The sequence below is a fragment of the Streptomyces sp. CB01580 genome (assembly GCF_001905795.1).
Lineage (GTDB): Bacteria > Actinomycetota > Actinomycetes > Streptomycetales > Streptomycetaceae > Streptomyces.
In genome coordinates this window covers 230686-286809 of the sequence record NZ_LIXJ01000006.1, presented here as the reverse complement: position 1 = coordinate 286809, position 56124 = coordinate 230686, and the positions used below count along the sequence as shown (strand labels likewise).

The following is a 56124-nucleotide window of genomic DNA, read 5'->3' as shown; positions in this document are numbered from 1 at the left end:
GCACTGCAACTCGACGCGGGCCAGCGGCTGCCCCAGGCACTGGTGCACGCCGAACCCGAAGGCGACGTGGCGGCGGGCGTCGCGGGTGACGTCGAGGCGGTCCGGGTCGGGGAAGGCGTCGGGGTCGCGGTTGGCGATGTCGTTGGCGAAGATGATGCCCTCGCCCGCACGGATGGTGAGGCCGTCCACCTCGATGTCCTCCAGCGCCACCCGGCGGCGTCCGGAGTGGGTGATGTTCAGGTAGCGCAGCAGTTCCTCGACCGCGGCAGAGGTCGCCGCGGGGTCCTCCGACTCGCGCAGCAGGGCGAGTTGGTCCGGGTTCTCCAGAAGGGCGAGGGTGCCCAGCGCGATCATGTTGGCCGTCGTCTCGTGCCCCGCGCCCAGCAGCAGGACGCCCATCCGCGCGGCTTCGCGCTGCGACATCTCGCCGGTGGCCACACGTTTGACGGCGAGTTCGGACAACAGGTCGTCGCCGGGCGTCGCGCGTTTGGCGGTCAGGAGGTCGTCGAGATAGTCGGTGAGTGCCTCGGTCGCCTCCCGCACCTCCTCGGGCGTCGACGTGCGACGGACGATGACCTTGGTGCGGCGCTGGAAGAAGTCGTGCTTCTCGTACGGGACGCCCAGCAGTTCGCAGATGACCAGGCTGGGGACCGGCAGTGCGAACGCCTCGACCAGGTCGACGGGCCTGGGGCCGGCGAGCATCTCGTCGATCAGATCGTCGACGATCTTCTGGACCGCCGGCCGCAGCGCATTCATCCGCTTGACCGCGAAGGGGGCGGTCACCATGCGACGCAGCCGAGCGTGCTCGGGGTCGTCCATGTTGAGGAACGTGGGGTTCTGCCGGTCCCGCTCCCTCATCCCGGCATTGCGGTGCGGGAATCCCGGCAGTGCCGGGTCGGAACTGACGCGCGGATCGCCGAGCAGTGTGCGCAGGTGATCGTGCCGGGTGATCAGCCAGGGGCTGCTGCCGTCCCAGATCCGCACCCGGGCGACGGGGCTGTCCGCCTGGAGCGTCCGCAGCGCGGGCGGGGGGTCGAACGGGCAGCCGGCCGCCCGGGGGCTGGGGTGTTCGGGCAGTTCGACCGTGGTGTCCGCGGTCTCGGTCATACGGTGCCTCCGTGGGGAAGAGGGATCACGTGGCCACTTTCCTAACAGCGTTAGTAGCCTCATACAACTAAATCGCGGAGGGTTACCGGCCGTTGCGCTCTATCTGGCCACCACCAGATCGAGGAGGTCGTCCACCATTCCCTCGATCCGCTCCCGGTCCGCCGCGAACGGAACCGCCACCGCCATCGCGGCCAGTCCGTGCACCGACGCCCACAGCAGGGCGGTCACCCGCTCGGGGTCGGTCGTTCCCCCGTGCTCGCCGTGGCAGGCCGCCACCGCGTCGGCCCACACGGCATGCACCGTCCACAACGGATGCGATGCCGCCTCGTCCCGTGACACCTCGATCCGCTCGATCCCGAACAGCAGCCGGTACACCCGGGGGTTGTCCAGCGCGAAGCCGCAGTACCGCTGCGCCAGTGCCCGCAGGGCGGCATGCGCCCCGGCCTCCCGCTCGCCCGTCCAGGCTTCCCGCAACTCGGCGGCCAGCCGCGCGTACGCCCGCTGAGTCACCGTCGCCACCAACTCCGCACGGTCCTTGAAGTGCAGATAGATGCTGGGCGCCGAGATCCCGACCTCCCGCGCCACCGCACGCAGCGACAGATCCCGCTCCCGGCCCGACTCCATCAGCATCCGCGCCGCAGCCCGGACGATCTCCTCCTTCAGCGCGGCACCCTCGCCCCACCGGCTCTGCGTACGGCGTGTGAACCCCTCACCCATCCCGAACCTCTCCTGATCTCACGGTCGCTCACCCGCCAAGTGTGACCGGAACCGACCGGCACCCCATCACGCACCGCAACCACCCACCGGAAAGAGGCGACCGGCCTCCCGTAAACCGGGTCGGACACAGGAGCGGGGCGGACGAAGCGGCCTCCGCCCCCCGCCGGGGCCCATGCGGAGCTGAGCCCGCCACTGCGCGTAGGTCCGACTGGTGGCGTCGATGAAGTCGTGGCCGAGAGCCCTGGCGTCCACCCCGGGTTCCGCACCCCACTGGGCGAGCGTTCATCGGCTCGAGGGCTCGCGCCGGCTCCGCATCGGGAGCCTCGTCGCGACACCTGCATGACGGGGCGGAGGCCCACGCCGACGGCCCCGAGCGGGTGCGGCAGGGGCGTCGGCCTCCGGTTGGACCGGATACGCAACAAGTTCTGCTGCGGTACTGACGGCCGACGGGACCACCCGGAAGCGGAAGCCGCGGCGGCGCACGCAGTCGCGTTCCAGGAACTGTTCGGCGGTATCGAGGATCTGCTGCGGGCCCGGCGCCCGGACGTTCGCCGTCGGCCGGAGGTCCGCGTCCTCGCCGGTGCGTGCCGCACATCCCAGGAGCAGCGACATCGCGACTGCTGCGCCCACCGCCCCCGCTCCGCTTCGAGCCGTCTGCCCCGCATGCCCCGAATCCCTCCGGTTCGTCGTGTCGTCCGGTGCCGGGAGGCGTCTGGCCCGGCGGCGTTGTTCGGTGTCGGCGGCCCGCGGCCTTGCAAACGAAGCCCGGACAACAGCCGCGCCGCATCCCCGGAGCAGGGCAGCCCCCACCTGAGTTGCCGGTGCCCTGGATCGGCTCCTGAGATCCGAGGTTCGTTCACCGGCACGCGTCACACGGGCTGGAGGCCTGGCCGGGATCTCGCCCCTGCGACCGACAGTGCTCGGCGAGCCGGGAGCGGCGTTCCTGCTTCGTCGATCTGAGGGGGCGTTCGTACCGGAACGTGACCGCCGGCGATCGGGTGCGGTCAGGGCTTGGTCGTGAACAGCCGGTTGAGGTGCTGGTCGACGGCGGTCAGGGCCTCTCGGGGCTCGATCACGCCCAGTTCGATGAGCGGGGTCAAGCCGGTGAGTGCCAGGAGCAGGTTGGTCTCTGTCGCCGGGTCGCGGTCGGGGCTGATGTGGCCGTCGATGATTGCCTGGCGGACGATCTGCTCGGTGAGGTCGCGGCCGTGAGTCAGCCCGTCGCGTGCGCGTGTATGGATGTTCGCGTTGTGCAGTGCCTCTAGGACGTAGGCGGCGCTCATCCGGCTCGTCGCGCGTGCGTCGGGATGGAGAGGGAGCATCTCCGCAAGCATCACCCGGAGCATGTCACGGGGGTGTGGTGGGTTGCCGAGTTCTCCGACGGCCTCGGCGACGCGCAGTGATGTCTGTTCGGACGCGAAGTCCATGGCGAAGACCAAGATTTCTTCCCGGGTGGCGAAGTAGTGCTGCACCGCGCCGTGGGAGATGCCCGCTTCCTGGGCCACTTCGCGGACGCTCGCGTGTGCGATGCCGCGTTGTTCCACTACGCGCCACAGTGCTCGGGCGATCGTCTCGCGGCGTTCACGGTGATCCACCTGCTTGGGCATCGTTGGCCTCCCCTGTTTCAATACAGTTGACATATTACAGCTGACCGGTAAAAGCTGGGGAGTCCGTTCGTGGAGGAAGGGCGTGGCATGTCCGAACAACCAGGAGCACGGACTGCGGAGGGCCTCGTCGAAGGGCGCCGGCAGGAGAACCATGCGGTGTTTCGTGGCATCCCCTATGCTCAGCCGCCGGTCGGTCCCCTGCGCTTCCAGGCACCGGCCCCGGTCGAGGGGTGGGCCGGGACGAAGCGGACGGCCGAGTTCGGCCCCGTGGTTCCGCAGGCGGGACCGACGGCCGAGAGCTCGGTCGGGAACGACTGGCTCACGCTCAACGTCAGCACCCCGGCCCTGGGGACGGCCGGGCTGCCGGTGCTGGTGTGGATCCACGGTGGTGCCTACATCGCGGGGGCCTCCAGCGATCCGATGTACGACCCTGCGTCCCTGACCAGCGCGGGCCTGGTCGTGGTGAGCATCAACTACCGGGTGGCAGTTGAGGGTTTCGCTCTTGTCGAGGGCGCACCGGCCAATCGCGGGCTTCTCGACCAGATCGCGGCCTTGGAATGGGTACGGCGCAACATCGCCGCCTTCGGTGGAGACCCTGACCAGGTCACGGTAGCGGGACAGTCCGCCGGGGCAGGGTCGATCGCGGCCCTGCTGACGATGAAGCGGGCGCACGGGCTGTTTCGCAGGGCCATCGTGCACTCGGTCCCGGGAACGCTGTGCACCCGTGTGCTGGCGGAAGAAGTCACCGTCGCGCTCGCGAGCCGGGTCGGCGCGGCACCCGACATCGAAGCCCTGTCCGGCATCGATCCCTTGCGCCTGGCCGGCGAGCTCACCGCCCTTCGTGTCGACCTTCCCGGCCACCGCAAGAGGTGGGGGCGGCTCTCGCAGATCGGTGTCGCCGTGTGCCCGGTCCTCGACGGCGTGGTGCTCACCGAAACGCCCTGGACGGCGCTGGCCGGCGGCCGTACAGGAGGGATCGAGCTCCTCGTCGGCCACACCCGTGATGAATTCCGGCTGTTCAGCGTCATGATGGGGCGGCTGGGCACCTTCACCGAGGACGAGGCCCGTACGGCCCTCGACCTGTTCGCCCCGGCACCGGACGGCGCCGACGCCTACCGTGCCGCCTACCCGCAGGCCACCCCCGAAGAATTGATCGAACTGGTGTACTCCGATGCCCTCTTCCGGATGCCCTCACTGCGGCTGGCCCAGGCGAACCAAGCGGCTGGAGGCACCTCGTTCCTCTTCGAGCTGCAACTGACGGCCCCGGCGTCCGGCGGAGTCCTGGGCGCCTGCCACAGCCTCGATGTCCCCCTGGCGTTCGGCACGCTGGACAGCCCCACCGGCCGACACCTCTTCGGCGACCGACCAACGCCGGTGGTCTCGGTGGTATCCCGGGAACTGCAGCGTGCATGGGTCCGCTTCGCCGCGACCGGCGACACCGGGTGAGTGCTTCATCGCCTCGTGGCGGCCGTTCTCCTCGGTCGTCACCTTGTGCACGGTGGGGAGGTGCGCGGCTCGTAACCGCAGGACGCCGTCCCGGCCGCGGTGCGTACGCGGCCGATGGGGCGCAAGTCAGGAGATCGCGTCGCGGGACGCACGCTCCATCGGGAGGGCGGGGCGGCCCCGTCAGCGGAGAAGAGTCTGCCGGGGGGCCTCGTGTCTTCTGTCAAGCGAGGCGAGAGGTTCGGGGTTCGTGGAAGGTGCCGTCGTGGGGCATCGCGAGGGGCACGCTGACGCGGTGCCGGGCCAGGCGGAGGGGAGCCTCTTTGGGCTTTCCCGTGGGCTCGGGATCGGCCGTGGTAGCTGCGGGAGGCGCCGATGGGGGCGGGCTGGTCGACGATCACCAGGACCGTGCCGAACTCGGCCATGAGCTTGTCGAGGACGGCCCGCAGCTTCGGCTCGCTGTTGGGCAGCGGCCTGTCGGAGGCCTTCTTCCCGGCCGGCGTGAGCCCGTGACCGTGATGAGTGGTCGTGCCGACGTCCAGACCGAGGAACACGCCCACAGAGGGGCAGAGCCATGCCGGCTCGGAAGCCAGCGGCCCGCTTGCAGGACCGCGAAGAACATGACGGGGGAGAGACGGACTTCGCTCCCGCAAGGCGGTAGATGGTGGCTGCTTGCCACAGCGCAGATACCGCATGTCACGGACAAGGGGTCCGGACCTGTCCTCGGGCCGGACCCCGCATCGAGTGCTACTCCTCGCAGGCCGCTTGGCCTGCAGGACGGAAGTTGATGCGTTCCCTCACGACGGGGAAGCCGGCCCTGGCGAAGTTCGCGGCCATGGGGAAGTTGCCCCGGTCCGTCGCTCCGCTGACGAACTCCGCGCCCTCCTCGACGAGGAAGTGGGTGCACTCGGCGAGGAGGTCGTAGGCATAGCCGTGACCGCGCTGTTCCGGGACGACTCCGATGAAGCCGATGGTCGGACCGGAGGGGTTGTGGGCCGGGATGTGGATGCCGACCAGGTCGCCTTCCGGCGTGTACGCGGTCTGCCACCACTCCCGTGGGGAGGGGCACCAGTGGAAGAAGTCGAGTTCCTCCTGGGCGGCTTGGTCGAGGCCGCCCTCCTCGATAGCCCTGAGCGCGTGGGCATCCAGGGTGACGGAGTGGATCCGGCGCAACGCGCCGAAGAACACGGTGTCGTCGGGTTCGGCACTGAAGCGCAGGCGTCCGGGTCGCTCGGGCAGGCCTCGGTCCGGGGTCCAGCGGTACAGGAAGCGTTCTACCAGGCGCTCGTACCCGGCGGCTCGTGCGGCGGCGAAGCGTGCATCGGCGGCGGCGCGCAGGTCGGGCTTGTCCCGCCAGTCGCCGGGCAGGTTGATCTCGAGCTCGACCTGCCAGGGAGCGGAGCGCAGGAGCTCGGCCCCCGCCTCCTCCTCGCCCTCGGCCACGTCGAACCAGTTGATGTTGACGGGCTTCGAGTCGTCGGGGCCGCCCCACCACGCGCCACGCGCGACGACCTCGCCGTCGCGCAGGGCGACACGCATCCAGTCGGTGCGGAACCGGGTACGCCGATGGCCTTCACGGGCGCCCAGTGGGTCGGGCAGTGCGTCGAAGAGACGGGCGTCGCTCGCGGAGAGCGCGCGGATGACCGGATCGGTCATGGATTCCTCCGGGATACAGGCTGCTTGGAGCGCTCCCGGTCAGATCTCACGAACCACGCCGGGACAGCGGAAAGGGGAGCGCTGGAAAGGTGTGAACCGCACGGCACTCGCCTCCTTCCGTCCATCTCAGGGCGTGGAGTCACACGGTAGGTGATCTGCCGCAGGTACGTCCACGGATTTCCGCGGCCCCTGGAAGGAGGGCCGGCCCGCGGAGCACCAGGCGCACCGAGGGCCCGCTCGCGGCGCGGACCCGCTGGACGCGTCGGTGCTGCGGGCGGCTCGATGCCGGCCAATGGCCGAGTCGTGGACATCGGCCGTCGGGGTGGACGAGCCCGCATCGGCTGCGGTGCTGTACCTCACGACGTCCTGAAGGTGGTGGCCCGGGCGAAGTGTTGTGGCCGGAATGCTGCGTGGCGTGCTCTGATTGCTTCGCGTGCCTGGGCGGGGTACCGGCGATGCTCGGCCGACGAACCCGGTCGGCGGGCAGGGTCTGTGCGAATGTCCGGGTGTCGGCGCAGGTGGCGCGGTGTTCACACAACTGCGTGGCGAAGGGAAGAGGGTCGATGCGCGCGGTCCGGGCCGGCTCGCCGATGGCCGTCGGACCGCCACGGACACGGGCGAGAGCGGTGTGGGTGTTTCGATCGGGCCGGACCCGTGCATCAGCTCGGCGAGAGCGTGAAGCACCGGTCCCATCCCCGCCCGGGGGCTGTCATGCCGTGTGGAAGGCGACCCTCAAGACCGGAAGCGTCCGGCCTGGGGCGACCTCTCGTTCACCGATGCGCTCGGCCCCCATACGCAGGTAGAACCCTTCGGCGTGAGGGTCGGATTCCAGGGTCAGGGTGTGGAAGCCCGCGCTGTGGGCCGAGTCGACGGCGTGTTCCCAGAGCGTCCTCCCCAGGCCGGTGCCGATCGCCTCGGGTTCGAGGAACAGGTCTGCCAGCTCGCCGTGCGGAGGCTCGCCCGTGATTTGGTAGTAGCCCGTCACCACACCGTCCCGCTCCGCGACAACGACGTGCCCGTCACGAATGGTGGCGGAGCTGATCGACAGCATTCCCGCCATCCGATCCAGCGTCGCCTGTGGATAGCCCCAGTGCGCCTTCGACCGGCGCGTCAGCGCCGTGAGCACTCCGGCCTCATAGGGCTCAGCAGTTCGTAAGCAGACCTCGTTCATGGGGCGGAGTATCACCCGCCCTGCCCTTCTGGGACGAACGGATTTCACTCGGCAGACCTCGGTCGCGCTCCAGCGCCAGGGCTGTGCGGGGTCCAGCCGGATGATGACCGTAGGCGGTCCCCGGCGGCGCACCGGCTCCAGGTGCTTGCGGTCAGGGCGGCAAGCTCGGTGGTGGTGACGTGGTGGTGGCCGAGGGCGTCGGCCATGACAGGGGCGGACACCTCCAGGATCCAGGACGTGCTTGCGGATCGCAGACGCGGTCGGCGACGGTGGGGGGCGCCGAGGACTCGGCTACGGCGCCCTCGGGCTCGCGATGGCGGCGGAGTGCTTTCGGCCTGGCGGTCGGCTCGCGGACAATCCGTACCGCTGCGCAACACCGACGTCCGCTGTCCGATGTCACCGGACTCCGGCCGCGCGCCATCGAACGTTCGGCAGCCGCTGACCGCCGCCCACGCCCGTACGCGGACCGATGTGGTTCGTTGGGCCGTGCCTGGGCTCCTCCTACGGCTGGAGAGAGTCGGGGCACGAGTCGGCCGACTGCGTGATCGTCCAACCGTCCCCGAATACACGGACGCTCGAGTGCGCGGGGGAGCGTTGGCCGGTGTCGGGAGGCGCCGCGGAGGCGCCGTCCTGATTCCCGTACGCGGGCACCATGGCAAGCGGCGGAGCCATGTTGGCCACCGTGCACGCCAACTGCAGCATGGCCGGATGGCTGAGGGGAGGGACAGCTTCGGGGAGATGGATGGAGAGGGTGTCGTCGCCGCCGATCGCCACCTCCAGTGGGTCCGTCAGGCGGGGCAGCTCCGTCGTGGCTGTCGTGGCCTCGCTCGTGGTCGGTCCGGCGAACAGAAGGCGCACGACGGCCCCGTAGTCCCCGGGGCCGCCGATCCTGCGCAGATAGGGCCTCAGTTCTCCCTTGTGCAGGAAGTAGAGGGCGATGGTGGTGGGCACCGGGGGCTTCGGACTGGGAGGGAGCATGCCGCTCGCCGGTTCGCCGGCCTCGATGACGTCGGACGGGGGGACTCCGCACGCCGCCAGGGTGAGCGCGGCCGTGAGCCCGGCCAGCAGCGCCCCTGCGCGCGAGCCCTTCACCGGGCGCCCACGGCGACGTCGGCGGCAGCGGCTGCGGAGTCGCGGTGCAGGGGGAGCTCGACCGTGAACACCGCGCCGCCCCCGGGCAGGTTCGCCGCACGGATGCGTCCTCCGTGCAGGTGCACGTTCTCGGCCGTGATGGCCAGGCCCAGCCCGCTGCTCTCGCTCCTGGTCCGTGATGTGCTCGCCTTGTAGAAGCGCTCGAAGATGTGCGGCATGGCCTCCTCGGCAATCCCCGGCCCGTTGTCGGTCACCTCGATGACGGCCCACGCCATGTCCGCTCGCTCCTCCCTCACGTCCATGGTCAGCCGTACCGGCGGCGCCCCGTGCCGCAGCGCGTTGCCGACCAGATTGGCCATCACCACGTCGAGCCGGACCGGATCCACGCGTGTCCTGAGCACGCCCGGTCGGGGCAAACGGGTCTCCACCCGGCCCTGCCACCCGCGAGAGGCGAGGGTGCGCTGTACCGACTCGGTCAAGTCGATCTCGTCCAGGTTGAGTTCGACCGCGCCCGCGTCGAAACGGGAGATCTCCATCAGGTCGTTCACCAGCCCGCTGAGCCGGCCGGTTCCCTCGCTGAGGAACCTCAGCGCGTCGGCGGTCTCCTGGTCCAGGTGCCGTGTCTTCTCGTCCAGCATGTCGGTGACCGCCGACATCGCCGCCAGCGGTGTGCGCAGTTCATGGGAGACGTCCGCGACGAAGCGGCGCGCCTGGGCCTCCAGGCGGCGCAGCTCCGCGACCGACTGCTCCAGGGCGGCCGCCGTCTCGTTGAAGGACCGTGAGAGGTCGGCCAGTTCGTCGGAACCGTTGACCGCCAGCCGGACGTCGAGGTGTCCCTCGGCCATCCGGCGCGTCGCCCGGCGCAGCGCCCGCACGGGACGGAGCACGCCGCTCGCCGCCAGCAGCGCCAGGACGACGGCGAGGCACAGTGCCACCAGGGTGGCGCGCTCGATGCCGCTGATCATCGCTCGTACGTAGGCCTCTTCGGTGTTCTGCGGCACCACCAGGTACATCACCATCCCCGAGAGCCTGGACTCCTCGCCCTCACCGGCGGTGTACGTGACCGGCATTCCGACGACGAGACAGGGATGCCCGTCGGCGTCGATCCGCTGGAACACCGCGGCGCGCTTGGTCTGCACGGACCGGCGCAGTTCGGGGCTCAGCCTGTGGAAGTCGGCGCTCGGCGCGTAGGCGCGAAGGCCGCCGTACGTGGCCATGACCCGCCACCCTTGTGACTGGTTGGCACCGAGCACCTGGTTCACCGCCGACTGCAGCTCCGACTGGTCCGGCGTAGTGGAGGTGTAGACGGCCACGGCGTTGACGCTCGCCCGGAACTGCCTGATGACGGAGTCCTGGCTCTGCTGCAGCACCCCCGTGCGCGCCTCCCGGAAGGCGAGTGCTCCGGTGCCCAGGGCACTGGCCATGGTCACCAGGACGAAGGCCGCCACCAGGCGGGGGCGCAGACCCCGCAGCGGAAGCGGGACTCGGTCCAGGACCGCCCCGAGGAACCGCCTCTTCCCGGCGTCCTGCCCGGCCGCGCCGGCATCGCGTCCGCGTACGGCCTTTCGTGCCCGCACGGTTCTCCGGTCGTTCACGAGATACCGAAGCGGTAACCGAAGCCGCGTGCGGTCTGCACGTACCGGGGATCCCTGCCCTCACCGAGCTTGCCGCGCAAGCGCTTCACGCAGGCGTCCACGAGCCGTATGTCGCCGTGGTAGCTGTGCTCCCAGACCGCTTCCAGCAGCTGCTGGCGGCTGAACACCTGGCCGGGCGAGGCCGACAGGGTCAGCAGCAGCCGAAGCTCGGAGGGGGCGAGCGCGACCGGTTCGCCACGGTGTGTCACCACGAGCCCCGCCCGGTCGATGACCAGCTCTCCGTGCGACTCCGCCCGGGGCCGGAGGCCGTCTGAGACCGACGCGTCCTGCCTTCGCAGCACGGCCCGTATGCGCGCGTCGAGCACCCGGGCCTGCACGGGCTTGACCACGTAGTCGTCCGCGCCGGCCTCCAGCCCCACGACCACGTCGATGTCGTCCCCCCTGGCCGTCACCATGATGATCGGCACCTGGTCGCGAACCCTTATCCGCCGACACACGTCGAGGCCGGATATGCCGGGCAGCATGAGGTCGAGCACGATGACGTCGGGCTCGAAGAGGCGGAGCTGTTCCAATCCCTCTTCACCGGTTCCGGCGGCGAATACGTCATGCCCCTGATGTCGTAGCGCCAACTGGACGGCCTTACGGACATCTGGGTCGTCTTCGACAATCAGGACTCGTGGCACTCCGCCAGTGTAGGCCGATCGGATGAGGCGACCGTCCCGGAAAGGGCCCCTCACGAGGGCTGTTACCGAATGATCACAACGGGACGGGGTGTCGACGGTCCGGCCCCGGGCTGCGAGAGTCACCGGCAAACCATCGTTGCCATTTCGTCATCATCCGAGCTCATGATGATCATCTGAAACGACCAACCTGAGCTGCCATGCATTCGGCACGAGAGCGGGAATCCGCACCACCCACCGGCAACGCCCCGGCCTCCCACCGCGACGGCCGTCGGCACCGGTCCCCCCACCGCCGGGTCGCTCCGCGCCGGTCCTCCCACCGCCGGGTCGCTCCGACCCGCCGGTCGCGGAGCTATCTGATCGGCACTCTGATGGCCGTCGGCCTGCTCGGCTCGGCGCCGTACCTCCTGGACGGTGGACGAAGTGATGCGTCGAGCGGTGCACCGAGCCCGCGGAGTACGGTGCACATCACCCCCGCGCCCGCCCCGAAGCCCACTCCGAAGCCCACTCGGACGGCCGCTCAGCCCCCTGCCGAGATCGACGTCCCTTCGAGGGGCACCGGCTCGTTCGTCACCGCGGACGCCGGTGGCGCGAAGGTCGGTCGGGGACCGCGCCTGCTCCGCTACGTGGTGGCGGTCGAGGCCGGGCTCGAGATCTCGCCGGCCCAAGCGGCGAACGAGATCGCCGACATACTGGCAGCTCCCCGGGGCTGGACCCGCAACCAGGCCTACTCCTTCCAGTTGGTGGGCGCGGGAGCCCCCCACGACCTCACGGTGAAGATCGCGACACCGGGAACGGCGGACGCCCTGTGCTGGGCTGGCATCCACCAGGACACGCAGGGCGAATACAACTGCGAGGTCCCCGACGGAGTGGTGGTCAACCTCAAACGCTGGGTCGAGGGCTCGCCCACGTTCGACGGTCCGATCCATGACTACCGGGCGCTGATCATCAACCACGAGATGGGACACTTCCTGGGCCACACACACATGACCTGTGCGGGTCCCGGGCGACTGGCCCCGGTGATGATGCAGCAGATCAAGGGTCTGCACGGATGCGTCGCCAACGCCTGGCCCTATGACAAGAACGGCCGCCTCGTCTCCGGGCCGCACGTGACGTGACGCGGCGGCCGTTCCCGGAGGCGCGCCGCTTGAGGTACCGGACCGGCCGTTACAGCTGGTGCTGTGGTCGGAAAGGTTTGCCGGGAGGCTCGCGGTTCGGTGCGGTGCATCGCAAGGCGGAGGATCGCCCTCGTACGGGACGTACTCGGGTGATGCGACAACGCGGCGAGGTGCCGTGCCGGGCGTCGCGAGCCGGTGAACCGTTCCGGTCGCAGCACTAGTGCCGCTCTCGGCAACGTTTGCCCCGTCGCACCGTCCGGCACGCACTCCCCCAAGGCCTTAAGGGCCAGGGGGGACCCCCTTCGGCGTTGGCCGAGAGCCCACGTAGCCCGCTACGAACTGCCGCCTGCCGTACGACGACAGGGCCCGGGCGTACTGCCCTCAGAGCAGCCGCCCGGTCTCCTCGTCGGTGGCCGGGCGGACCAGGACGGGGAACGCCCGTTCGCCGATGCGACAGGTCAGGTGCTCCTCGTCCTCGGGCCCGCCGGGCCGGCCGGACAACCAGGCGTGGACGGCGGACAGGGCGGCGGCCGGGTCGGCGCGCACGACGCGACCGCCCTCGGACCGTGGCCCGACCAGCACGGCACGGGCGCGCGCCTCGCCGCGGAGCGCGAGCACGCACAGCTCGGCGGAGAGCACGGCCGCGGCCGTGCGGCAGCCCGGGTACTCGGAGAGGGTGTGCCGGATCCACCCGGACGCCGTCCACGCCGCGTCCGGTACAACGGCGGCGGGCGGCAGCACGCGGCGGTAGAGCAGACCGGCCGCACGGGCGAGCTGTTCCCGGGCGGCACCGTGCTCCACCGCCAGGTGGTGCCCGGACGCACCGAGCCCGGCGGGGCGCCGGTCGATGAGGATCGCGGTGCCGGAGACCTCGGCATGGACGTCGAACGCGGCGGGCGCACGGGTGGCGCCCGCAGGGGAGGGCAGCAGCCGGGGCGGGGCGCCGAACCGGGGCGGGGCGAGGCCGAGAAGGGCGTACACCTCGGTCCGCAACAGGTCCAGTGCCTCGCCGCAGCGGTCGAACGCCGCCCGTGCCGCGTCGCGTCCGGGCCCCGGCCGGTACGTGGCCAGTGCCTCGCGCACGGCGCGGGCGTCCCCCAGTTCCGGTATCCCGCCCAGGAGGGTGTCCATCGGGCTGCCGGGGATCAGTTCGCCGCCGCCGCGGTGGACGCGCACGACCGGTCGGTCACCGGCCGCCGCGTAGTACAGCGCCGTCGAGCCGTGATCGGTGATCAGCGCGTCCGCGGCGATCAGTACGGATGCCCAGTCCTCGTACGGACCCGTCAGTACCATGCCGGCGTCCAGCGCGGGCGCCAGACGCTCGGTCAGTTCGTACTCGCCCAGCCGGCTCCGTTCGTTGGGATGCACGATCAGTGCCAACTGGTACTCGTCGTACGGGAGATGGGCCGCGAGCTCGGCGGGGAGACCGGGACGCCGGTGGAGCAGGGAATCCGGACCCCAGGTCGAGGCGAGCACGAGCAGGGTGCGCGGCCCGGTGCCGAGGGCTGCCCGGTACCGGTCGCGGAGGGGCAGCGAGGCGAGGACGCGTTCCAGGGTGGGGTCGCCGATGACCCTGGCGCGCCCGGCGGCCTCGGGGCCGACGGCGGCCAGCCGGGCGACCTGGTCGGGGTGCGCCAGGGCGTGCAGGGTGATCGGGGTGCCGTCCCCGTCCGGCGCCAGGTAGCGAGGGTCCAGTCCGGAGGCGGAGTCGGCGCGGCCCTCGCCCGGAATGGACTTGTTGAACCCCGCCCCGTGCGGGAGCAGCACGCGCGTACCGCGAAGCCGGTCCAGCTCGCCCTTCGGGCTCGCCGCGAGCACCAGGTCGTACGTGCGTCGGCACGCCTCCTCCCAGGGCAGGACACGGCCCCTGACGGCGTCGATCACGGACAGGGTGTCGACGTCGAAGTCGGATCCGGGAACCAGCGTGAAGAAGCGGGTGAGACGTTCATCGCCCGAGAAGGCGAGGAGGGTATCCAGGAGGCGGTACAGGGCCACCGCCGATCGGGCGGCCAGCAACACGGACCTCTCGCCCGTCATCGCCCGTCGCCCGTCGCCCGTCGCCCGTCGCCCGTCGCCCGTCGCCCGTCGCCCGTCGGTCCAAGCCTCCATTCTATAGGGGAGCGATCGCTTGGATCCGGCGTTTCCGCAGGTGGGGAGAGGTAGTTTGCGTCGTCGAGCGACATGGTTCGATCGTACCGTGCGACGGATTCCGGCCGGACGGCAGTGATCCGTACCGCATCTTCGGCAAGTGCGGTGCGCGGATCCGGGGCGATCGGGAGGATGGCGGAATGAGTGAGCTCGGAATCGCACTGATCGCCGCGGGGGCGGCGATCGCGGGCAGCGTCGCCACGGGATGGTTCACCCGGAACGCGGGGATCCGGCAGGCCGAAGCGGCACGCCGGGCCGGAGAACGGCAGGCCGACGCGCTCCTGGAGACGGTCCGGATGACGCTTCAGGAGCAGGCGGCCGTGCGCGTCCTCGATCTGCGGCGCCAGACCTATGTGCGCTTCCTCGAAGCGGCGGAGGCCCGGATCCTGACCGAGCGGACCGGCCGGGGGCGCGGGGACGACGACGGACTGCTGGAACGCGCCCTGGGCACGGTCCTCCTGGAAGGACCGGCCGAGGTCGCCGCCGCGGCCCAGAACCTCGTCGACCGGCTGCGCCGGCACGGGACGCCGGACGACCTCGTGGAGGCGAAGCTCGCTTTCCTCTCCGCCGCGAGAACCGCCGTGAGCCCGCCCCCGCCGGCCGGATAGCCGGGGTTGTGGCGCCTGCCGGCCGGACAGCCGGGGACCGGGGTGGTTGGACAGCCGCCGGGGCGGCGGCCGCCGGTTCCGCTACTCGAAGCGGGTCGCGTCACCGGCCCCCCGGCGCACGACCTCGACCCCGTCGCCGGAGAAGTCGACGACGGTCGTCGGCTCGGTGCCGCAGTCGCCCGAGTCGACCACGATGTCCACCACGTGGTCGAGCCGTTCCTTGATCTCCCAGCCCTGCGTCAGCGGTTCGTCCTCGTCGGGCAGGAGCAGCGTGCTGGAGAGCAGCGGCTCCCCGAGCTCGGCGAGCAGTGCCTGGGTGACGACGTGGTCGGGGATCCGGACGCCGACCGTCTTCTTCTTGGGGTGCAACAGCTGACGCGGCACCTCCTTCGTCGCGGGGAGGATGAACGTGTAGCTGCCGGGCGTCGCCGCCTTGATCGCGCGGAAGACGTCGTTGTCGATGTGGACGAACTGTCCCAGCTGCGCGAAGTCCCGGCACATGAGGGTGAAGTGGTGCCGGTCGTCGAGGTGCCGGATCGACCGGATCCGTTCGAGCCCGTCACGGCTGCCCGGCCGGCATCCGAGCGCGTAGCAGGAGTCCGTCGGATACGCGACGAGCGCTCCCGACCGGATGCTCTCGGCCACGGACCGGATGGTGCGCTGCTGGGGGTTTTCGGGGTGTACGTCGAAGTACTTCGCCATCCGCCGAGTCTAAGGGCGGTCCGGCCCGGCATGCGGGTTCGTGCGTCAGGGGTGCCGCCGGGAACCCGGCGGCACCCCGGGCTCACTCCTTGACCGCGCCCGCGTTGGCGCCGTTCACGAAGTGCCGCTGGAAGCAGAAGAACAGCACCGCCACCGGAAGGGTGGAGAGCAGGGCCGCCGCGAGCTTCAGCGGGTACTGCGTCCCACCGCCGAGCCCGCCCGAGACGAACCGGGCCAGGCCCGTGGTGAGCGTCTCGTACTGACCCGACTGGGTGCTGACCAGGAAGTGCGTGAACTCGTTCCACGACCCCTGGAACGACAGGATCGTCAGCGTGATCAGCGCGGGCCTGGCCATCGGCAGGACGACGGACCAGAAGATCCGCAGCACCCCCGCCCCGTCCACCCGGGCCGCCTCCTCGACCTCGCGCGGGATGGACTCGAAGAACTGCTTCATGATGAAGATGCCCGCCGCGTCCACCAGCAGCGGCACGATCATGCCGGTGTAGGTGTCGAAGAGGCCGAACGTGTTCAGCACCAGGAACTTCGGGATGAGCAGAGCCACACCGGGCACCGCCATCACCGCGAGCACCAGGGCGAACAGCACCGAACGGCCGCGGAAGCGCAATCGCGCCAGCGCGTAGCCGGCCATGGAGTCGAACAGCACCCGGCCGGCCGTCACCAGCACCGCCACCATCGCCGAGTTGCTCAGCCAGCGCAGGAACGGGACACTGTCGCCGGTCCCGCCCAGCCCGAACAGCCGCTGATAGGCGGCCGTGGTCGGGGTGACGGGCAGCAGGGACAGCGGATGCGCGGCGGCGTCCGGATCCGTCTTGAAGCCGGTCACCAGCTGGAGGGCGAACGGCAGCAGATAGAGCAGCCCCATGCCGACGACCACCGCGTACCCCACCAGGCGCCACGGCAGCGGGAAGCGGCCCAGCACGGGCCGCCCCCGCTCGCCCCCGGCGCGGCGGCATGACGGACGCGGGGCCTGGTCGCGTACGGCCGTACCGGTGGCGGTCATCGGTTCCTCCTGGTGCGAGTGCCACGCTCCCGCAGCACCCAGCGCTGCAACGCGGTCAGGACGAGGATCACGGAGAGCAGGATGAACGCGATCGCCGAGCCCTGCCCGAAGTCCCCGTTGTCGAAGGCCGCCGAGTACGAGAGGAAGGCGGGGGTGAGCGTGGTGTTCCCGGGCGCGCCCTGACCCATCACGTACACCTGGTCGAAGACCTGCCAGGTGGAGATCAGGCCCAGCGTCAGGACCAGGAACAGCGAGGGGCGCAGCGCGGGCAGCGTCACGTACCGCAGCATCTGGAAGCGGTTCACGCCCTCCAGCGCGGCCGACTCCTCCAGCTCGCGCGGGATGTCCTGGAGCGCCGCGAGGAAGATCAGCATGAATGTGCCGGAGGTGGTCCACACGGCGAGCAGGATCAGCGTGCACATGGCCACCGAAGGACCCGACAGCCACTCGAACCACGACAGCCCCAGCAGGGAGTGGTCGGCCAGCACCCCGGTGGGATGCTCGGGGTCGACGACGCCCAGACCGCCCAGGATCAGCGAGAGCACACCGCGTGGGTCGGCGAACCAATTCGGCCCCTCGACCCCGATCCAGGACAGCAGCGAGTTGACGGCCCCGCTGCCCTGGAACAGGAAGAGGAAGACGGTGGACACCGCGATCGAGCTGGTGACCGAGGGGAAGAAGAACGCCGTGCGCAGCGCGCTCCGCGCCCGCAGCAGCTTCTGGTTGACGACGATGGCCAGCCCCAGGGCCAGCATGGTCTGCAGGGGCACGGTCAGCAGGACGTAGTAGGCGTTGTTGCGCAGGGAGGTCGCGAAGAGCGTGCGGTCGAGCCCGTCCTGGGTGAGCAGCGACCGGTAGTTGTCCAGCCCGACGAAGTCCGCCTGGCCGGAGAACGGGTTGGAACGCCCGTCCCAGTGCAGCAGGCTGACCCAGAGCGCCATCAGGATCGGCAGCACCAGGAACAGCCCGATGACGATCACCATCGGGCTGACGAACAGCCAGCCCCAGGCGCCCTCGCCGCGGAGGCCCGCGCGCCGGGCGCGGGCCCCTCCAGCTGTACGGGCGCGACCGTCCGCGGGGACGCCTCCGGTCGCGCGGGCCCTGCCCGCCGCCGTTCCGGACGGGCCGTCGGGCCCGTCGGCCGTGCGAGGATCACCGCTCTCGCGGGTCGTGCGGATGGGCATGCGGCTCAGTTGCCCTTCGCGATCGCCTGCTCGCCGTTGCGCTGGAGACCGGAGAGGATCTTCTTCGGGTCGGCGGTGCGCAGCGACTGCAGATCGGTGTTGAACTGGCTCAGCACCTTGTCGAACCCGGCGATCGTCACCGGGCCCTGGGCGTACGTGGTGCCGTCGACCCACGCCTTGGCGGCCGGCTGCTTCTCGGCGTACGTCTTCAGCGCGTTGGACCGCGAGGGCATGACACCGAATGCGGCGGCGAAGTCGAGCTGCTGCTCGGCGGAGGACAGGAACTTCACGAGGTCGACCCCCGCCGCGCGGTGCGCGCTGTCGGCGGCGACGCCCCAGCAGTTGCTGTAGGCGAGGGTGCCCTGGCCCGCCGGGCCCGCGGGCAGCGGCACGACGGCGTACTTCACGTCCGGGTAGTCGTGGATCATCCCGCCCTCGAGCCAGTTGCCCTCGATGGTCATGGCGGCCTTGCCCTTGCCGAGCGCCTCGCCGCCCCAGCTGGTGTCGACCTGCTTGGCGAACTTCATGGAGCCCGACTTCAGGAGCGACTGGACGAACTCCAGGCCCTTGACGTTCTCCGGGGTGTCGGCGGTCATCTTCTTCTGGGCCGGGTCGGTGAGCGAGCCGCCCGCCTGCTTCATGAAGACGCCGAGCCGCTGGTACTCGTCGCTGGTGACCAGGCCGGTGACGCCGTCATGGGTGAGCCGCTCCGCGACCTTGCGCAGGTCCTCCCACGTCTTCGGGTAGTCCTTCTCCGTCAGCCCGGCCTTCTTCCACAGCTCGGTGTTGACGACGAGGGCGAGCGTGGACTCGTCCTTCGGGACGCAGACCAGCTTCCCCTCGTGCGAGAACGATGCGCGCAGCTGCTCGGAGAAGTCGTCGGCGTCGGGGATCTTGTCCCCGTACGCGTAGAGCGAGCCGCTCCGGGCGTAGTTGGCGAACTGGTCGGAGTTGACGTAGAAGACGTCCGGCGGCCGGTGCCCGGCGAAGGACTGGGCCAGCTGCTGGTTCATGTCCTTGGCGACCTCGACCGTGACCGTGTTGCCGGACTTCTTCGCGTACGCCGCCGCCGCGTTCTTGACCGCCTGCGTCTCGGCGTCGCCGGAGGTGGCGATCAGCACCGTCAGCTTCTGCTTGCCGGACTCGTCCTGCTTCGTCTCCCCGTCGCCGCCGAAGCCGGACGAGCAGCCGGTGGCGGCGAGCAGGGCAGCGCAGGTGGTGAGTGCGGCGACGGCCGTGCGGGTTCTCATGGGGTTCCTCCAGAAGGGGTACGACGTGCGACTCAGCCGATCCGAAGGGGTTGCGCCGTTCGGTCGGCGGCCCGTCTCCGGGCCGGGGATGAGGGGTGAGGCGTGGGGAAGGGTGCGCGCGTGGGGGAGAGGGGAAGTCCTGGGACCGGTCGTCCGGGGCGGACCGGGGTCAGCCGTCCGAGGCGGTGCTGCTGCCGCGCACGACGAGCGAGGGTTCGAGCAGGACGCGTTCGGGCGGGGCACCGGCGTCCGACATCCGGGCCAGCAGCAGCCGGAAGCACTCGCGGCCGACCGCCTCCAACGGCTGGGCCACGGTGGACAGTCCGGGGGAGAGCAGCGCTGCCGCGGGGGAGTCGTCGAAGCCGACGACCGCGACGTCCTCGCCGGGCACGGCCCCGCGTTCGCGCAGGGCGTGGTAGCAGCCCAGCGCGAGCACGTCGCTGGCGGCCACCACGGCCGTGGCACCGGCGTCGAGCAGCGGGCCGACGGCGGTCCGCGCGGAGTCGATGTCGTCGACGCTCTGCGCCCGCCTGCCCCGCACCGGAAGACCGTGCCGCCGCATGGCGCGCTGCCATCCCAGCGCACGGTCGTCACCGACCCCGGAGCCGCGCGGCCAGCCGAGGAACGCGATCGAGCGGTGCCCCAGGCCCACCAGGTGCTCGACCGCGGCGTCCGTGCCCGAGGCGCCGTCGACGTCCACCCAGTCCCCGATCTGCCGACCGGACCACATCCGGCCGAAGCCCACGAACGGTACACCCCGCTTGTCCAGCCACGCCTGGCGCCGGTCGCCGCGCTCGGTGCCGCTCAGCACGAAGCCGTCCACGCTGTGCAGGTCGATCAGCTCCTCGTACTCGTCCGGACCGGCACTGCCGGGGGGCGCGGCGAAGAGCAGGATCCGGTATCCGGCCTCGTCGGCGGCCTGCGACAGGGCGTGCAGGAACCGGTCCATGACCGGTACCGACGTGCCCGGCGCGGTGGGGCGGATGCCGTAGCCGATGAGCTTGCTGGAGCGGGTGCGCAGCGTCTGGGCCGCCCGGTGCGGGCGGTAGCCCAGCTCGTCGATGGCGAGCAGGACCCGTTCCAGGGTCTTGGGGCGCAGCAGTTCCGGCGCGTTGAGCGCGTTCGACACCGTCTGCGGGGAGACCCCCGCCCGCCGCGCGACCGTGGCCAGGGTGACCGGGGCGGCCTTGGCGGCGGGGGAGTCGGGGGAGCGGGCCATGAGTCTCTCCGTGGCGATCGTACGGCGGTCCGAGAAGATTGGAGCGTTCCAAAAGCATTGTCAACGCGTTGAAGTCGTCGTTAAGGTTTTTGGAACGCTCCAATGCCATGAGAGGTTCCGCTCTGTTGGACACGACTGTCAAGACCCAAGACCCTGAGATTCCCGACACGCGTTCCGGCGCCGAGGACGGCCCGGCCCCCCAGGGCCTCCAGCCGTTCCTGCACGACGCCTGTGTGACGCTGTACGCTCCGAGCTTCGCGATCTCGCACGCGGACGGGCAGATCGACGGCCCCGCGGACGGCTTCTACCACGGCGACAGCAGGGCGCTCTCCCGGCTGACGGTCGCGGTGGACGGCACGGAGCCGGCACCGGTGCGAGGAACCCTGGAGGGCGCGGACCGCGCGGCCTTCCGCAGCGTGCTGCGCGGCCTCGGCGAGTCGACGGCGGACCCTGCGGTCACCCTGCGCCGACGGCGTCGCGTCACCCCCGGCAACCTGGAGGAGACCTTCGAGGCGAACAACGCCGGGGGGCGGTACGTCCGTTTCCGGCTGGTCGTCACCGCCGGGACCGACCTCGCCCCGATGGAGCGGGTCAAGTCCGGCCATGTCCTGCCCCCGGTCCCGGCCGGCACCGTCGAGGACGGATTCGTCTGGTCCGGCGGCGCCTTCTCCGTACGCCTCACCAGCCGTACGCGGCCGGCCGCCGTCGACCCGGCCGCCGGACGGCTGGAGTACGAGGTCGAACTCGCGCCGGGCGCCACGTGGACCGCCGTGCTGCACTGCGAGGCCGCGCACGAGGACGGCGACCAGTTCCCCGCGCCCGCGGAGGGCACCCTGCCCTGGCGCACACCCGCGCTGCGCAGCGCCGACCGGGGCTTCGACCACTGGCTGAGCCGGTCCGCCGCCGACCTCGACCGGCTGCGGCTCACCGATCCGCAGCGGCCCGCCGACCAGTTCCTGGCCGCCGGGGCCCCGTGGTTCCTCACCCTCTTCGGCCGCGACTCCCTGTGGGCCGCCCGCATGCTGCTGCCCCTGGGCACCGGCCTGGCCGCCGGCACCCTGCGTACGCTCGCCCGACGCCAGGGCACGAAGTCCGACCCGGCGACCGAGGAGCAGCCCGGCAAGATACTGCACGAAGTGCGCCGCGCCACCCAGGACTTCGACCAGGGCTTCTCCCTGCCGCCCTGCTACTACGGCACGGTGGACGCCACCCCGCTCTGGGTCACCCTGCTGCACGACGCCTGGCGCTGGGGCCTCGCGCCCGAGCAGGTCGAACAGCTCCTGCCGCACGCCGAGTCCGCCCTCGCGTGGATGCGCGACCACGGCGACGCGGACGGCGACGGCTTCCTCAAGTACGTCGACCACACCGGCCGGGGCCTGGCCAACCAGGGCTGGAAGGACTCCGGCGACTCCATCCGGTACGGCGACGGACGGATCGCCACCGCCCCGATCGCGCTCTGCGAGGTCCAGGCGTACGCGTACGAGGCGGCCCGGGGAGGCGCGGACCTGCTGCGCGCGTTCGGCCGCCCCGGAGCCGACGCGTGGGAGGAGTGGGCGCAGCGGCTGCGCGAGCGGTTCCGCGCCCGTTTCTGGGTGGAGGACGAGCGGGGACCGTACCCGGCCGTGGCGCTCGACGGGGAGGGCAGGCCGGTGGACTCGGCCACCTCGGGCTTCGGCCACCTGCTGGGCACGGGCCTGCTCGACCACGAGGAGAGTGCCCTGCTGGCCGCCCGGCTCGGCGCGCCCGACCTCGACTCGGGCCACGGCCTGCGGACCCTGAGCAGCGACTCCGTGGCGTACAACCCGTACGGCTACCACATCGGTTCCATCTGGCCGCACGACACCGCGATCGCGGTGCACGGCCTGGTGAGGGCCGGGTTCCCGGCGACGGCCGCGTCCCTGTCCGCGGGTCTGCTGACCGCTTCCGACGCCTTCGACGCCCGGCTGCCCGAGTTGTTCGCGGGCCACGGTGCGGCGACGGACGTGCTGCCCTCGCCCTATCCGGCTTCCTGCCGCCCGCAGGCATGGGCGGCGGCCTCGTCCGTGCTGGTCCTCCAGTCGGTGCTGGGACTCTCCGCCGACGTGCCGGGCGGCACGCTCACGGTCGCGCCCGCCTTCGCCGAGGCGTACCGGCCGTTGCGGGTGGAGGGGCTCGAAGTCGCGGGCGGACGCCTCGACATCCGCGTCGACGCCGACGGCACGGCGCACGTCGACGCGCCCGGGGGCCTGGAGGTGAGGCGGGGACACCCGAGCCCCCGTTGACGTGGGGTCGCGGCGTCCCGTCACGGGCGGCGCCGGGCGTGCCCGGGGCGGCGGGGCGGGGGAGCACGCGCCGGTGCGGGCGGTTCAGCGCGTCGTGCGCGCGGACCCGCCCGCCCGGCGCAGCGCTTGACGGGCCGACCAGAGGACGGAGACGAGCGGCACCGCCACCACGGCACCCAGCACCCCCGCCGTGATGGCGCCGCCGATCACCGCGACCGCGACCACGACGGGGTGCAGACGGACCGCCCAGCTCATCACGATCGGATGCAGCAGATGGCCCTCGATCTGCCCGATGACCACGATCAGCGCGATGACGACGGCCGCCACGACCGGACCCTTCGCCGCCAGGGCCACCACGGCGGCGATCGCGAGCGCGATCGGCGAGCCGATCAGCGGGACGAACGCGGCGAAGAACTCCAGCAGCGCCAGCGGAACCGCCAGCGGAACCCCGAGCGCGAACAGGGCCAGCCCGACGAGCACGGCATTGGTCGCCGCCACCAGGACGATGCCGTGGGTGTACCCGGTGAACGTCCGCCAGGCCGCCCGGCCCGCGATCTCCACCCGGTCCCGGGCCGTCTCCGGGAGCTGTGCGCACAACCAGTTCCAGTGCCGGTCCCCCGAGTGGATGAAGAAGACCGAGCAGAACAGGGCGAGCGCGAACACCGTCACCACCTCGACCAGTCGCCCCACCCCGCTGAGGGCCGTACTGATGACGACGGAGCGATGGCGGGAGAGGTACTCGCCGATCCGGGACTGGAGATCGTCGAGCACATGCGGGTCCAGCCGGAACGGCGCCGCTTCCAGCCAGCGCTTGATCCGCCCGAGTCCGGCACCGAACTCCCGCTCCAGCCCCGCGCTTTCCCTCGCCACCGCCTCGCCGACGAGACTGAGCACACCGAGGACCAGGACGATGCTGCCGAGCACGGCCAGGGCGACGGCCAGCGACCGGGGCAGCGGACGGGCGAGGAGGTCCGCGACGGGCCGCAGCATCGCGGTGCCGACCAGGCCGAGGAAGACGGCCACCGCCACCTCGTGGAACCGTCCCAGGACGGAGAAGGCCGCGTACACGACGGCCCCCACGACGAGGATCCGCCAGGCGTACGCGGCGCACGCCCGCAGCGTGGGGTTCACCCGTGGCTCGCGCCGGCCGCCACGGGGCGGCGCGGGACGCGCGCGCGCGATCCGGGACGCGGGGCCGGGCGATCCGCGCCGCGCCCGGCGGGGGGCGGCACGAAGACGCGTCCGGCGTGCTCCGGGCTGGCCGCCGGAGGCCGTGCGGTCGGGCTGCGGATGCGATGGCCTGGGCATTCCCCTGCTGGTACCAGCAGGGACGGCGTCGTTCGGGGCTCCCGGGGCGACATGCGCGGGAAGTCACCCTACGGGCGGAGCCCCGGGCGTGCTCCGGGGCACGCGCCACGAGGGGGCGAGGGCGTCCGGGCCGGTGGCCGTGGGAGGGCGTCGGGCCACCGACGTTCCACGTCACCCCTACGTGGTGTCCGGCGCATACTGGAGTGAGATGCGTGATTGGAGGACTCCATGATCGTCCTTGGCGTCATTCTGCTGATCCTCGGCCTGGTGACGGGCATCTCGATTCTGTGGACCATCGGCATCGTGCTGGTCGTGATCGGACTCGTCCTCTGGGTCCTGGGCACCGTGGGGCATGCCGTGGGCGGGCGGCGGCACTACTGGTAGGACCCGGTCCGCCCCCAGTAGCATCGCGCCTCGACCCCGCTGCTGTCGCCCGCTGTTCGAGCGGAGGACGGCGGCACACTGCCAGGGAGACCGTGATGCTGAGGGCGTTTGACGACCTGTCCACGCCGCTGGTGGCCGACGCGTGCCTCCGCAGCGGAGTCCCGCTGCGTGCCGCACCGGCGGGCATCGGCGCGGTGACGCCGGGGCACCGCATCGTCGGCCGGGCCCTGTCGGCGCGGCACCACGGCAGCGTGGACGTCTTCCTGGCCGCCCCGACCGGCACGGCCCGGAACCGGTGAGCCGGGCGCGGGGTGGAGCGCCGCGGCCTCCCGCCGGGCGCACGCAGCGGACTCACACGGCGCGTTCGACGAGGAACGGGAGCAGCGCGAGGATCTCGTCGAGCGCGCCCGGTGCCAGGGGAACGCTCTCCAGACTGCGGCGTGCGCCCTCCAGGTGCCGGTGGGCCTCGGCCAGCGTCTCCTCCCGCCCGCCGGCCTCCTCGACGAGACCGGCGGCCCGCCGTGCGGCCGGGGCGTCGAGCGGGTCCCCGGTGCCCAGGAGAACCGCCAGGCGCCCGGCGGCCGGACGGTCCGACGCGAGGGCCGCGAGGACGGGGTACGTCTTCTTCAGCCGGCGCAGATCGCTGTGGACGGGCTTGCCCGTGACCTCCGGATCACCCCAGATGCCGAGAAGGTCGTCCACGGCCTGGAACGCGACCCCGAGGTGCCGGCCGGCGTCGGCGAGGGCGTCGACGGTCGCGGACGGCGCACCTGCGAGCACACCGCCCAGCCCCGCCGCGCAACCGAGCAGCGCACCGGTCTTGTGCTCGGCCATCCACCGGTACTCCCGCGGTCGCACCGCCTTCGGCCCGGTCCAGGGCCGGGACTCGAAGAGCAGGTCCTCGGCCTGGCCGCGTACCAGGTCGGCCAGTGTCGCGGCGAGATGCCGCACCGCTGCCGCGCCGTGCGGGCCGGGAGCCTCGGCCAGCGTCCGCACCGCCAGCGCGAACAGCGCGTCCCCCGCGAGGATCGCCGGTCCCGTCCCGTACGCCTTCCAGACGGTGGCGCGCTGTCTGCGGGTCTCGTCGCCGTCCATGATGTCGTCGTGGAGGAGCGAGAAGACATGGATCAGTTCGACGGCGACCGCACCGACCACGGCCTCCTCCGCGGGCGCGCCCGCGGCCTCGGCGGCGAGCAGGGCGAGGGCCTGACGGACCCCCTTGCCCTGCGAACCCGGCGGCGGGCCGCCGTCCGCCGTGTCCCAGCCGAAGGAGTAGGCGGCCATCTCCGCGTGCCACGGGTGCAGTTGGCGCACGGCACGTGCGAGCGCCGGGCGGACCAGGTCGCGGCAGCGGCCGAGGATCTGCGGCGCGGTGGGCCCGCGCGTCACGGACGGAGAGGTCATCGTCGCCCGCTCTTCTCGTCCGCGTCATCGGCCGGTGCCACACCGAGTTCGGCGAACGCCTTGTCCACCATCTCGCGGGCGTTGAGCAGGCCGATCCGGTCCAGCGTGCGGCGCAGTTCGGTCAGGTCGGCGACGGTCTCGTCCGGGGCGCGGCCGAGCCGGGCGAGCGACTTGACCAGTCCCAGCCGGGCCAGGGCCTCGCCCCGGGGTTCGGTCATGGCACGGAACTCGTCGAGCGCCTGCGCGTAGACCCGGCGCGCCTCCTCGTAACGGCGGGCACGGAAGAGCACGTTGGCGCGCATCTTGTGGTTGTACGCCAGGGCGCTGGACAACTTCATCTCGCGGCACGTGAGTTCGGCCTCCGAGAGCAGGGCCAGGGCGCGCTCCGGGTCGTCCCGCAGGGAGATGATGTCGGCCATGCCGCGCAGGGCCCAGGCCCGGCCCCGCCGGTCGTCCGCGGCCCCGGCCAGTTCGGCCGCCTCCTCGAACATGGCCAGCGCGCTGTCGAGCGAACCGGTGTTGCGGTGGATCTGGGCGATGCCCTCCAGGGCCCAGACCGTGTGGCGTGCCTCGCCCCGGGCGCGCGCCTCGGCCAGCAGTTGTTCGTGCAGGGCCGCGACGGTCCGGTAGTCGCCCTGTATTCGCCCCGTCTCCGCGAGACCGGCGAGGGAGTACCCGCGCGCGACGATGTCCCCGCCGCGTTCGCCCATGTCGGCCGCGAGCTCCAACAGGCGGAAGGCGAGCCGGAGTTCACCACGCTGCCGGGCGAGCGTCCCGCCGCTCCACAGCGCCCATGCCATCGCCCCCTGGTCGCCCGCCGAACGGGCCGCCCGGTAACTGGCCTTCCATGCCCGGTCCGCCTCCTCGACGTCGCCGAGCCGGCGGTGCGCCTCGGCCACCGCGAGCCCGCAGCGCGCCACCTCCTGCTGCGACCCGGTGAGCTCGGCCTCCCTCAAGTGCCGTAGTCCTTCGGCGAGTACGTCCGTGAGTGAGGAGTTCACCGACATCTTGGTGAGGGCGCCCTGGTACTCGGGTGCCAGTGCCTTGCTGTGCATGGAAGCCTTTCGCGCGCGTCCGGGACGCCGGCAGTGACTCTATGCACATCATGTATACATTCGGTGCATAGTTGACTGGTGGTCGCACCCGGGCACTCGTGGGGTTTCGGACAGGGTGTCTCTTGCGGCGAACCGCCTTGCTGTTGATCAAGACGGTGGGACGGTGCCCGAGGTTGCTCCGGGACCAACGGAAGTCGAACACCGGCTGATTCGCGCCGAGTGCCGGGAGCCGGGACATCGCTTCGGGCGGGCGATTCGGTCCGGAGATCCGGGTTGCCGGGTCCCGATGGCCGGTTCGGGACGGATCCCGCCGTTCGGGCCCGGGACACGCGGCGGTGCCGCGACGGGCCCCGGCGTCCGAGGCGGCGGCGCCGACGGTGAATCGGCGGGCGCGGGCCCGGTCCGGCCGTACGTCAGCGGTCGAGCGGCCTGCCCCAGGAGGCGGGGGCGGCGGAGGCGAGGTCGGCCCCGCGCACCGGGCGACGCTCGTCGTGCCAGACGGCGGTCAGCGGCACGTCGAACGGGAACTCGATGTCCGTACCGTCCTCGAACGAGACGACCACGTGGGTGTCCGGGCCCGACGGGTGGTTGTCCACCCACTGCACGTGTTCCACCGTGGGCGTCAGGACCCCGTTCGGATCGACCAGCCGGTAGCCCTCGTCCACCTCCTGGGACTGCACGGGCATCAGCGCCGGCTGCTCCCTCGCCGCTTGCTCGTTGCGGAAATACGTCGTCATCCGGCCAAAAGTACCGGACTCCGGGCTCGGCGACGGGCCGCGGATGCGAGTGATTCGCACGACCGGGTGGTCCTCGGTGAACGGCTCGCGCGAAGGGCCACGGCCTCGTGCGCACGGGGCCATGGCGGGGGCTGAACGGCCGCCGGGCAGTACCGTCGACGCGCCGCCGTCCGCAGGCGGAACCGTCCTTCGGGCCTCACGCGGGGACGAGGCCGTCCGCCGGGCACCGACCGTCGTTACGGCCGCGGCCCGCCGACGGAGCCGGTGCGGGGCCTCGCGGCCCCGTACGGCCCCGGCCGGTGGCGCTCGCGAAGCGCCACCGGCACGTTCTGGCTAAGCTCGACGGGGGGCCGGACCACCGACCGACGGAGGCTCCCATGACGACGGCGATCGAACTGCGCGATGTGGCCCCCCGCCTTGCCACCGGCGCGTTCCTCCTGAACTCCGGCCTGGGCAAGCTGAAGGCGGACGAGGAGACCGCCCGTACCGTGCACGACATGGCCTGCGCGGCCTACCCGTTCCTGCGGAGGATCGAGCCCGGGCGATTCACCCGGATGCTCGCCTGGTCGGAGGTCGCCATCGGCGGCGCCCTGGTCTCCCCGGTCGTGCCGACGCGACTGGCCGGACTGGCGCTGACCGGGTTCTCCGGAGGGCTGCTCGGCCTCTACCTCCGGCTGCCCGGAATGCGGGAACCCGGCAGCCTGCGGCCCACGCAGAACGGCATTCCGCTGGCCAAGGACACCTGGATGCTGGGCATCGGGCTCGGATTCCTCGGTGCGGGCGCCCGCCGGACGGCCCCCCGCCGCTCCAGGTGCCACCGGCGCCGGTGCCGGTGCCGGGGCTGACGGTCAGCCGGATCCGGGGCGGGCACTCGCGGAACGTGCCCGGCGCGGGGCGATTTTGGGAGCGGGGGACGCGAGCCGCCACACCCTCGCGCGCGGGACATTGGCCCACACCGTGCGTCCCGCGACCGTCCCGGGCGGTGCCGAGATAGGCGAAGTACGCCGGGCCGCACGGCCGGCTCGACCACGGTCCGGGGCCGGACGGCGGGTGGCGGCTCACCGCCCGGCTGCCGGTCCGGGGGACGGGCCCGGAGCGGGACGGGGCGGGGAACACCGGGGCCCCGGCGCCGCGACGGGGCGCCCCGCTCCGCAGCGAGGCCGGGCGGTGAGCGCGATGCCCATCAGGACGATGGTGGTGGACGACGACGCGCTGGTCCGGCCGGCGCTGACCGATCTGCCGGCGACCGATCCCGGCATCGAGGTCGTCGCCCAGGCGGCCGACGGCCTTCAGGCGGTGGCGCAGGCCACCGCACACCGCGTGGACGTCGCCCTCATGGACGTACGCATGCCGGGGCTGGACGGCATCGAGACGATCGCGCGGCTGCGCGGGTTGCCCCACGCGCCGCGCGTCATCACCCTGACCACCTTCGATCCGGACGCGTACGTGTACGAGTCGCCGGCGGCGGGGGCCGACGGCTTTCTGCTCAAGGACGTCGCTCCGGCGGAGATCCTGCGGGCCGTGCACGTCGTGGCGGCGGGATCGGCCCTGCTGCACCCGTCGGCGGCCCGGCGGCTGATCGACCGCTGCCAGCACACCGCCCGCACGGGGAGCGGAGTGGAACGGGAACGGGTCGACCGGCTGACGCCGCGCGAGCGCGAGGTGCTGGTGCTGCTGGCAGAGGGGGCCACGAACGCGGAGATCGGGGGACGGTTGGGCATGAGCGAGAGCACCGTGAAAGCCCATGTCAGCCGCATCCTGACTACGCTGGGAGTGGGAAACCGCGTCCGTGCGGCGCCGGCCGCCCGGGACGCCGCGCTGATACGGGACGCCCGCCCCGTGCTTGGTGACGGTGAGTGATGGCCTGGGGTGCGGTGTCCCGGGAAACCTGGTTCCGTGGCGGAGGCGGCTCCACCCACAGATCCAAGGAGTGAACATGAGCGAGTCGGATGAATACCGTGGCCGGGTGAAGGAGTTGCGCGCCAAGGCGAAGGACCTCGACGAGGCCGCCGAGCGCACCACCGATCCCGAGGAACGCCGGCGCCTGAAGGACAAGGCCCGCCGGATCGAGGTGGAGTGCGAGCAGGTCAGCGGCATGGCGAGCGGGGACATCTACCCCATGGAGTGACGGCCTCTCCCCATGGGCCGACGGCCCCGTCGACCCCGTGGCACGATCGCTCCCACGCCCATGGCGTGTCGGCCCGCGCCCCTGCCGGCCGGCAGGGCGGGCGTAGCACCGCGCGGCTCCCGAGCTTCCGCGCACCACCGCTCGGGGGCCGCGCGGTTCCGTGCGACGGGCCGGGGAATCCGTGCGGGAGCCGGTCGCTGTACGGGAATCCGTGCGGGAGCCCGGCGTTGTACAAGGACGTGAACTCCGTGATCGCGGCCACCCGCTTCTCCGTGCTCGACCGGTCCCGCATTCGTGAGGGCCACGACGGCCCGGAGGCGATCCGCGACTCCGTGGGCCTGGCCCAGGAGGCCGAGGCGCTCGGCTACCACCGGTTCTGGGTGTCAGAACACCATGGCGTGCCGGGTGTCGCCGGTTCGGCGCCGACGGTGCTGGCGGCGGCCGTCGCGTCGGCGACGTCCACCATCCGGGTCGGAACGGGCGGAGTGATGCTCCCCAACCACCGACCACTCGTGGTGGCCGAGCAGTTCGGGGTGCTGGAGTCGCTCTTCCCCGGCCGGATCGACATGGGTCTCGGGCGCTCGGTGGGCTTCACGGACGGCATCCGCAGGGCGCTGGGCCGGGACAGGAGGGCGGCGGAGGACTTCGCCGGGCAGCTCGACGAACTCCTCGGCTGGCTGGACGGCACGCAGACCGTCCACCCGGGGGTGCATGCCCACCCCGCCGAAGGCCTGCGCATCCCCGCGTTCGTGCTGGCCACCGGCGAGGGGGCCGGTGTGGCCGCGGCGGCCGGACTGCCGCTGGTCGTCGGGGACCTCCGTGACCGGGAGAAGCTGCTCCGGGCCGTCGAGCGCTACCGCCGGGAGTTCCGTCCCTCGTCCCGGGCCGTCGAACCCTACGTCGTGGTGTCGGGCACGATCGCGCTCGCGGCCGGCACGGAGGAGGCCCGGCGCCTGCTGATGCCGGAGGCGTGGTCCCTGGCGTACTCCCGCACCCACGGAGTGTTCCCGCCGCTCGCCCCTGCCGGGAGGATCGAGGCCCTGGCCATGACGGAGAAGGAACGCGACCTCTATGAGAAGGGGCTGCGCGGTCATGTCCAGGGGACGGAGGACCAGGTGGCCGCCGCCCTCGAAACGGTCATCGGGGAGACCGGAGCGGACGAGGTGCTGGTCACCACCAGTACTCACGACCGCGAGGCGTTGGTGGACTCGTTGCGCCGACTGTCCCGGGTTGCGGGGCTGACGGCCGGCCGGGCCGCGCGGGCCCGCGCATCACGGCCCTGATCGCCGGGCGGGAACGCCCCCGCCCCGCGCGAACACCGAGCACCTTCCCGCGCGCCGCGGCCGGGCGGGGCGCCGGCGCCGGGCGCGGCGCGCGTGTCGATCGCGGGGCCTGCGCGGAGCAGCGGCCATGGTGAGGGCATGAACAGCGCTGACCTTTTGACGGACGCGTTCGGCCGCGTCCAGGAGACCGTGCACGCGGCGGTCGAGGGCGCGTCGCGCGCCGACCTCCACACCCGGCTCGACGACGGGGCCAACACGATCGCCTGGCTCGTCTGGCACCTCACCCGTGTCCAGGACGACCACATCTCCGACGCCTCCGGCACCGAGCAGATCTGGTTCACCCAGGACTGGGCCTCCCGCTTCGACCTGCCCTTCGAACAGTCCGCCACCGGATACGGGCACAGCGCCTCGGAGGTGGCCGCCGTGCGCGTGGGATCGCCCGACCTGCTGCTCGGCTACCACGACGCCGTGCACGAGCGAACCCTGGAGTTCGTCCGCGGACTCGACGGCAGGGCACTGAACCGCGTCGTCGACGAGGCGTGGTCGCCACCGGTCACCCTCGGGGTCCGATTGATCAGCGTCGTCTCGGACGACCTGCAGCACGCGGGACAGGCGGAGTTCATCCGGGGCTCGCTGGCCCGGCGCTGACGCCGTCGCCGGAACGGCCCACCGGGAAGCCCGCGGCGCGTCCGGCCCGCCCTCCGGCCTTCTTCCGACTCCCCGGTGGAAACACCGTGCGTTCCGGCACCGGGGAGCGGGTGTTTCACACCTTGAGCCCGACACCGCTCACCGCGTGGCCCTGCAGTTCGTCCACCCCGCCCCGGGCGGGATCCGGGCGCCAGGCCGACGTCCTCACCACGCCCGGCTCCACCAACTGCAGGCCGTGGAAGAAGTCGGCGATCCGCTCGGGGCTGCGCAGGTGGTACGAACTGGCCGCGTTCGCGTTGTACGAGGTGACGGCCTGGTTCAGCGAGTCGCTCGTGTTCGTGCCGTCGCTGAGGGCCAGATAGCTTCCCGAGGGGAGCGCCGCCAGCAGCCCGTCGACCAGCGTCCACGGGTCGTCCTCGTCGGGCAGCTGCCCCATGATCCCCAGCATGGTCAGCCCGACCGGCTCGGTGAGGTCCAGTGTCCCGGCAGCCTCGGCGAGGATCGTGTCGACGTCCCTGACATCGGCGTCGATGTACGCGCACGCGCCCTCGGGGGTGCTGGTGAGCAGGGCGCGCGCATGGGCCAGGACGAGCGGGTCGTTGTCGACGTAGACGATCCTGGACTCGGGTGCCAGCCGCTGGGCCACCTCGTGCGTGTTGTTGGCCGTCGGCAGGCCCGTGCCGATGTCGAGGAACTGGCGTATGCCGGCCTCCGCGGTCAGGAAGTGCACCGCGCGGGCGAGGAAGGCCCGTTGGAGGCGGGCGATGGCGGCGAAGTCCGGGAACGCCTGCAGGATCATGTCGCCCATCCGATGGTCGACGGCGTAGTTGTCCTTGCCGCCCAGAAGGTAGTTCCATACGCGGGCGGAATGGGGCCGGTCCGTCTGGATCCGGTCGGCCGGAGACTGCGGTGAGGTACTCATGGCCAGATCTTCACATATGCCATGCGGATGTGCCCCGGCTGGTGCGGGATCTTCGCGGAGACCGGTGAATCGCGCCGAGGCACGGGTGTTTTCACCGGAACCCGTCCCTGACGGGCCATCAAACCCGCAGCCGACACGTCCGATCACGCGGCTTTGCGCGAGGAGGGGCGCCGAGGGGCCCGTGTTCGGGGCTCAGCCGTCCATGCCCAGCCTCTTCGCGAGGGCGGGCGGAACCGGATAGACCCGTTCCGGCGGCAGCAGCCGCTGGGCCTGCGACGCCCGCCCGCTCTGCTTCGCCGCCGCGGCTTTGCGCGCCTGGGCGGTGATGTCGGTGAGGTCGACGACCCAGTCCTCGGCGAGGGTACGGATCAGCCCGCGTCCGACGCCGACCTGGATGCTGTAGTGATTGAGCGCGGCACCCCGCAACGAGCGTTCCGGATCCCACTGCACGTGGACGGGGGCTTGTGCCACGGCCGCCGGATCGGCCGTCGTCAGCACCGCCGAGGACAGCGCCTCCTCCCATCCGGAACGGGTGATCCGTACCGCGAGGATGCGTTCCTGCCCCGATTTCCGGGCCCAGTTGCTGCGATGCATGAGCCACAGGAACGAGGGCTTGATCCACGTCATCCGGTGGAACGAGAACGGCGGCACGAAGCGCCCGGCCCGCAGGCAGGGATCGGCGATCGCGGGTGAATACGCCTGGTAGACCACGATCGTGCGAGCGTCGTACCGGGCGCGTATCTGGTACCGGGGGGTCACCGGCGCATCCTGCCCGGACGTCGCGACCACCCGCAAAGGGTTATCTCCGTGTGACTGGAACCGCTGGTTGGCGACAGGGCTCGCGATTCGCCCTGGCGGTCGTGGGAGTTGGCAGCGGTAGGTGGCGGTTTCCGGCAATGGGCGTCCGGGGCCGTCGGCCTTTCCGGAACGGTGGGAGACGGCGGGTGACGGCGTGTTCGACGTCGAGCCGAACCAGCGGCGAGCACCGTGTGGCCAGGCGTGTCCGGCTCTTTCCCCGGTTGCCCGTGGTCTGGGGAGCGGCGGCTCTTTTGAGGAGGTGGGCGTCGACCACTCCACTCCCTCACCGCACCCATCCCCGGTCGGCGGGATACCACCGGGCCTCAGGCGGGACTGACGTGAGCGGCGATGACGCGCCAACCGTTCCCGGCCGCGTGGACCCAGGTGCGCGTGCAGCGCAGGCGCGCGGTGAACTCCTCTCCCTCGAACGTCCCGGCGAGCGTGCCGAGGAACCGGGCGGCGCCGGTCGTGCCCACGACCAGGACCGCGAGGTCCTCATTACGGTCCGTAGCTGGACCGTGGCGCCGCCGATGACAGCTTCCCTTCACCGACCGGGACTTCCAGTCACACCCCGGCCCGCGCGGGCCCGTTCGAGTGCCGGGGTCCGAGCCGCCCACGCGAGCCGTTCGCCTCGCCGGCCCCGCGTTCGTCTTCGTCTCGGCGCACCATCGGCGAGGCGGTTTTTCGTGCGGTGCGACCACTCGCGGCCGACGCACCGCTGCCTACTGTTCCCTCACTCGGCGGCGGGGTGCCGCTTCTTCGGAGGTGACCATGGTCAGCGCCACAGGCACGGACACGAGAAGCAGAAGGACGCGCGGGACCCGGCCCGCGGCGGCGATGGTCACGGTGCTCGGCCTGGTCGCCACCGCGGCCGCGTGCGGCGGTGGTCCGGCCTCCGGGGGCGGCGGTTCCACGGTGGTGTTCGCGGTCGCCGCCGATCCCGGCACCCTCAGCCCCACCACGGCGCTGGCCACCACCGCACTGTCGATGAACACTTTCGCGTACGACACGCTCGTGCACGTCGCCGCCGACGGCACGGTGGTCCCCGGCGTCGCCGAGAAGTGGTCCGCCACGGCCACCTCGGCACGGTTCACCATCCGTCCCGGCGTGACCTGCGAGGACGGGTCGCCGCTCACCGCGGACGACGTGGCCGCCGAGTACAACCACATCGCCGACCCGGAGAACCAGTCGCCGATGCTGGGCCTGTCCGTTCCCGTCACCGCCGCGGCGAAGGCCGACAGGGCGACGCGGACCGTCACCGTCACCACGACGAGACCCGCTCCGTTCATTGTGGAGATGACCCGGATGCTGCCGCTGCTGTGCCGGAAGAGCCTGGCCGCACCGGCCGCTCTGGCCAGGGCGACCAACGCCAGCGGACCGTACCGGCTGACCGAGGCCGTCCCCGGCGACCACTACACGTACGTCAGACGGGACGGGTACACGTGGGGGCCCCGCGGGTCCACCGGGAAGGACCTCCCCGGCAAGGTCGTGTTCAAGGTGGTCCCCAACGAGTCGACCGCCGCCAACCTCCTGATGTCCGGTCAGATCCACGGGGCCGTGATCAACGGCGCCGACCAGGACCGGCTGGACGCCGCGAAGGTGAGGAACCGGAGCTTCGAGGCGCTGTTCGGGCAGTTGCTGTTCAACCAGGCCGCCGGCCGCCCGGGCGCCGACCCGGCGGTGCGCAGGGCCCTGGTCTCGGTACTGGACCTGAAGGAGCTCAGGAACGTCGCCACCGGGGGCAAGGGCGAGCCCGCCACCGCCATCGGCGAAACCGTGCCCACGCCCTGCACCGGCGACACCGTCACCGGGAACCTGCCCGCCCATGACCCCGAGCGGGCCGCCGCCGCGCTCACCGCGGCGGGCTGGACGAAGGACGCCGGCACCTGGACCAAGGCCGGAAAGCCGCTCACCGTCGGACTCAGCTACGCGACCAACCAGGGACCGCAGGTCGCCTCGGCCGTCGAACTCGCCGTCCAGCGGTGGACGTCCTTCGGGGTGAGGGCGACGGCGAAGCCCATCGGCTCCTCCAGCATCAGCGGCACCCTGGCCGGCGGTGACTGGGACCTGGCCTGGGCCCCCATCGGAGTCACCCTCCCGGACCAGCTCACCCAGTTCTACGACGGGCCCCCGCCCCCGAAGGGCAACAACTTCGGCTCCCTCACCAACCCCGACTACCGCCGACTCGCCGCCCTGGCAGCGGCCAGGCCCGGTGTCGACGGCTGCGCCCTGTGGGAGGCGGCCGACGCCGCCCTCGTCAAGAACGTCGACATCGTCCCGTTCGCCGCCCGGCCGATCCGCTACTACGCCAAGGGCATCACCTTCGAGGTCGACGGCAGCGGGGTCATTCCCAGCACCCTGCGACGGGGCGACGGCCGATGACCGCGCTCACCCCGAACCCACTCCGTGCGACGGTCCGCGGCCCCTGGGCCGGATTCGTCCTGCGCCGCACCCGGCGACTCGTGGTGTCACTGGCCGCGCTGGTCACCGCGGCGTTCGCGATGATCCACCTGATTCCCGGCGATCCGGTCCGGGCGGCCCTCGGTCCAACCGCCGACCCGGCGCTGATCGAGGCCCGCAGGCACTCGCTCGGCCTGGACGAGTCCCTGCCGAAACAGTTCGGCGACTTCGTCGGCCATCTCTTCCAGGGCCGGCTCGGGGACTCGATCGGCGCCCAGATGCCCGTCTCCGAGATCATCGCGGGCCGGCTCCCGGCGACGCTGCAGATCGCCGTGCCCGCCTTCGCGCTGATCCTGCTGATCGCCGTCCCGGTCGGGATGACGGCCGCGGTGCTGACCAAGGACGGCCGCCGACGACGGGGTGAGCTCGCTTTCACCGGTATCACCGGTCTTCTGGGCGCCGTGCCCGAATTCCTGCTGGCCGTCGGCCTGATCGCCGCGTTCGCCGTGACGTGGCCGCTCTTCCCGGTGGCCTCCCGCGCCGGCCTGGACTCCTACGTGCTGCCGGTGCTGGCGCTCGCCGTCGTCCCGGCGGCGACCCTGTCGCGCATCGTCCGGGTGGAGACCCTGCGGGTGCTCGGGGAGGACTACATGCGGACCGCCCGCGCCAAACGGCTCCCGGCCCGGCTGCGCTACCTGCGCCACGCCCTGCCCAACCTGCTGACCTCCTCGCTCACCCTCGGCGGCCTGCTGTTCAGCTCGCTGCTCGCCGGCACCGTACTGGTCGAGAACGTCTTCGCCTGGCCCGGCCTCGGCACCACGATCGTCCAGGCGATCACCGAGAAGGACTATCCGCTGGTCCAGGGCGTCGTGCTGGTCTACGGCGCGGCCGCGCTGCTCATCACCTTCGTCGTCGACATGGCCGTGGCCGTCGCCGACCCCCAGTCCACCGTGCGCGGGAGCTGATGATGCGTCAAGGTCATGAAACCTCGCTGCGGCGCCGGCTCGGGCGCACGCTCCGAACGCCGATCGGCGTGACCGCGCTGACCGCCTGTCTGCTCCTGGTGGCGGTCGCCGTGCTGGGGCCGGTCCTGTTCGGCGACCGGGCGGCACGGATCGACACGGACGCGATCAACCAGGGAAGCAGTGCCGCACATCTGCTGGGCACCGACCAGCTCGGGCGCGACATCGCGGCCCGGGTGGTCGTGGCGACCCGGCAGACCCTGCGGCTCACCCTGCTGGCCGCCGCTGTCGGGGTCGGCGGCGGACTGCTGCTCGGTGTCGCCCCGACGGTGACGGGCCGACGGCTCGGCCGGCTGATCACGGCGACCGTGGGCGTGCTGGTGGCCTTCCCGGGGCTGCTGTTCCTGCTCTTCCTCGCCACGATCTTCGGCGTGGGCAGCACCGGTGCGGTGCTCGCCGTGGGGCTGGCCATGGTCCCGCCCGTGGCACGGCTGGTACAGAACCTGACGGCGTCGGTCGCGGGCTCGGACTACGTCGCCGCGGCCCGGATCCTGGGAGTGGGCCGGTTCAGGCTGGTCGTGCGCCATCTGCTTCCCAACATCGCCGAACCGTCGGTGCTGTTCGCCACCCAGGCGATGAGCGGCATCCTCGTCGCGTTCTCCGGACTCTCCTTCCTCGGTCTGGGCGTGCAACCGCCCGAGTACGACTGGGGACGGCTGCTGAACGAGCAGTTGAACCGCGTCTACGTCAACCCGGTGGCCGCTCTGGCGCCCGGTGCGGCCGTGGTCCTGACCGGGCTGGTGTTCGCCCTGGTCGGCGAGGTGCTCGCACATGCGGGCGGTCGACGGGCACCACAGCGCGAGGATCCGGAGCCGCGGCGGAACGACATGCCGGCCCCGACGGTTCCCGACGAGGACGGGAGCCTGGTCAGCGCCCGCGACCTGCGGGTGACGTTCCCCGGCGGCCGACAGGCCGTGCGCGGCATCTCGTTGGACATCCGCGCGGGCGAGGCCGTCGGGCTGGTCGGCGAGTCGGGCTCGGGCAAGAGCCTGAGCGCGCTGGCCCTGGCCGACCTGGTGCCCCACCCCGGACAGGTCCGCGCGCGCACGCTCCGCTTCGACGGACACGACCTGCGGACGGAACCGAAACCGGGCACGGAACTCGCCATGGTCTTCCAGGACCCCATGGCCTCGCTCAACCCCGCCCTGCGTGTCGGCCGCCAGCTCGCCGAAGTGGCCGAGGTGCACCTCGGGGCGAGCCGCGCCCAGGCCGCGGCACGCGCCGTCGACCGGCTCGGCGCCGTCCGGATCCCGGAGCCGGAACGACGCGCCCGGCAACGGCCGCACGAGTACTCCGGAGGAATGCGGCAACGGGCCGTCATCGCCATGGGCCTGATGGGGGAACCGAAGCTGGTCGTCGCCGACGAACCGACCACGGCGCTCGACGTGTCCGTCCAGCGACAGGTGCTCGACCTGCTCGCGGAGGTGCGCGAGGACTCCGGCGCCGCGCTGCTGCTGATCTCCCACGACCTCGCCGTGGTCTCCCAGGTCTGCGAACGGATCCTGGTCATGTACGGCGGTCTGATCGTCGAGGAACTCCCGGTCTCCGCACTGGAGGCGGGAGCGGCCCACCCCTACACCCGGGCCCTGGTGGGGGCCGTCCCGACCATGACCACCGAACCCGGCACGGACCTGGTGACCATTCCCGGCCGCCCGCCGGAGCCGGGGGAGACCGGCCCCGGCTGCCCCTTCGCGCCGCGCTGCGCACGCGTCCGGGAACGCTGCCGCACCGACGCCCCCGCACTGGCCACGACCGGACCGGACCGCAAGGTCGCCTGCTGGTACCCCGTGGACGGGGTCACGGCCAGGGCCCCCGCCCGCACCACCGGCCGAGAATCGGAGACGACGTCATGAGCTCGCTCGAACTGCGCGGCATCACCGTGCGCTACGGCCGCTTCACCGCGGTGGAGGGCGTCGACCTGCTGGTGCCGGACGGATCGGTGACCGGACTCGTCGGCGGGTCCGGATCGGGGAAATCGACCCTCGGAAAGGCCGTCGTGGGCCTGGCACCGGTCCGGTCGGGCAGGGTCCTGGTCGACGGGAACGACGTCGTGCACCGCCGCGGGCGCGCCCTGGTGCAACTGGTGTTCCAGAACCCGTACGCCTCGCTCGACCCGCGCATGACCATCGGCGCCTCCGTCGCCGAGGCACTGCCCCGCACCGAACGGCCGCGCGGCACGCCGGCCCGCGCCCGCCGTGCCGCACGCGACGCGGAGGTGGCCCGCTGCCTGGAACTCGTCGGCATCGACCCGGCGCGGGCCGCGCTGACCCCGGACGCGCTCTCCGGCGGTCAGCGCCAGCGGGTGGCCCTGGCCAGGGCGCTCGCCGCCCGGCCCGGCGTGCTGATCGCGGACGAGATCACCTCGGCCCTCGACGTGTCCGTCCAGGGCGCGGTGCTCAATCTGCTGCGCGGCCTCCAGCGCGAACTGGGCTTCGCGATGCTCTTCATCTCCCACGACCTCGCGGTCGTCCGCCACCTGTCCGACCAGGTCGCCGTGATGGACGGCGGACTCCTCGTCGAACGCGGCCCCGCCGAGCGGGTGCTGGAAGACCCCGAACACCCCACGACCCGCGACCTCATCTCCTGCGTACCGACCCTTGCCCTCGCCGAGGAGGCGCCATGACCCGGCCACTGACCATCGACGACCTGTACCGCTTCGAGATCCCCGGCGACCCCGCGCTGTCCCCCGACGGCCACCGCGTCGTCTACACCCTGACCACCCAGGACGCCGCGAACGACCGCGTCGTCCGGTCCCTGTGGGAGGTGCGCGCCGACGGCGGCCCGGCCCGGCGCCTCACCCACGGCCCCGCGGACACCGCGCCGCGCTGGTCCCCGGACGGGACGACACTGGCGTTCCTGCGCGAGGGACGGCTGCACCTGCTCCCCGCCGACGGGGGAGAGGCCACGCCGCTCACCGCGCCCGGCCGGTGCCCGGCCGGAGCGGGCACACCGGTGTGGAGCCCCGACGGATCACGGATCGCGTTCTCGGCCCCCGCCACCCGGCGCGAGGACACCGCGCCCGTCGTCGTCGACACCCTCGGCTGGAAGGCGGACGGCGCCGGCCTGATCGGATCGGTCCGGACCCGGCTGTTCGTGGTGGACGTGGCATCGGGCGAGGTCGAACCGGTGACGGAGGCCGACCGCAACGCCGGCACCCCCGCCTGGTCGCCCGACGGAACCCGACTCGCCTATCCGGCGCAGAGCGGGCCGGACGCCGCCGCGCTCGGCGCCTCGGCCGCCCATGTCGTGGAGATCGGCGCGGGCGGTGGCGAACCCCGCCGCATCGGCCCGGCCGGTGGCCTCGCCGGACCGGTGGAGTGGTACCCGGACGGGTCCGCGCTGCTCGTCGTCGGCTGTGACACGTTCGCTGTCGGCCACGCCCGGCTGCTGCGTCAGCCCCTGGACGGGTCCGCCCCGGTGCCGGTGGACGGCGACCTCGACCGCAACGTCATGGGGGGCGGCCCCGGATACCCCGGAGCCCGGCCGCAGTTCCACCAGGACGCCGTCCTGTTCTGCGCCCGGGACCGGGGGGCCACCCGCCTGTACCGGGCGGGCGCGGACGGAATCACTGCCTCCCCCCTCCCGGCCGGAACCGGGATCAGCGGCTGCTCCCTCGCGCCGAAGGCCGGGCGGGCCGCCGTGGTGGCCACCGACGCGTCGAGCTTCGCCGAGATCGTCCTGATCGACCTGGACGCCTGGGAGCGAGGAGAACCCGGCGCCCGGCCCGTACGACTCACCGACCACATGGCGCGCGCACTGCCCGGCATCGCCCTCCACCCGGTCACCGAACGCGAGTTCACCATCGCGGACGGCACCGTGGTGCACGGCATGATCACCCGTGCCGCGACGACGCCCGCCGGCGGCCCCCTGCTGGTGGACGTGCACGGCGGCCCGCACAACGCCTGGGCGCCCCACTCCGACCCGGTCCACCTCTACCACCAGGAACTGGCCTCGCGGGGCTGGACGATCCTGACGCTGAACGTGCGCGGCAGCGACGGCTATGGCGAGGACTTCTACACCGCCGCGGTCGGCGCCTGGGGCGAGACGGACGAACAGGACGTCCTGCAACCGGTCGCCGCCCTCGTCGACGAGGGCCTCGTCGACCCGGATCGGATCGCGCTCACCGGCTACAGCTACGGCGGCTACCTCACCTGCTGGCTCTCCGCCCGCAGCGACCTGTTCGCCGCCGTCGTGCCGGGCGGCGTCCTGGTCGACCTGAGGAGCATGGCCGGCACCTCGGAGGAAGGACATCTGATCGCCGGCCACGAGATCGGCGACCCGCGACGGATGACGGAGCTCTCGCCGCTCAGCCACGCCGACGCGGTGCGCGCCCCCACCCTGATCCTGCACGGCGCGGCCGACGACACCTGCCCGGCCGGCCAGGCCGAGCAGTGGTTCCACGCGCTGCGCACCCGGGGCGTCCCGGTCCGGATGGTCCTGTACCCCGGCGGGTCGCACCTGTTCCTCCTGGACGGCCGGCCCTCGCACCGGGAGGACTACTCCCGTCGGCTGGTCGAATGGGTCACCACGCACACCGACCGCTGACCGCGCACGACGACGCCGCCACCCCCGACCGCCCCACCCAACGGAATCGGAGCCGAACATGACCGACACCACGGACACCGCCGACACCACCACCGACCTCTCCACCCACTGGACCGCCCGCCTCGCCGAACTGGCCGCCCGGCACTCCGTCCCCGGCGCGAGCCTGGGCATCCTGCACCGCGGCGAACTGGTCGCCGAGGCAGCCGTCGGCCTCGCCAACACCGAGGCCGGGATCGAGGCGACCACCGACACGCTGTTCCAGATCGGCTCGATCTCCAAGGTGTGGACCACCACCGTGGCCATGTCCCTGGTCGACGAGGGACTGCTCGAACTCGACGCCCCGCTCGTCTCCGTCCTGCCCGAACTGCGGCTCGCCGACGAGGAGCTGACCCAAGGGATGACGGTCCGTCACCTCATGACCCACACCAGCGGAATCGACGGCGACCTCTTCACCGACACCGGCCGGGGCGACGATTGCCTGGAGAAGTTCGCCGCACTGCTGGCCGACACCGCTCCCAATCACCCCCTCGGCGCCACCATGTCGTACTGCAACGCCGGTTTCACCCTGCTCGGCCGGGTGCTGGAAGTCGTCACCGGTGTGCAGTGGGACCGGCTCATGCGTGAACGCCTGTACGGCCCGCTGGGTCTGACGCACACCGTGACCCTGCCGGAGGACGTGCTGCGCTTCCGCGCCGCCGTCGGACACCTCGGCGAGCCTCCCGCCCAGGCCCCGCAGTGGGGGCTGATGCGTTCGGCGGGACCGGCCGGGCTGATCTGCTCGACGCCGCGCGAGGTGCTGAAGTTCGCCCGGCTGCACCGGGACGACGGCGTCACCGAGGACGGCACCAGGATCCTCTCGGCCGAGAGCGTCGCCGCCATGCAGACCCCGCAGGTGGAGCTCCCCGACCCGTACGTCCTGGCCCACTCCTGGGGGCTCGGCTGGTTCCTCGACACCTGGGACGGCCACCGGGTCCACGGACACGACGGCGGGACCATCGGGCAGAGCGCCTTCCTCCGGGTGCTCCCCGAGGCCGACCTGGCGATCTGCCTGCTCACCAACGGCGGTGACACCGGAAGTCTCTACCGCGACGTGTTCGCCGAGATCGCGCGGGACCTCGCCGGTGTCACCATGCGCCCCGGGATCGAGCCGGCCACGGGACCCGTGGCGGTGGACCCCGCCGACTACGTGGGCGTGTACCAGCGGCTCTCCAGCAGGCTGGAGATCGTGGAACGGGACGGCGGCCTGGTCATGTGCGACCGGATCACCGGACCGCTGGCCGAACTCGTCGACGAGACGGAGCGCGAGTACGACATGCACCCGGTCGAGCCGGGCCTGTTCGTGGTGCGGCGGCCGGGGCTCAAGTCGTGGTATCCGGTCGTGTTCTACGCCCTCGCCGACGGCACCCGCTACATCCACCACGGCGCCCGCGCCACGCCCAAGGTGGGCTGACGTGACCGCGATCGCCACCGCACTGGAGGCGCTGGAGTCCGGGCTGCCGGACCTGCTGGCCGACATCGGCGTACTGGTCCGCACCGAGTCGCCCAGCGCGGACGTGTCCGCCGTCACCGACTGCGCCCGGGTCGTCGCCGCTCTCGGCACCCGGCTCACCGCGACACCGCCCGAGTGGCTGGACGGCCCGGGGCGGCCCGCCCTGCGCTGGCGCTTCGGCTCGGGTGACCGGGTGCTGCTGCTCGGCCACTTCGACACGGTGTGGCCGGTGGGCTCCCTGGCCCGGCACCCCTTCGAGGTGGCGGGCGGGCGGCTGACCGGCCCCGGCTGCTTCGACATGAAGGCGGGCGTGGCGCAGCTGTTCCACGCCCTGTCCGTCCTCGACGACCTGGACGGAGTGTCGGTGCTGCTCACCGGCGACGAGGAGATCGGCGCCCCCACCTCCCGCGCCCTGATCGAGGCCGAGGCGCGCCGTACCCGGGCCGTGCTCGTCCTGGAGGCGAGCGAGCGGGGCGCGCTGAAAACGGCGCGCAAGGGCGTGTCCAGCTACGAACTGGGCATCGCCGGACGCGCCGCGCACGCCGGTCTGGAACCCCACCGGGGCGTCAACACCACCACCGAACTCGCCCACCAGGTCCTCGCGTTGTCCGCGCTCGCCGACCCGGCGACCGGCACCACCGTGACACCGACCGTCGCCACCTCGGGCACCACCCGCAACACCGTGCCCGACGCGGCCCGGCTGCTGGTCGACGTACGCGTCGCGACGGCCGCCGAGCAGGATCGGGTCGACCGGGCCGTCCACGCCCTCGCACCGGCGCTCCCGGGCGCCGCGCTCACCTTCTCCGGCGGCCCCGACCGGCCCCCGCTGCAACCGAGCGCGTCGGCGGAGCTGTTCGAACGCGCCCGGGTCCACTACGCGGACCTGGGGCTCGGTCCGCTGCGCGGAGTCGCTGTCGGAGGCGCCTCGGACGGCAACATCACCGCCGGTGCGGGCGCGCCCACCCTGGACGGCCTGGGCGCCGTGGGCGGCGGGGCGCACGCCGACGACGAACACGTCCTCGTCGCCGAACTCCCGCGCCGCACCGCCCTGGTGGCCTCACTGGTGGCCTCGCTCCTGCACGAGCCGCCGGCCGCCCCGGACCGGGTGGGACCGTGAGCGGGACCCGGGCGGCCGATGCGGCCGCCGCAGCCGGCCTGGCCGCACGGCGGGCCGGCGTGACCCTCTGTGAACTGCACGGGCTGGACGAGATGCGGGAGGCGTGCCGGGTACTCGACCGGGTCTGGCGGCCGGTGCCCGGAAACCCGCTGATCACCCCGGAACTGCTCCGGGTCTTCGCGCACTCCGGCAGCTATGTCGTCGGCGTCCACCGCGACGGCCGCATGATCGGGTTCTGCCTCGGCTTCCTGGCCACCGCCGGACTGCACTCGCACATCGCGGGGGTGGACGGCACCGCCCGGGGCCGCAACATCGGCTTCGCCGTCAAACTCCACCAACGGGCCTGGGCCCTGGCCCGCGGCATCAACACGATCACCTGGACCTTCGATCCGTTGATCAGCCGCAATGCCTATTTCAACCTGTCCAAACTGGGTGCCGCGCCCAGCGAGTACCTCGCCGACTTCTACGGGGCGATGCAGGACGAGGTGAACGCCGGGACCGAGACGGACCGGCTGATGGTCCACTGGGAACTGGCCGGCGACCGCGCCGTGGCCGCCGCCGCGGGTGCCCCCCGCCGCGTCGCCGTCGACGACGCGGGCGAGCACGCGGTCGTCGCCCTGGACGCCCGACCCGACGGCCGTCCCGCCGCCGGGCGCCGGGACGGCGACACCGTCCTGGTCCGGATCCCCACCGAGGCCGAGGCGCTTCGCCGCACCGCCCCGTCGCTGGCCCGCGAGTGGCGGTACGCGCTGCGCGAGGTGCTCGGCGGCCTGATGGCCCAGGGATACACCGTCACCGGATTCACCCGGGACGGCTGGTACGTGATCGACAGACGTCAGGAGAAGCAGGGATGAAGCTCGTCGGTGTGGAACTGCGCCGGATCGCGATGCCGCTGGTCGCACCGTTCCGGACCTCGTTCGCCACCATGGACACCCGGGAGATCCTGCTGGTCAGGGTCGAGACCGAGCACCACGAGGGATACGGCGAATGCGTCACGATGGCCGATCCGCTCTACTCCTCGGAGTACACGGCGGGCGCGGCGGACGTGCTGCGCGGTCATCTCGTGCCCGCACTCGCCGCCCTGCCGCACCTCGACCCCTGGGCGGTCGCCCCGGCACTGGCCCCGTTCAAGGGCCACCGGATGGCCAAGTCCGCGCTGGAGACCGCGGTGCTGGACGCCTGGCTGCGGGCCCACGGCCTGTCCATGGGCCAGTGGCTGGGCGCGACCGCGGACCGGGTGCCCGCCGGGGTGTCGGTCGGGATCATGGACTCGATCCCCGCCCTGCTCGACGCCGTCGACGGCTACCTGGCCGAGGGCTATCTCCGGATCAAGCTGAAGATCGAACCCGGCTGGGACGTGGAGCCCGTGCGCGCGGTCCGGGAACGCTTCGGCGACGACGTGCTCCTCCAGGTGGACGCCAACACCGCGTACACCCTCGCCGACGCCGGGCAACTGGCCCGGCTCGACCCGTACGGACTGCTGCTCATCGAACAGCCCCTGGACGAGGAGGACGTACGCGGCCACGCCGCCCTCGCCGCCCGGGTGCGCACCCCCATCTGCCTGGACGAGTCCATCGTCTCCGCCCGCTCGGCGGCCGACGCCATCGCCATGGGCGCCTGTTCGGTCGTCAACATCAAACCGGGACGGGTCGGCGGCTACCTGGAGGCCCGGCGGATCCACGACGTGTGCGCCGCGCACGGTGTCCCGGTGTGGTGCGGCGGCATGCTGGAGACCGGCCTGGGGCGGGCCGCCAACGTCGCCCTCGCCGCCCTGCCCGGCTTCACCCTGCCCGGCGACACCTCCGCCTCCGACCGGTACTACCGCACCGACATCACCGAGCCGTTCGTACTGAGGGACGGCCGTCTCGACGTGCCCCGCGCACCCGGGATCGGCCTCTCCCCGATCCCCGAGCGGCTGGCCGAGGTGACCGAATCGACGGAATGGATCGGCCGATGACCACACCGTGGCCCGGCCCCCGCCGGACACCCTGCTGCCCCGGATTCCGCCGGGGCGCCGTGCCCCGGAAGCGCCCGGGGCGCCGAGACCGGCACGGCCACGCGCCGCGTTCGTCCGACGGGCCCGGCGGCGACCGTGCGGCCGAAGCGACGCCCCGGGCCCGCGCGGCCCGCGGGCGGGTCCGGTGACCGGGCGGGTGGGGGAGCCGCCCGCGAACATGTCCCGCTCGTCTACCGTGTGACGATGACGGAGCAGCCGCGGGCCGTGCTCGGCCGGATCCTCGACGATCTGGGATCGACGCTGATCGATGTGGTGGCGGGGGAGGCCGACCCCTCCACCGCCGTCACCGGGGTGCTCATCCAGGACCCGCTGGACGAACCGGCCGGGCTGCCCGGATCGGTGGTGCTCGGGGTCGGGGTGTACGGCGCCGGGGCCGTCGCGGCCCTCGTCGAACGGGCCGCCGGGCTCGGCGCGGTGGCCGTGGTGGTGCGTTCCCCGGTCCCGGTCGCCGGACCCGTGGCGGAGGCCGCCGACCGCACCGGCGTGACCGTCCTCGGCCTGACCCCCGGCGCGTCCTGGGCCCAGGTCGCCGCCCTGCTGCGGTCGTTGCTCGCCACCGACGAACTGGGCACCGTGGGCGGCCCCGACGCCACGGGCGGCGCCGAACCGCTCGCGGGTGACCTGTTCGCCCTGGCCAACGCGACCGCCGCCCTGCTGGACGGGCCCGTCACCGTGGAGGACCGGGGCGGACGGGTGCTGGCCTTCTCCAGCCGCCAGGACGAGGGCGACGACGCCAGGATCGCGACCGTCCTCGACCGCCAGGTGCCCGCCGAGAACCTGCGCGCCCTGGAACGACGCGGCGCCTTCCGGGCCCTCTACCGCAAGGAGGAACCCGTCTACGTGACCGGTGTCTCCGATAAACCCCGGGTCGCGACCGCCGTCCGGGCGGGCGGCGAGATCCTCGGTTCGATCTGGGTCGTGGTCGACGGCCCCTTGGGCGAGGACCGCACCCAGGCCCTCCAGGAGGCGGCGAAGGTGGCCGCGCTGCACCTGCTGCGCCACCGCGCGGGCGAGGACGCCGAACGGCGGCTGCGCGCGGACCTGCTGGCCACCGTTCTGGAGGGCGGGTTGCACGCTCCGCAGGCCGCCGCGCGGCTGGGGCTGTCCGCCCAGCCCGCCTGCGTGCTGGCGCTCCGGGTGACCGGCGAGCCGTCCGCCCCCGACCGGGTGGCCGCCGGCCACCGCGTCGCCGAGGCCCTCGCCCTGCACCTGGCCGCGATCCACCCCCGCACGGCCACGGCGTCGTTGGGAGGCGTCACCTACGCGGTCCTGCCCACGCGTTCGGACGAGGACGCCCTGCGGGCGGCCGAGGCGTTCCTCGGCCGCGTGGGCGACCGGGTGCCCGCGGTCATCGGCGTCGGGCGGCTCGCCGTCCGCCCGGCGGACCTGCGCCGCTCCCGCGCCGACGCGGACCGGGCGCTGCGCGTCCTCGGCTCCGGTCGCTCGCGGCGCCGGTCCGCCCGCCTCAAGGACGTCCATGCCGCTTCTCTCCTGGAGGAGTTGAGGGAACGGCTCGCCGCCGAGGACGACATCCCCGACGGGCCGGTCGTCCGGCTGCGCGCCTACGACGCCCGGCACCACACCGCCCTCACGGACACCCTGGACGCGTGGCTGGACACCTTCGGCGACGTGCCCGCCGCCGCGGCGGCCGTCCACGTCCACCCCAACACCTTCCGCTACCGGCTCAAGCGGCTGGCCGAGGTGGCGGGCATCGATCTCGACGACCCGGAGGCCAGGTTCGAGGCGATGCTGCATCTGAGGCTGGATCCGCCGCACCCCTGACGCGGACCGCGCGGCCGATGCCGCCGGAACCGGCGCCCCGCCGCGGTGACACGCGGATCCGTCAGGACGGTGCGGGCGACGCGGGGATGGCAGAGTGCTCGCAGCAGCCGGACACGCCGGGCACGGTGCCCGCCATCGGTGCGTTCCGTCGCCCGCGCGTCCGGCGGCCTCGGTATCCGCATGTCGACGATGGGACAGATGCCATGCCTCTCCAGGGCGAGTACGAGCCGAGCCCCGAGAAGTGGGTCCGCGATCAGGTCGAGCTGTTCGAGAGCTCCGGCGGGACGGACGGAACCACCATGCGCGGCCTGCCGGTGGTCATCCTGACCACCCGCGGGGCCAGGAGCGGGAAGATCCGCAAGACCCCGCTCATGCGGGTCGAGTATGAGGGGATGTACGCAGTGGTCGCCTCGCGGGGCGGCGCCCCCAGTCATCCCGTCTGGTACCACAACGTCGTGGCCGATCCCCGGGTGGAGCTCCAGGACGGCCCGGTCCGGCAGGACATGAACGCCCGTGAGGCCACCGGCGAGGAGAAGGCGTTGTGGTGGCGGCGCGCGGTGGACGCCTTCCCCGACTATGCCGATTACCAGCGCAGGACCGAACGCCAGATCCCGGTCATCGTCCTGGAACCGGCGACCGAGCAGCACTGACGACCGCCGCGGGGAGGCGCGGCGAACGCTCCGGCGCCTCCCCGCGCGCCGCCCGCGCGGTCATCCCGCGGGCGCGCCGACGGCCCGGGCCGGAGCCGTGCCCCTGCGGGTCGCCGCCCACAGGAGGAGGGCGAGCGCGCTGATCGCGGCGCCGAGCGCGCACACCGCACCCCATCCGGCCATCCCGTACACGGCCGTCGAGGCGACGGCGCCGGTGGCGCTGCCCACGGAGTAGAAGACCATGTAGCCGCCGATCAGACGGCTGCCCGCGTCGGGGCGGGCCGCGTAGATCATGCTCTGGTTGGTGACGTGGACGGCCTGGACGGCGAGATCGAGGAGCACCGCCCCGATCACCAGGGCCCACAGCGAATGCCGGACGAGGGCCAGGGGCAGCCACGACACGGTGAGCAGCGCCAGCGCGACGCCGGTCGTCCACCCGGCGAGACCGCGGTCGTGCAGCCGCCCGGCCGGTGCCGCCGCGAGCGCGCCCGCCGCCCCGGCGAGCCCGAACGCGCCGATCGCGGTGTGCGACAGCGACAGCGGCGGCTCGCTCAACGGGAGTGCGACGCAGCTCCACAGCGTGCTGAAGGCGGCGAAGACCAGCAGGGCGAGCAGGGCCCGGACCCGGAGCAGGCGTTCCTCCACGAACAGCAGCAGCGTGGAACGCAGCAGCCGCGCGTACCGCATCTGGGCGGGAGGGGTCGGCCGGCGCGGCAGCACGCGGAACAGGGCCAGGGCGAGGACGGAGGTCAGGGCGGCCGGGACGAGATACACCGATCGCCAGCCCGCCAGGTCGGCCAGCGCACCGGAGACCGTACGGGCGAGGAGGATGCCGATCACGATTCCGCTGGTGACCAGGCCGACCGTGCGACCGCGCCGGTCCGGGGCGGACAGTGACGCGGCGAAGGCCACGAGGGTCTGGGTCACCACCGCGAGGAAGCCCACCCCGGCCAGGGCGGCGAGCAGGACCGGTGCCGTGGACGCCGTGCCGGTCGCGATGAGCGCCGCCGCCAGCTGGGTCACCACCAGGAGCCTCCGGTCGAGCAGGTCGCCCAGCGGCACGAGCAGGAACAGCCCGAGACCGTATCCGACCTGGGTCAGCATGACGACGACGCCCACGGTGGCCGCGCCGATCCCGAACTCCCGGCCCAGCGTGGCCAGAAGGGGCTGCGCGAAGTACACATTGGCCACCGCCGTCCCCGACGCGGCGGCGAACAGCAGCGTCGTGCCCCCGGAGAGGGCGCGCGCCGGTGCCGCCCCGCCCGTCCCGGTCGTACGCACCGGGCGGGGCGTACGCGTACGGCGGTGCGATGCTCCACGGGGCGCGCCCGGTGCGCGCCCGCCGGGGAGCGGCGGGCCCCCTCTCCCGGACGGCCCGTCCAGCCTGCGGGCGGCGCGCCGGACGCGTGCCGTGTCCGGTCAGGAGGTCAGCTTTCCGGGCAGCCAGCCGAGCTGCACGGCCTTCTGGAACGGCCCGCCGCCCTCGTGGTCGTTGAAGTCGTACACCTCGATGGCCTTGTCCGGGTGGGCGTAGGCGTTGTAGGCGGCGAAGACGGTCGACGGCGGGCAGGTCATGTCCTCCAGGGCCGTCGAGAACAGCGCGGGCGCCCGTCCGCGCGCGGCGAAGTGCACCCCGTCGAAGTAGGAGAGAGTGGTCCTCACCCGCTCGGCCCGGCCCCGGTGCGTCTTGAGGTAGTTGCCCACCTCGCGGTACGGATTGCGGTCGGTGACGGTCAGCGCGCGGGGGAAGTCGCACAGGAACGGGACGTCCGGCGCGACCGCCGCCAGATCGGATATCAGCCCGCCGACGGCGAGCGCGATGCCGCCGCCCTGGCTCTCGCCGACGGCCGCGGTGCGCGCCGCGTCGGCCAGCGGATGCGACCGGGCCGCCTCCACCGCCCGCACCGCGTCGGTGAACACGCGCCGGTAGTAGTAGGAGTGCGGGTCCTCGATGCCCCGGGTCATGAAGCCGGGGAAGGCGGGTGCGCTGCCCACCGGGTCGGGGGTGTCGCCGGCCATCCAGCCGCTGCCCTGGCCCCGGGTGTCCATCACGAAGTGGGCGAACCCGGCCGAAGCCCAGAGCAGATGGGTGTGCGGCAGGCCCCGCCCGCCGCCGTAGCCGATGAACTCGACGACCACGGGGAGCGGCCGCGTGGTACCGGCGGGGAGCACGAACCAGCCCTTCACCGGGTGACCGCCGAAGCCCGCGAACGTCACGTCGTACACGTCGACCGTCCTCAGCCCCGTGTCCGCGCACCGCTCGAACCGGGCGCCGAGCTCGTACGACCGTGCTTCGTCGAGCGTCTTCGACCAGAACGCGTCGAAGTCCGCCGGCTCCACCGACCGGCTGCGGTGGTCGCGCAGCTCCTCGACGGGCAGATCGAACAGGGACATGAGGAACCGCCTTCGTCACGGGGGGTGAGTGATCACCCATGGATTGTCGGTCACACCGTACGGGCACGGCGGAGCGGCGGCGACGGGCGCCCTTGCGCGCGCAGGAAGTCGCCCCAGCCCCTTGACGGTTGCCGCTCCGGAGTCGACGGCCGCTACCGGCTCCACCCCGTGGAGTGGAACGTCGGCGAGGTCGCCGGGGCTCTCGCCGCGCACTGCGTCGCCGAGGGGCGTCGAACCCCGGCAGGCCCAGGGGGAGGACGAGCGGTACGAGACCTTCGCCCGGATCCTGGACCGCGACGGCGTGCAGCGGCACCGGCCCGACGTACGGGGCTATTGACGTGCTGCGTCCACCGACGGACCGCGCGGTGAAAATGCTTTGCCCGCGGACCGGGTGCCTGCGACGCTCCGTGCCATGTCCGACAACCACGCAAGCGATTCCCGTCAGGTCGAGTCCCTCTTCTCGCACGGCCGTCTGACCGCGATCCCGCGTAGGACGGCCCGCCGCGAACAACTGCTGACGCACCTCGCGGAGAGGTTCTTCGAGCGCGACCGGAGCTATACCGAACGGGAGGTCGACGAGGCGTTGTCGACGGTGCACGAGGACTGTGCGGCGCTGCGCCGGTATCTGGTGGTCTCCGGGCTGCTGGTCCGGCCCAGGGACGGCAGCAGCTACCGGCGCGGCAGGTAGGACGCGCACCGCGTCCGCCTCCGCCCGGCCGCCCTCCGGGACCGGGGACGGGGCCCGCGTCCACGGGGTGCGGCGGGCCGTGCCGCGGCCGTGTGCTGAACTGTCCGCGGCACATCGGACTCAGGAGCACCTTGTGAGCAGTTACCGGCACCCCGGCGTGGTCTTCACCGACCGTCGTTTCACGGTCCCGCTCGACCACGCGGACCCGGGCGGCGAACAGATCGAGATCTTCGGCCGGGAGGCCGTGGCGAGCGGCAGCGCCGGGGAGGAGCTGCCCTGGCTGGTTTATCTGGAGGGCGGTCCCGGTTTCGGCGCCCGGCGCTTCGTCGGCACGGAGGCATGGCTGGGCCGGGCCCTGCGGGAGTTCCGCGTACTGCTCCTCGACCAGCGCGGCACCGGCCTGTCCACCCCGGCCAACCGGCAGACCCTGCCGTTGCGCGGCGGCCCGCGCGAGCAGGCCGACCATCTCGCGCACTTCCGGGCCGACGCCATCGTGCGCGACTGCGAGCTGATCCGGACCCGGCTGACCGGCATCGAGCCGTGGACGGTCCTCGGCCAGTCCTTCGGCGGCTTCTGCGCCGTCCGCTATCTGTCGGCCGCCCCCGAGGGGCTGAAGGCCGTCCTCATCACCGGCGGACTGCCCTCCCTCGACGCCCACGCCGACGACGTCTACCGGGCCGCCTATCCGCGGGTCGAGCGCAAGGTCGCCGCCCACTACGCCCGCTATCCGCAGGACGTCGAGCGTGCCCGGCGGATCACCGCCCACCTCGCGGAACACCGCCCCGAGAGCGCCGGGCACCGGCTGACGCCCGAAGGATTCCAGTCGCTCGGCATCATGCTGGGAAGCGGCAACGGCAGCCACCAGCTGCACTACCTCCTGGAGAACGCCTTCGTCCGCACCCCGCACGGAACCGAACTCTCCGACACCTTCCAGGAGGCCGTGCGCGCGGCCACCTCGTTCGCCGGGCATCCGCTGTACGCACTGATGCACGAGGCGATCTACGCGCAGGACGAACGCCCCACCGCCTGGTCCGCCGAGCGGGTGCGCGCCGAATTCCCGCAGTTCGACGCGGTCGCCGCGCTGGAGGGCGACGGCCCGGTCCTGTTCACCGGGGAGACCATCCACCCCTGGCACTTCGAGGTCGACCCGGCGCTGCGTCCGCTGCGCGAGACCGCCCATCTGCTGGCCGACCGCACCGACTGGGCACCGCTTTACGCCCCCGAGCGCCTGGCCGTCAACGAGGTGCCGGTCGCCGCCGCCGTCTACCACGACGACATGTACGTCGACACCGGGCACGCGCTGCGGACGGCGGAGGCGATCCGCGGGCTGCGCACCTGGGTCACGAACGAGTACGAGCACGACGGGCTGCGCGCCGGGGGCCCGCGGGTCCTCGACCGGCTGCTGGCCCTCGTCCGGGACGAGGTCTGACCCGTCGGCACGAGCGCAGGGGGTCGGTCACGCGCTCGCGCGGCCGGCCCCCGTGCGCCGGGTGCGGCGTGGGTCAGCCCTGGAGGGCCCGCAGCGTCGCGTCCAGGTCCGTGGCGGGGCGCGGGGCGCGGTTGTGCGGCAGCTTCGACAGGGCCGCCGCCATGCCGCAGGTGTTGGTCACGGCCGAGAAGACCAGCCCGGCGCCGACACCGGCGGAGATCCAGCGCGCGGCCGGGAAGCGCAGGCCCGTCAGCAGCCCCGCCACCACGAGGGAACCCGCGGCGAGCCGGACCTGACGTTCCATCGGCCAGGTCGTCCGGGCGCCGGCGGGCCGGTCGAGCGCACGGCCCTCGTTCTCCCAGCCCGACGTCCCGCCCGACAGGGTCGTGGCGTCGACATCGGCCGCCGCGAGGATGTCGCAGGCCCGGGTCGAGCGGACGCCGGAGGCGCACACCATGAGCAGCGGACCGCGGGCGGCGGCCGACTTGAGTGCGGGCACCGCCTCGGGGAGGCGGTCCAGCGGGATGTTCAGCGCGCCGGGGACGTGCCCGGAGGCGTACTCGCCGGGGGCCCGCACGTCGACGACGGTGAACTCCGCGAGCCGGGCCGCGGCCTGGGCGGGGGAGAGGGAGGCGGTGCTGGTCACGAACAGTTTTCCTTTCGTCCACCGGGAACACGGAGGGACTCGGCCCATCCGTCCCCATTCAGGTTAGAATACCCCTTGGGGTATCAGAGGAGGGTGTGTGCAACTCGACATCGCGGCCGACGAACTGAAGTCGGTCCTCAATCGCCTTCGTCGCGCTCAGGGGCAGCTGGCGGCGATCATCCGGATGATCGAGGAGGGCCGGGACTGCGAGGACGTGATCACGCAGATGGCGGCCGTGTCCCGGGCGCTCGACCGCGCCGGTTTCGCGATCATCGCCACCGGGCTCCAGCAGTGCCTGGCCGACGGCGGGAGCGAGCCGGCGGACCGGGACCAGATGCGGGCGCGGCTGGAGAAGCTCTTCCTCTCGCTGGCCTGAACCGGCCGCCGGGGGAGCGTCCCGGTGGCCGGACCGTTCCCAGGAGCCAAGCGACTGCTTAGTATGCGCTGCGGCGATGGTTTCGCCGACCGTGTTCGACAGCGTTGTGGAGGCCCCTCATGCAGGCATGGCGAGTGCACCGGAACGGCGAGCCGGGCGAGGTGATGCGGCTCGAAGAGACCGGACGCCCCGTGCCCGGGGAGGGCCAGGTGCTGCTCAGGGTGCGCGCGGCGAACGTCAACTTCCCCGACGCGCTGCTCTGCCGGGGGCAGTACCAGGTGCGGCCCCCGCTGCCGTTCACACCCGGCGTGGAGATCTGCGGCGAGACGCCGGACGGGCGCCGGGTGCTCGCCACGGCGGCCCTGCCGGACGGCGGATTCGCGGACTACGCCGTCGCGGGCGCGTCGGCGCTCCTGCCGGCCCCGGCATCCCTCGACGACGCCGAGGCCGCCGCGCTGCACATCGGCTACCAGACCGGCTGGTTCGGGCTGCACCGCCGCGCCCGCCTCCAGGAGGGCGAGACCCTCCTGGTCCACGCGGCGGCCGGTGGCGTCGGCAGCGCGGCCGTCCAGCTCGGCAAGGCCGCCGGAGCCACTGTCATCGGTGTCGTCTCGGGGCCCGGGAAGGCGCGGACCGCCGCCGCGCTCGGCTGCGACCTGGTCGTCGACCGCCGCACCGAGGACATCGTCACGGCGGTCAAGGAGTTCACCGGCGGGCGCGGCGCCGATGTCGTCTACGACCCGGTCGGCGGCGACGCGTACGCCAAGTCCGTCAAGTGCGTCGCCTTCGAGGGCCGGATCGTCGTCGTCGGCTTCGCGAGCGGCGTCGTACCCGCCCCGGCCCTGAACCACGCGCTCGTCAAGAACTACTCCGTCCTCGGACTCCACTGGGGTCTCTACGCCGCCAAGGACCCGGCAGCGGTCCTCGCCTGCCACGACGAACTCTCCCGGCTCGTCGCGAAGGGCGTCGTCGAGCCGCTCGTCAGCGAACGCGTGGCGCTGTCCGGCGCGGCGGACGCCGTCCAGCGCGTCGCCGACGGTGCCACCACCGGCCGGATCGCGGTCCTCCCGGCGGGAGCGGCCCACTGACGGCCCCGGCATCCGCCGGGCGTGTCCGTACGCCGTCGCGGAACCGGTGGAACTTTCCGTGCCGTGACCGGGAGGGAGGAACGGACCGCCGGGCGGAGGGAGTTGGCGGCGCGGACGCGGTCCCTCGCCCCCTTGTCCCGTCGCCCCGGTACCGGGCACCCCTTTACCTGCTGTTTAATTGCGATTGATTTGCAATAACAGTCGATCATCAACAAGGGGTGTGCGGAGTATGACGGGCCGATCGATACGGGGAGCGGTCGCCGTGACACTGGCGACCGTGCTGGCGCTGTCCGCGGCGGCCTGCTCGAAGCCGAGCGGCCAGGACGGCGGCGGCTCCGGCTCCGGGGCGGGCGACTCGGCGGTGGTCGGCATCGCGTACGAGCCCGACAGCCTCAGCCCGCTCCTGGGCTACGGCAAGGACGGCAACTCCAAGATATTCGACGGGCTGCTCACCCTCGACGCGGACATGAAGCTGCGCCCCGCGCTGGCCACCGCCCTGCCCGAGGTGAGCGCCGACGGGCTCACGTACACCTACCGGCTCCGCAAGGGCGTGAAGTTCAGCGACGGCAAGCCGTTCGGTGCCAAGGACGTGGTCTTCACCTACCGCACCATCCTGGACCCGAGGACGAACAACGCCTCCCGCACCGAGCTCGACGCACTGAAGAGCGTCGAGGCGAGCGGCGAGGACACCGTCGTCTTCCACCTCAAGTACCCCTATGCGCCTTTTGCCCAGCGCACCGTCCTGCCCATCGCCCCCGAACACGTCGCGGCGGGGCAGGACGTCAACACCGGCGCCTTCACCACCCACCCCGTCGGCACCGGCCCCTACCTGCTCACCAAGTGGTCCAAGGGCGAGAAGCTGAGCTTCCGGGCCAACCCCGACTACTGGGGCGGCGCGCCGAAGGTGAAGAAGTTCACCATGGTGATCATCAAGGACGACGACGTGCGTGCCACCAGGCTGCGCTCCGGCGAGCTCGACGGCGCCATCCTGCCGCCCATCCTGGCCAAGGGCTTCGCCAAGGACAGCGGCACGAAGACGTACGCCGCCACCACCTACGACTACCGCAACGTGACCCTGCCCACGCACAACAAGGTCACGGGCGACACCGCGATCCGGCGCGCCCTGGACGTCGCCGTCGACCGGCAGGCCATGGTCGACTCCATCCTCAACGGCGAGGGCCGGCCCGCCCACGGTCCCGTCCCCACCGACAGCGAGTGGTTCACCAAGGGCACCG

Annotated in this window: 51 protein-coding genes and 2 pseudogenes (2 of these 53 cut by a window edge); 28 read left to right on the top strand and 25 right to left on the bottom strand. The window is 72.4% G+C overall.

The features are described 5' to 3' along the window. From AMK22_RS12820 to AMK22_RS12810, 3 genes are all read right to left on the bottom strand, one after another. A protein-coding gene (locus AMK22_RS12820) for a cytochrome P450 (RefSeq protein ID WP_073784426.1) crosses the window boundary here: on the bottom strand, nt 1–1107 show its 5' portion. It extends 120 nt beyond the left edge of the window; 1107 of the gene's 1227 nt are visible here — the first part of the coding sequence; it begins with the start codon at nt 1105–1107; its stop codon lies beyond the left edge, outside the window. A 99-nt stretch (nt 1108–1206) separates the two neighbouring features. Then, nucleotides 1207–1824: a TetR/AcrR family transcriptional regulator gene (locus AMK22_RS12815; RefSeq protein WP_073784424.1), complete on the bottom strand. Its 618-nt coding sequence runs from the start codon at nt 1822–1824 to the stop codon at nt 1207–1209. Nucleotides 1825–2828: 1004 nt separating this feature from the next. Next, the gene (locus AMK22_RS12810; protein WP_073784422.1) at nt 2829–3431 is read right to left on the bottom strand and encodes a TetR/AcrR family transcriptional regulator; all 603 of its coding nucleotides are present in this window, start codon (nt 3429–3431) and stop codon (nt 2829–2831) included. An 87-nt stretch (nt 3432–3518) separates the two neighbouring features. Between AMK22_RS12810 and AMK22_RS12805 the strand changes: the two genes are divergently transcribed. Next, entirely contained in the window at nt 3519–4877 is a 1359-nt protein-coding gene (locus AMK22_RS12805) for a carboxylesterase family protein (RefSeq protein WP_073784420.1), read from the top strand. A gap of 365 nt (nt 4878–5242) precedes the next feature. On the opposite strand, the pseudogene AMK22_RS12800 reads toward AMK22_RS12805, so the two are convergent. The 6 genes and pseudogenes from AMK22_RS12800 to AMK22_RS12775 all read right to left on the bottom strand — a co-directional run. Then, a pseudogene (locus tag AMK22_RS12800) lies at nt 5243–5434 on the bottom strand (IS110 family transposase); the annotation flags it as partial. A gap of 187 nt (nt 5435–5621) precedes the next feature. Beyond that, on the bottom strand, nt 5622–6530 hold the full coding sequence (locus AMK22_RS12795; protein ID WP_073784418.1) for a GNAT family N-acetyltransferase: 909 nt from the start codon (nt 6528–6530) through the stop codon (nt 5622–5624). Nucleotides 6531–7239: 709 nt separating this feature from the next. Beyond that, nucleotides 7240–7701 (bottom strand): GNAT family N-acetyltransferase, encoded by a 462-nt coding sequence (locus AMK22_RS12790; protein WP_073784501.1) that lies wholly within the window; start codon nt 7699–7701, stop codon nt 7240–7242. 501 nt (nt 7702–8202) lie between these two features. Continuing rightward, nucleotides 8203–8793 (bottom strand): hypothetical protein, encoded by a 591-nt coding sequence (locus AMK22_RS12785; RefSeq protein ID WP_073784416.1) that lies wholly within the window; start codon nt 8791–8793, stop codon nt 8203–8205. Next, entirely contained in the window at nt 8790–10217 is a 1428-nt protein-coding gene (locus AMK22_RS12780; protein ID WP_242433958.1) for a sensor histidine kinase, read from the bottom strand. Before AMK22_RS12780 ends, AMK22_RS12785 begins: the two co-directional genes overlap by 4 nt. Before the next feature lie 167 nt (nt 10218–10384). Next, complete coding sequence (locus tag AMK22_RS12775; RefSeq protein WP_073784414.1) at nt 10385–11071, bottom strand: response regulator transcription factor; 687 nt, start codon at nt 11069–11071, stop codon at nt 10385–10387. A gap of 368 nt (nt 11072–11439) precedes the next feature. Here AMK22_RS12775 and AMK22_RS12770 point away from each other — a divergent pair, with 368 nt between their 5' ends. Beyond that, nucleotides 11440–12186: a DUF3152 domain-containing protein gene (locus AMK22_RS12770; protein WP_073784412.1), complete on the top strand. Its 747-nt coding sequence runs from the start codon at nt 11440–11442 to the stop codon at nt 12184–12186. 381 nt (nt 12187–12567) lie between these two features. On the opposite strand, the gene AMK22_RS12765 is transcribed toward AMK22_RS12770, so the two are convergent. Then, complete coding sequence (locus AMK22_RS12765; RefSeq protein ID WP_073784410.1) at nt 12568–14223, bottom strand: translation initiation factor 2; 1656 nt, start codon at nt 14221–14223, stop codon at nt 12568–12570. 251 nt (nt 14224–14474) lie between these two features. Here AMK22_RS12765 and AMK22_RS12760 point away from each other — a divergent pair, with 251 nt between their 5' ends. Next, nucleotides 14475–14942 (top strand): hypothetical protein, encoded by a 468-nt coding sequence (locus AMK22_RS12760; protein ID WP_073784408.1) that lies wholly within the window; start codon nt 14475–14477, stop codon nt 14940–14942. Nucleotides 14943–15023: 81 nt separating this feature from the next. Here the strand turns inward: AMK22_RS12760 and AMK22_RS12755 are convergent, their stop codons facing one another. From AMK22_RS12755 to AMK22_RS12735, 5 genes are all read right to left on the bottom strand, one after another. Continuing rightward, entirely contained in the window at nt 15024–15644 is a 621-nt protein-coding gene (locus AMK22_RS12755) for an L-threonylcarbamoyladenylate synthase (RefSeq protein WP_073784406.1), read from the bottom strand. A gap of 82 nt (nt 15645–15726) precedes the next feature. Further along, nucleotides 15727–16665: a carbohydrate ABC transporter permease gene (locus AMK22_RS12750; RefSeq protein ID WP_079186115.1), complete on the bottom strand. Its 939-nt coding sequence runs from the start codon at nt 16663–16665 to the stop codon at nt 15727–15729. Beyond that, entirely contained in the window at nt 16662–17849 is a 1188-nt protein-coding gene (locus tag AMK22_RS12745) for a carbohydrate ABC transporter permease (protein WP_242433949.1), read from the bottom strand. The genes AMK22_RS12750 and AMK22_RS12745 overlap by 4 nt, the downstream gene beginning before the upstream one ends. A 5-nt stretch (nt 17850–17854) precedes the next feature. Continuing rightward, nucleotides 17855–19099, bottom strand: a complete 1245-nt coding sequence (locus tag AMK22_RS12740; RefSeq protein WP_073784404.1) for a sugar ABC transporter substrate-binding protein — start codon at nt 19097–19099, stop codon at nt 17855–17857. 169 nt (nt 19100–19268) lie between these two features. Beyond that, nucleotides 19269–20318 (bottom strand): LacI family DNA-binding transcriptional regulator, encoded by a 1050-nt coding sequence (locus tag AMK22_RS12735; RefSeq protein WP_073784402.1) that lies wholly within the window; start codon nt 20316–20318, stop codon nt 19269–19271. Between the two features lie 125 nt (nt 20319–20443). On the opposite strand from AMK22_RS12735, the gene AMK22_RS12730 reads away from it, so the two are divergent. Continuing rightward, nucleotides 20444–22579 (top strand): amylo-alpha-1,6-glucosidase, encoded by a 2136-nt coding sequence (locus AMK22_RS12730; RefSeq protein ID WP_242433948.1) that lies wholly within the window; start codon nt 20444–20446, stop codon nt 22577–22579. Nucleotides 22580–22663: 84 nt separating this feature from the next. On the opposite strand, the gene AMK22_RS12725 is transcribed toward AMK22_RS12730, so the two are convergent. Then, nucleotides 22664–23710 carry an AI-2E family transporter gene (locus AMK22_RS12725; protein WP_073784398.1) on the bottom strand — a complete coding sequence of 349 codons (1047 nt, stop codon included), beginning with the start codon at nt 23708–23710 and terminating at the stop codon, nt 22664–22666. A 405-nt stretch (nt 23711–24115) separates the two neighbouring features. Between AMK22_RS12725 and AMK22_RS40035 the strand changes: the two genes are divergently transcribed. Continuing rightward, complete coding sequence (locus AMK22_RS40035; RefSeq protein WP_199883202.1) at nt 24116–24271, top strand: DUF6131 family protein; 156 nt, start codon at nt 24116–24118, stop codon at nt 24269–24271. A 95-nt stretch (nt 24272–24366) separates the two neighbouring features. Further along, nucleotides 24367–24570, top strand: a complete 204-nt coding sequence (locus tag AMK22_RS12720; RefSeq protein ID WP_242433947.1) for a hypothetical protein — start codon at nt 24367–24369, stop codon at nt 24568–24570. Nucleotides 24571–24622: 52 nt separating this feature from the next. On the opposite strand, the gene AMK22_RS12715 is transcribed toward AMK22_RS12720, so the two are convergent. The 3 genes from AMK22_RS12715 to AMK22_RS38340 form a co-directional block, all read right to left on the bottom strand. Further along, on the bottom strand, nt 24623–25675 hold the full coding sequence (locus AMK22_RS12715) for a polyprenyl synthetase family protein (protein WP_073784396.1): 1053 nt from the start codon (nt 25673–25675) through the stop codon (nt 24623–24625). Further along, nucleotides 25672–26730, bottom strand: coding sequence for a tetratricopeptide repeat protein (locus tag AMK22_RS12710; protein ID WP_073784394.1), 1059 nt, complete (start codon nt 26728–26730; stop codon nt 25672–25674). Before AMK22_RS12710 ends, AMK22_RS12715 begins: the two co-directional genes overlap by 4 nt. 413 nt (nt 26731–27143) lie before the next feature. Further along, complete coding sequence (locus AMK22_RS38340) at nt 27144–27467, bottom strand: hypothetical protein (RefSeq protein WP_073784391.1); 324 nt, start codon at nt 27465–27467, stop codon at nt 27144–27146. A 377-nt stretch (nt 27468–27844) separates the two neighbouring features. On the opposite strand from AMK22_RS38340, the gene AMK22_RS12700 reads away from it, so the two are divergent. The 5 genes from AMK22_RS12700 (at nt 27845) to AMK22_RS12680 (ending at nt 31526) form a co-directional block, all read left to right on the top strand. Further along, complete coding sequence (locus AMK22_RS12700) at nt 27845–28312, top strand: hypothetical protein (RefSeq protein WP_073784389.1); 468 nt, start codon at nt 27845–27847, stop codon at nt 28310–28312. A gap of 331 nt (nt 28313–28643) precedes the next feature. Next, nucleotides 28644–29327, top strand: coding sequence for a response regulator (locus AMK22_RS12695; RefSeq protein ID WP_073784387.1), 684 nt, complete (start codon nt 28644–28646; stop codon nt 29325–29327). Nucleotides 29328–29403: 76 nt separating this feature from the next. Further along, nucleotides 29404–29595, top strand: a complete 192-nt coding sequence (locus AMK22_RS12690; RefSeq protein WP_073784385.1) for a DUF6381 family protein — start codon at nt 29404–29406, stop codon at nt 29593–29595. A gap of 239 nt (nt 29596–29834) precedes the next feature. After that, a complete protein-coding gene (locus AMK22_RS12685; protein ID WP_073784493.1) occupies nt 29835–30878 on the top strand; it encodes an MsnO8 family LLM class oxidoreductase in 1044 nt (347 codons plus the stop codon). A 138-nt stretch (nt 30879–31016) separates the two neighbouring features. Next, nucleotides 31017–31526 carry a mycothiol transferase gene (locus AMK22_RS12680; RefSeq protein WP_073784383.1) on the top strand — a complete coding sequence of 170 codons (510 nt, stop codon included), beginning with the start codon at nt 31017–31019 and terminating at the stop codon, nt 31524–31526. Nucleotides 31527–31641: 115 nt separating this feature from the next. Here AMK22_RS12680 and AMK22_RS12675 read toward each other — a convergent pair whose 3' ends face one another. The 3 genes from AMK22_RS12675 to AMK22_RS40030 all read right to left on the bottom strand — a co-directional run bounded on the left by AMK22_RS12675 (nt 31642) and on the right by AMK22_RS40030 (nt 33794). Continuing rightward, on the bottom strand, nt 31642–32448 hold the full coding sequence (locus AMK22_RS12675) for an SAM-dependent methyltransferase (RefSeq protein ID WP_073784381.1): 807 nt from the start codon (nt 32446–32448) through the stop codon (nt 31642–31644). 192 nt (nt 32449–32640) lie between these two features. After that, complete coding sequence (locus AMK22_RS12670) at nt 32641–33207, bottom strand: DUF4291 domain-containing protein (RefSeq protein WP_073784491.1); 567 nt, start codon at nt 33205–33207, stop codon at nt 32641–32643. 362 nt (nt 33208–33569) lie between these two features. Next, a complete protein-coding gene (locus AMK22_RS40030) occupies nt 33570–33794 on the bottom strand; it encodes a DUF4440 domain-containing protein (protein ID WP_199883201.1) in 225 nt (74 codons plus the stop codon). Between the two features lie 223 nt (nt 33795–34017). Here AMK22_RS40030 and AMK22_RS12665 point away from each other — a divergent pair, with 223 nt between their 5' ends. The 11 genes from AMK22_RS12665 (at nt 34018) to AMK22_RS12620 (ending at nt 48268) form a co-directional block, all read left to right on the top strand. Next, nucleotides 34018–35628 carry an ABC transporter substrate-binding protein gene (locus AMK22_RS12665; RefSeq protein WP_242433945.1) on the top strand — a complete coding sequence of 537 codons (1611 nt, stop codon included), beginning with the start codon at nt 34018–34020 and terminating at the stop codon, nt 35626–35628. Then, a complete protein-coding gene (locus AMK22_RS12660; protein WP_073784377.1) occupies nt 35625–36611 on the top strand; it encodes an ABC transporter permease in 987 nt (328 codons plus the stop codon). The genes AMK22_RS12665 and AMK22_RS12660 overlap by 4 nt, the downstream gene beginning before the upstream one ends. Nucleotides 36612–36679: 68 nt before the next feature. Further along, nucleotides 36680–38521, top strand: coding sequence for a dipeptide/oligopeptide/nickel ABC transporter permease/ATP-binding protein (locus AMK22_RS12655; RefSeq protein ID WP_242433944.1), 1842 nt, complete (start codon nt 36680–36682; stop codon nt 38519–38521). Beyond that, nucleotides 38518–39291, top strand: a complete 774-nt coding sequence (locus tag AMK22_RS12650; RefSeq protein ID WP_073784373.1) for an ABC transporter ATP-binding protein — start codon at nt 38518–38520, stop codon at nt 39289–39291. Before AMK22_RS12655 ends, AMK22_RS12650 begins: the two co-directional genes overlap by 4 nt. Next, the gene (locus AMK22_RS38330) at nt 39288–41213 is read left to right on the top strand and encodes a S9 family peptidase (protein ID WP_107430538.1); all 1926 of its coding nucleotides are present in this window, start codon (nt 39288–39290) and stop codon (nt 41211–41213) included. The genes AMK22_RS12650 and AMK22_RS38330 overlap by 4 nt, the downstream gene beginning before the upstream one ends. Before the next feature lie 58 nt (nt 41214–41271). Then, on the top strand, nt 41272–42663 hold the full coding sequence (locus AMK22_RS38325; protein WP_107430537.1) for a serine hydrolase domain-containing protein: 1392 nt from the start codon (nt 41272–41274) through the stop codon (nt 42661–42663). 1 nt (nt 42664) lies between these two features. Beyond that, a complete protein-coding gene (locus AMK22_RS12640) occupies nt 42665–43819 on the top strand; it encodes a M20 family metallopeptidase (protein WP_242433943.1) in 1155 nt (384 codons plus the stop codon). Then, nucleotides 43816–44673, top strand: coding sequence for a GNAT family N-acetyltransferase (locus tag AMK22_RS12635; protein ID WP_073784372.1), 858 nt, complete (start codon nt 43816–43818; stop codon nt 44671–44673). Before AMK22_RS12640 ends, AMK22_RS12635 begins: the two co-directional genes overlap by 4 nt. After that, nucleotides 44670–45776 carry an o-succinylbenzoate synthase gene (menC, locus tag AMK22_RS12630; protein WP_073784370.1) on the top strand — a complete coding sequence of 369 codons (1107 nt, stop codon included), beginning with the start codon at nt 44670–44672 and terminating at the stop codon, nt 45774–45776. The genes AMK22_RS12635 and menC overlap by 4 nt, the downstream gene beginning before the upstream one ends. A gap of 243 nt (nt 45777–46019) precedes the next feature. After that, the gene (locus tag AMK22_RS12625; RefSeq protein ID WP_073784487.1) at nt 46020–47618 is read left to right on the top strand and encodes a helix-turn-helix domain-containing protein; all 1599 of its coding nucleotides are present in this window, start codon (nt 46020–46022) and stop codon (nt 47616–47618) included. A gap of 203 nt (nt 47619–47821) precedes the next feature. Beyond that, a complete protein-coding gene (locus tag AMK22_RS12620) occupies nt 47822–48268 on the top strand; it encodes a nitroreductase family deazaflavin-dependent oxidoreductase (protein ID WP_073784368.1) in 447 nt (148 codons plus the stop codon). A 60-nt stretch (nt 48269–48328) separates the two neighbouring features. Here AMK22_RS12620 and AMK22_RS12615 read toward each other — a convergent pair whose 3' ends face one another. After that, complete coding sequence (locus AMK22_RS12615) at nt 48329–49549, bottom strand: MFS transporter (protein WP_073784366.1); 1221 nt, start codon at nt 49547–49549, stop codon at nt 48329–48331. 138 nt (nt 49550–49687) lie between these two features. Beyond that, nucleotides 49688–50662, bottom strand: coding sequence for an acetylxylan esterase (locus tag AMK22_RS12610; protein ID WP_073784364.1), 975 nt, complete (start codon nt 50660–50662; stop codon nt 49688–49690). A gap of 144 nt (nt 50663–50806) precedes the next feature. Here AMK22_RS12610 and AMK22_RS12605 point away from each other — a divergent pair. The 3 genes and pseudogenes from AMK22_RS12605 to AMK22_RS12595 all read left to right on the top strand — a co-directional run. Further along, a pseudogene (locus tag AMK22_RS12605) lies at nt 50807–50999 on the top strand (FAD-dependent oxidoreductase); the annotation flags it as partial. A gap of 75 nt (nt 51000–51074) precedes the next feature. Further along, nucleotides 51075–51350 (top strand): DUF2087 domain-containing protein, encoded by a 276-nt coding sequence (locus AMK22_RS12600; protein ID WP_073784361.1) that lies wholly within the window; start codon nt 51075–51077, stop codon nt 51348–51350. Nucleotides 51351–51483: 133 nt separating this feature from the next. Further along, nucleotides 51484–52779, top strand: a complete 1296-nt coding sequence (locus AMK22_RS12595; protein WP_073784360.1) for an alpha/beta fold hydrolase — start codon at nt 51484–51486, stop codon at nt 52777–52779. Between the two features lie 73 nt (nt 52780–52852). On the opposite strand, the gene AMK22_RS12590 is transcribed toward AMK22_RS12595, so the two are convergent. Continuing rightward, entirely contained in the window at nt 52853–53425 is a 573-nt protein-coding gene (locus AMK22_RS12590) for a rhodanese-like domain-containing protein (protein ID WP_073784358.1), read from the bottom strand. Nucleotides 53426–53522: 97 nt separating this feature from the next. Between AMK22_RS12590 and AMK22_RS12585 the strand changes: the two genes are divergently transcribed. The 3 genes from AMK22_RS12585 to AMK22_RS12575 all read left to right on the top strand — a co-directional run. Further along, the gene (locus tag AMK22_RS12585; RefSeq protein WP_073784356.1) at nt 53523–53801 is read left to right on the top strand and encodes a metal-sensitive transcriptional regulator; all 279 of its coding nucleotides are present in this window, start codon (nt 53523–53525) and stop codon (nt 53799–53801) included. 119 nt (nt 53802–53920) lie between these two features. Next, nucleotides 53921–54889, top strand: coding sequence for an NADPH:quinone oxidoreductase family protein (locus AMK22_RS12580; RefSeq protein WP_073784355.1), 969 nt, complete (start codon nt 53921–53923; stop codon nt 54887–54889). A 229-nt stretch (nt 54890–55118) separates the two neighbouring features. Beyond that, nucleotides 55119–56124, top strand: the 5' portion of a protein-coding gene (locus tag AMK22_RS12575; protein WP_073784353.1) for an ABC transporter substrate-binding protein. 599 nt of this gene lie beyond the right edge of the window; 1006 of the gene's 1605 nt are visible here — the first part of the coding sequence; its start codon is at nt 55119–55121; its stop codon lies off the right edge, out of view.

What these genes read in the sequence shown, in the direction of transcription:
- AMK22_RS12815 (WP_073784424.1), bottom strand. Translation starts at nt 1,824, where the DNA reads ATGGGTGAGGGGTTCACACGCCGTACGCAGAGCCGGTGGGGCGAGGGT.
- AMK22_RS12810 (WP_073784422.1), bottom strand. Translation starts at nt 3,431, where the DNA reads ATGCCCAAGCAGGTGGATCACCGTGAACGCCGCGAGACGATCGCCCGA.
- AMK22_RS12805 (WP_073784420.1), top strand. Translation starts at nt 3,519, where the DNA reads ATGTCCGAACAACCAGGAGCACGGACTGCGGAGGGCCTCGTCGAAGGG.
- AMK22_RS12795 (WP_073784418.1), bottom strand. Translation starts at nt 6,530, where the DNA reads ATGACCGATCCGGTCATCCGCGCGCTCTCCGCGAGCGACGCCCGTCTC.
- AMK22_RS12790 (WP_073784501.1), bottom strand. Translation starts at nt 7,701, where the DNA reads ATGAACGAGGTCTGCTTACGAACTGCTGAGCCCTATGAGGCCGGAGTG.
- AMK22_RS12780 (WP_242433958.1), bottom strand. Translation starts at nt 10,217, where the DNA reads ATGGCCAGTGCCCTGGGCACCGGAGCACTCGCCTTCCGGGAGGCGCGC.
- AMK22_RS12770 (WP_073784412.1), top strand. Translation starts at nt 11,440, where the DNA reads ATGGCCGTCGGCCTGCTCGGCTCGGCGCCGTACCTCCTGGACGGTGGA.
- AMK22_RS12765 (WP_073784410.1), bottom strand. Translation starts at nt 14,223, where the DNA reads ATGACGGGCGAGAGGTCCGTGTTGCTGGCCGCCCGATCGGCGGTGGCC.
- AMK22_RS12760 (WP_073784408.1), top strand. Translation starts at nt 14,475, where the DNA reads ATGAGTGAGCTCGGAATCGCACTGATCGCCGCGGGGGCGGCGATCGCG.
- AMK22_RS12755 (WP_073784406.1), bottom strand. Translation starts at nt 15,644, where the DNA reads ATGGCGAAGTACTTCGACGTACACCCCGAAAACCCCCAGCAGCGCACC.
- AMK22_RS12750 (WP_079186115.1), bottom strand. Translation starts at nt 16,665, where the DNA reads ATGACCGCCACCGGTACGGCCGTACGCGACCAGGCCCCGCGTCCGTCA.
- AMK22_RS12745 (WP_242433949.1), bottom strand. Translation starts at nt 17,849, where the DNA reads ATGCCCATCCGCACGACCCGCGAGAGCGGTGATCCTCGCACGGCCGAC.
- AMK22_RS12740 (WP_073784404.1), bottom strand. Translation starts at nt 19,099, where the DNA reads ATGAGAACCCGCACGGCCGTCGCCGCACTCACCACCTGCGCTGCCCTG.
- AMK22_RS12735 (WP_073784402.1), bottom strand. Translation starts at nt 20,318, where the DNA reads ATGGCCCGCTCCCCCGACTCCCCCGCCGCCAAGGCCGCCCCGGTCACC.
- AMK22_RS40035 (WP_199883202.1), top strand. Translation starts at nt 24,116, where the DNA reads ATGATCGTCCTTGGCGTCATTCTGCTGATCCTCGGCCTGGTGACGGGC.
- AMK22_RS12720 (WP_242433947.1), top strand. Translation starts at nt 24,367, where the DNA reads ATGCTGAGGGCGTTTGACGACCTGTCCACGCCGCTGGTGGCCGACGCG.
- AMK22_RS12715 (WP_073784396.1), bottom strand. Translation starts at nt 25,675, where the DNA reads ATGACCTCTCCGTCCGTGACGCGCGGGCCCACCGCGCCGCAGATCCTC.
- AMK22_RS12710 (WP_073784394.1), bottom strand. Translation starts at nt 26,730, where the DNA reads ATGCACAGCAAGGCACTGGCACCCGAGTACCAGGGCGCCCTCACCAAG.
- AMK22_RS38340 (WP_073784391.1), bottom strand. Translation starts at nt 27,467, where the DNA reads ATGACGACGTATTTCCGCAACGAGCAAGCGGCGAGGGAGCAGCCGGCG.
- AMK22_RS12700 (WP_073784389.1), top strand. Translation starts at nt 27,845, where the DNA reads ATGACGACGGCGATCGAACTGCGCGATGTGGCCCCCCGCCTTGCCACC.
- AMK22_RS12695 (WP_073784387.1), top strand. Translation starts at nt 28,644, where the DNA reads ATGCCCATCAGGACGATGGTGGTGGACGACGACGCGCTGGTCCGGCCG.
- AMK22_RS12690 (WP_073784385.1), top strand. Translation starts at nt 29,404, where the DNA reads ATGAGCGAGTCGGATGAATACCGTGGCCGGGTGAAGGAGTTGCGCGCC.
- AMK22_RS12680 (WP_073784383.1), top strand. Translation starts at nt 31,017, where the DNA reads ATGAACAGCGCTGACCTTTTGACGGACGCGTTCGGCCGCGTCCAGGAG.
- AMK22_RS12675 (WP_073784381.1), bottom strand. Translation starts at nt 32,448, where the DNA reads ATGAGTACCTCACCGCAGTCTCCGGCCGACCGGATCCAGACGGACCGG.
- AMK22_RS12665 (WP_242433945.1), top strand. Translation starts at nt 34,018, where the DNA reads ATGGTCAGCGCCACAGGCACGGACACGAGAAGCAGAAGGACGCGCGGG.
- AMK22_RS12660 (WP_073784377.1), top strand. Translation starts at nt 35,625, where the DNA reads ATGACCGCGCTCACCCCGAACCCACTCCGTGCGACGGTCCGCGGCCCC.
- AMK22_RS12650 (WP_073784373.1), top strand. Translation starts at nt 38,518, where the DNA reads ATGAGCTCGCTCGAACTGCGCGGCATCACCGTGCGCTACGGCCGCTTC.
- AMK22_RS38330 (WP_107430538.1), top strand. Translation starts at nt 39,288, where the DNA reads ATGACCCGGCCACTGACCATCGACGACCTGTACCGCTTCGAGATCCCC.
- AMK22_RS38325 (WP_107430537.1), top strand. Translation starts at nt 41,272, where the DNA reads ATGACCGACACCACGGACACCGCCGACACCACCACCGACCTCTCCACC.
- menC (WP_073784370.1), top strand. Translation starts at nt 44,670, where the DNA reads ATGAAGCTCGTCGGTGTGGAACTGCGCCGGATCGCGATGCCGCTGGTC.
- AMK22_RS12625 (WP_073784487.1), top strand. Translation starts at nt 46,020, where the DNA reads ATGACGGAGCAGCCGCGGGCCGTGCTCGGCCGGATCCTCGACGATCTG.
- AMK22_RS12620 (WP_073784368.1), top strand. Translation starts at nt 47,822, where the DNA reads ATGCCTCTCCAGGGCGAGTACGAGCCGAGCCCCGAGAAGTGGGTCCGC.
- AMK22_RS12610 (WP_073784364.1), bottom strand. Translation starts at nt 50,662, where the DNA reads ATGTCCCTGTTCGATCTGCCCGTCGAGGAGCTGCGCGACCACCGCAGC.
- AMK22_RS12600 (WP_073784361.1), top strand. Translation starts at nt 51,075, where the DNA reads ATGTCCGACAACCACGCAAGCGATTCCCGTCAGGTCGAGTCCCTCTTC.
- AMK22_RS12580 (WP_073784355.1), top strand. Translation starts at nt 53,921, where the DNA reads ATGCAGGCATGGCGAGTGCACCGGAACGGCGAGCCGGGCGAGGTGATG.